Origin of the sequence: Lysobacter soli, assembly GCF_003382285.1 — a bacterium.
Classification (GTDB): Bacteria; Pseudomonadota; Gammaproteobacteria; order Xanthomonadales; family Xanthomonadaceae; genus Lysobacter_J; species Lysobacter_J soli.
In genome coordinates, this window is the sequence record NZ_QTJR01000006.1 from 226,015 (window position 1) to 278,480 (window position 52,466).

The following is a 52,466-nucleotide window of genomic DNA, read 5'->3' on the forward strand; positions in this document are numbered from 1 at the left end:
CGCGTAAGGATCGGTTAGGAAATCGGGATCGTTGCGTGAAAGCGGCGATCACAAAACCTTGCCGGATCAAAGCGTTCGACGCGCAAGCCCGAAACTGCGGATGGATGCCCCTTGCGCAACGCACCGGGCGTGCCATCCTGTCTTCCCGTCGCGACGTAAAGGAGGTCTTCGATGCGCATCGAAACTTACGGCCAGCAGATCGAGGTCACGCCCGCCCTGCGGGACTACGTGGAAAGCAAGCTCTCGCGACTGGAGCGCCATTGCGAACAACCCTTCGATGTCCGCACCCAGCTGAGCCTTGAGAAACCCAACCACCGCGCAAAGGCCACCGTGAATCTCGCCGGCCGCACGCTCGTGGCCGACGCGCAGGCGCTGGACATGTACGCCGCCATCGACCTGCTCACCGACAAGCTCGACCGCCTGCTTCGCGAACACCGCAGCAAGGTCGTCGACCATCATCGCGGCGAAAGCGCCGCCCGCAGCAACAGCTTCGGCTGACCGAGACCCGCCACCCCACACCATGCCGCTGCATGATCTGTTGTCACGCGCGCGTGTCGCCATCCTGGATGGCCACGCGATAGAAGCGGGCGCGTCCGAGGGCGCGCCCGCGCTTCTGCGCGTGCTCGACGCAGCGGCGTGGCTGCTGGCTGACGGCGAGGACAGCGCGCCGATCTCGCTCGCCCTGCGCGACCGCGAACGCCGCGCGAGCACGGCGATCGGCGACGGCGTGGCCGTGCCGCACGCACGCGTGGCCGACATCGACGAATGCCGTGCGGCGTTTCTGCGCGTCGAGCACCCGGTCGATTTCGAAGCGGCCGACGGCAAGCCCGTCGACCTCGTACTCGCGCTGCTCGTGCCCGAGCACGACGTCAACGCGCAACTGCAGCGCCTGGCGGAGATCGCCGAGCGCTTCGCCGATCCCGAATATCGCGCCGCGCTGCGCAAGGCCCGCGACGCAGGCCATCTACGCCAGCTGCTGGGCGGCTCGGGTCCCGATTTCCTTCCCTGCGCCGCCTGAGGGCCCGGATGAGCACCAGCATCAGCGCAGGGGAACTGTTCGAACAACAACGCGATCGTCTCGGCCTGCGCTGGCTGGCCGGGCAACGCGGCGACCGTCGCATCCTCGAAGCGGTCAACACCGTCGCGCGCCGTCCGTCGCTGGCCGGCTATCTCAATGCGATCTACCCCAACAAGGTGCAGATCCTCGGCACCGAGGAACTGGCGTGGCTGGACGCGCTCGAACCGCGCCTTCGCTGGGAGACGATCGAGAAGATCATGCAGTTCCGTCCGCTCGCGCTGGTCATCAGCAAGGACCAGGCGTGCCCGGAAGACCTGCGCATCGCGGCCGAGGAGAGCAACACGCCGCTGTGGGTCTCGCCGCGACGCGGGCATGAGCTGCTCAACCACCTGCAGTACCACCTCGCGCGCGCACTCGCGCCGCGGGTGACGTTGCACGGCGTCTTCATGGAGATCTACTCCATCGGCGTGCTGATCACCGGCGAGTCGGGATCGGGCAAGAGCGAACTCGCGCTGGAACTGGTGACGCGCGGCCACCGCCTGGTCGCCGACGATGCGCCCGAATTCACGCAGATCGCGCCCGACGTCCTCGACGGCACGTGCCCGGAAATGCTCCAGGACCTGCTCGAAGTACGCGGCCTGGGCGTGCTCAACATCCGCCAGATGTTCGGCGACACCGCGGTGAAGAACAACAAGTACCTGCGACTGATCGTGCACCTTGGCAGGCCGATGACCGAACCCAAGCCGATGGGCATGGAACGGCTCACCGGCGACAGCGGCGTGCGTCGCGTGCTCGACCTCGACGTGCCGATGATCACCCTGCCCGTCATGCCCGGCCGCAACCTCGCCGTACTGACCGAAGCAGCCACGCGCCTGCATAGCCTGCGCATGAAGGGGCTGGATCCGGCGGCGGCGTTCATCGCGCGGCACAGCAACTTCCTCGAACGCGGCGATTCCTGACCGCGCACCTTCCCTTCGCCTGCCAGCGCCATGAGCGAAACGCCCAACTCCACGCTTGTCATCGTCAGCGGCATGTCCGGTTCGGGCAAATCCGTCGCACTGCGCACGTTCGAAGACCTGGGTTATTTCTGCGTCGACAACCTGCCCGCGGACCTGCTGCCGCAATTCGTCGCCAGCGTGATGCGGGCCGACGATGGCGCGCCGGCAAAGATGGCGGTGAGCATCGACGTGCGAAACCGCCACAGCGACCTGAGCAACATTCCGGAGTGGCTGTCAGCCGTCGGCAAGCTCGGACTGGATCCGCGGCTGGTGTTCTTCGACGCGAACGAAAGTGCGCTGCTCAAGCGCTACGCCGACACGCGTCGTCGCCATCCGCTGAGCCACCTCGGGCTGTCGCTCGCCGATGCGATAGCGCTGGAGCGGCAGGTACTCAAGCCGCTCCGATCCATCGCCGACGCGGTGGTCGACACCAGCACGCTCAACGTGCACCAACTGCGCCGGCAGGTGCTCACCGAGTTCGGTATCGGCGGCGACACCGGCATGTCGCTGCTGTTCGAATCCTTCGCGTACCGTCGCGGCGTGCCGCCGGACGCGGATTTCGTCTTCGATGCGCGCGCACTTCCGAACCCGCACTGGGATCCGGTGCTGCGCCCGTTGTCCGGGCGCGATGCGGCGATCCGCGAATACCTGGAATCGCAGGCCGACGTGAACCTGTTCTTCGAGCAGATCCGCACGTTCCTCGACACGTGGCTGCCGCGCCTGCACGTGGACAGCACGCGCAGCTACGCGACGATCGCCTTCGGCTGCACCGGCGGTCGCCATCGCTCGGTGTATCTGGCCGAACGCTTCGCCGAGCACGCGCGCGAGCAGGGCTGGGACGAGGTCGCCGTGCATCATCGCGAGCTGGATTGATCGGCGCGCGATCTTCGCCGCATTCCGGTCGTCTTCACGGCGCCGCAACGAAGGCGGCCTCATCGCGGTGAATGCGTCCTGACTCGTGCCTTCGCATGAGCACGCCTCACGAAATTTTCGCATCACGCTTGCACGCGCCTTGCGGTGCCAAGGCTACGGTCGGGTTGCGCTGATCGACGGCGCTCATCCGCAGGAGAGTGCAATGCGAAAGTCCACCGTGACACGAACGGTCCTGATCGCGATGGCCGTCGCGTTCGCTTCCCCTGCCCTCGCACAGCGGACCGAACCGCCGACGCCCACGTCGCCACCGACCGGCAGTACTACCGATACGACCCCGCGCACGCTCAGCTTCTCCGACCTCGACGTCAACGCCGACGGCAAAGTGAGCAAGGACGAAGCCGCGGCCGATGCACGACTGACCAGCCATTACGCGCAGGTCGATCGCGACGGCGACGGCCAGGTGTCTGAAGCCGAATACGCAGCAGGCCACCAGCGCACCGATACCTCGACGCCGCCGTGAACCGCGCGCGTCTCGCGCAGGGCCCCAACGACAAGACCCCATCGACAAGCCGTTCCCCTGAGACCAAAGGAGCACCAACCGAATGAACACCCATCGACTCACCGGCGCCCTCGCGCTGATCCTCGTGTCCTCGACGCTGGCTTTGGCCGGTTGCCAGAAGCACGAAACTGACGTCGTCCCGCCGGCAACCGAAACGCCACCGGCCGATACCACCACCCCGCCGGCCGACACGACCACGCCGCCTGCGGACACCACCACACCGCCGACCGACAGCACGATGCCGCCGACCGATACGACGACCCCGACGGATACGACGACCCCGCCGGCCACCACCCCGCCGCCCACCGACGGCACGACGCCGCCGGCCGACCAGACCACGCCGCAGGACAGCACCACTCCGCCGCGTACGTGATCGCGCGGGACATCCCGCCCCGAACGGCCCGCACCCGCGGGCCGTTCTCGTATCCGGCGCTGCGGATTCGTGACCGTCTTCAACACGACTCCGGGGCCTTTGCGGGGCAAGCATCGCGGAAGTCGCAAGACGGCCTGTTTCCGGCTTCCGGCCCGTCACCCGGACCTGTTAAGTTGACGCCATGGCCGTCGGCATCCTCCTCATCACCCACGAAGGCATCGGCACCGCGCTGGTCGCGGTGGCGCGCCGGTTGCTGAGCCAGTTGCCGCTGCGGACCGAAGCACTCGAGGTGCCGTTCGAAGGCGACCCGGACGCCCTGCTGCCGCAGGCCAGCGCGGCACTGCGCCGCGTGGATGCAGGCGACGGCGTGCTGGTGCTGACCGATCTCTACGGCGCCACGCCCAGCAATCTCGCGGCCAAGGTCGCGCGGCTGGGTACGCCGGTGCGGCGGGTATCGGCGGTGAGTCTGCCGATGCTGCTGCGGGTGATGAACTACGCCGACCTGGGCCTGGACGAACTGCCGGCGGTCGCCGCCGCCGGCGCGCGCAACGGCGTGATCCTGGACGAAGCCTGACGCCGGTCGGGCGCGAAACAGCTGGAAGAAGCATGACTGGAGCAACACACACGCGGGACCGGCAACGGGCCCGGAGGACGCGACGATGATCGAGCACGAACTGACCGTCAGCAATCGACTCGGCCTGCATGCGCGGGCCACGGCCAAGCTCGTGCAGACGCTGTCGGGTTATCGCAGCAGCGCCACGCTCACGGCGAAGGGCCGCGAAGTGAACGCCAAGAGCATCATGGGCGTGATGCTGCTCGCCGCCGGCCAGGGCACGCAGGTGCGCCTGCGCGTGGAAGGCGACGACGAGGAGCACGCCGCGCAGGCGGTCGTGTCGTTGTTCGAACGCCGTTTCGACGAAGACAGCTGAGGCGCGGATGAGGCAGACGTTCGTCGGTCACGGGGCCTCGCGCGGAAGCGCGCTCGGCCGCGCACGCGTCCGCCTGCCGCACGTACTGGAAGTCGTCGAGGAACACATCCCCGCCAAGCGCGTGGAGGGCGAGATCGTCCGCCTGCACGCGGCCATCGCGACCGTGCGCGAAGAAATGTTCGCCCTGCGCGAACGCCTCCACGGCGCGCTCGCCCACGAAGTCGGCGAATTCCTCGACCTGCACAGCCTGCTGCTGGACGATCCCGAACTGCTGCAGGGATTGGACGAACTGATCCGCACCGGTCGCTATTCGGCCGACTACGCGCTGCGCCTGCAACGCGACCGCATCGCCTCGGTCTTCCAGACCATGGACGACGCCTATTTCCGCAGCCGCGTGGACGACATCGACCAGGTAATCGGCCGCATCCACGCCGCGCTGCACCGCCACGATGCGGGCATGCCCGGCGTCGCGGGCGAGATCCTGGTGACCGACAACGTCGCGCCGGCGGAAATCGCGCAACTGCAGGCGCAGGGGGTGATGGCGATCGTCACCACCACCGGCAGCATCCTGTCGCACAGCGCGATCCTCGCCCGCAGCCTGCACCTGCCACTGGTCGTCGGTGCCGAAGGCGCGCTGCAGCGGATCAACGACGGCGACGTGCTCGCGGTGGATGGTGCCACCGGCAACGTCATCCTCGAGCCCGACGCGAACGACCTGCGCGCGCATCGCGGCCGCGTCCGCGAGCTGGCGCGCGAACGCAAGCAATTGCATCGCCTGCGCCGCGAACCCACGCGCACGATCGACGGCGTGGACATCAAGCTCTACGCCAATGCCGAATCGCGCGACGACGTCGCCGAAGCGCATGCGCTCGGCGCGGCCGGCGTGGGCCTGTACCGCACCGAATTCCTGTTCCTGCAGCGCAACGAACTGCCGGACGAGGAAGAGCAGTTCCGCGTCTATCGCGACGTCGTGCTCGGCATGACCGGTCGCGCCGTGACGATCCGCACGCTCGACCTCGGCGCCGACAAGGCGGACCGCACCGGGCTGGCGCTTCGCGATGAACCCAATCCCGCACTCGGGCTGCGCGGCGTGCGCCTGTCGCTCGCGCGCGCGGGGCTGCTGGAAGCGCAGCTGCGCGCACTGGTACGTGCGTCCGGCTACGGTCCATTGCGGATCCTGCTGCCGATGATCTCCACGCGCGAGGAAGTGCGCCAGGTGCGCGCCACGCTCAAGCGCGTCACGCTGGAACTTCGCGAACAGGGCCACGCGATCGCCGACAACATCCCGCTCGGCGCGATGATCGAGGTGCCGGCGGCCGCGATCGCGCTGCCGGCGTTCATCGGCAGCGTGGACTTCCTGTCGATCGGCACCAACGACCTGGTGCAGTACCTGCTCGCGGCCGACCGCAACAACGAGGCGCTGACGAGCCTCTATACGCCGCTGCATCCTGCGGTGATCCGCCTGGTGCGCGACGTCATCCAGCTGGCCCGGAAGCGCGACAAGCCGGTGGCCGTGTGCGGCGAGATGGCCGGCGATTCGCACTTCGCACCGATGCTGCTGGCGCTGGGGCTGATGGAATTCAGCCTGCACCCGGCCACGCTGCTGGAACTGCGCCGCACGATCCGCCATTGCGACCTCGCGCAACTGCAGTCGCGCGCCCCTGCCCTGCTGCGCGCGCGCGACCGCGCCGGCATCGAGGAATGGATCGCGGAGAACGCGCCGGTCGTGGCGTGATGCCGCATCGGCGATGCGCGCGAAGGGGTGGGCATCCCCGGCGTTCGGGGCGATAATGTCGCGATGAACACCTGACCCTGTCGTGCCCGAGCGGCCCGACGCGACCACGCTTCTCACGAAGCCCGGGAAGCCCCGCATGGCCGAAGCCGTCCGCCACGACAAGACCGCGCGCCAACTGCGCCTGCTTTCCGATGCACTGGACAGCGGCCGCCTTGGCCCCGTGCGCCGGCTGGTCAACACGCTCTCCCCTGCCGAGATCGGCAACCTCCTCGAATCGCTCCCGCCGGGCAAGCGCACGGTGGTGTGGGGGCTGGTCGATGCGGAAGACGACGGCGAGGTGCTGGTGCACGTCGGCGACGACGTGCGCGAAGGCCTGCTGGCCGAGATGGACCCGGACGAGATCATCGCCGCGGTCGAAGACCTCGACATCGACGACCTCGCCGACCTCGTCGAGGACCTGCCCGATACCGTCATCGACGAAGTCCTCAAGTCGATGGACCGCGAGAACCGCGAGCGGCTCGAACAGGTGCTGTCGTACCCGGAGGACACCGCCGGCCGACTGATGAACCCCGACGTGGTGACGGTGCGCACCGACACCACCATCGACGTGGTGCTGCGTTACCTGCGCCTGCGCGGCGAACTGCCCGAGCACACCGACCACCTGTACGTGGTCAGCCGGCGCCACCAGTACCTGGGGCGCATCGCGCTGGCGGCGCTGCTGACGCACGAGCCCGGCACGCCGATCAACAAGCTGATCGACGACGAACAGCCGGCAATCGACGTCGAGGAATCGGCCAACGAGGTCGCGCGCAAGTTCTCCGACCACGACTGGCTAAGCGCGCCGGTGGTGGACGACAACAACATCCTGCTCGGCCGCATCACCATCGACGACGTCGTCGACATCATCCGCAACCAGGCCGAGCACCAGGCGTTGAGCGCCGCCGGCCTGGACGAGGACGAGGACCTGTTCAGCCCGGTCTGGCGCGCGATGCGTCGACGGCTGATCTGGCTCTCGATCAACCTCGCCACCGCCTTCCTCGCGGCGAGTGTCGTCGGCGAATTCGCCGACACGATCGACAAGCTGGTCGCGCTGGCCGTGCTGATGCCCATCGTCGCGGGCATGGGCGGCAACGCCGGTACGCAGGTGCTGGCGCTGATGGTGCGAGGCCTCGCGTTGGGCCAGGTCGGCGCGGCGAACGTGCGCACGCTCCTGTGGAAGGAAGCACGCGTCGCGCTGCTCAATGGCCTGGTGCTCGGCACCCTGCTGGGCCTGATCGTGCTGCTGTGGTTCCACAGCGTCGGCTTGTCGATCGTGATCGCGACCGCGCTGACGGCGAACCTGCTGTTCGCGGCGGTGGCCGGCGTGCTGGTGCCGGTGACGATCCGGCGCTTCGGTTACGACCCGGCGCTCGCGTCCGGCATCTTCCTGACGACGGTGACCGACGTCATGGGCTTTTTCACCTTCCTCGGGCTGGCGACGATCATCCTGCTGCGCTGAGGCGCCCGATGCGGCCCCGCGTCGCGATCTGCGACGCACGCCATTGCGATGCGCCGCGGCTGCGCCAATCATGCGGGCCGATGCCAGGAGTCCGTCCATGCCTTCGTTTCCGCGTTCCGCGTTTTCCCTTCTGACCCGCCTCGCCGTCGTCGCCCTGGCGCTCGCACTCGCCGCCTGCGCGACCACACCGCGCGAGGTGCCGCCGGGCCGGTTCGTCGAACGCAGCGTCGTGGTCGACGGCGGCAGCCATCGCTACCAGGTCTTCGTGCCGTCGCGACAGGCCGGCGGGAAGCATCCGGCGACCGTGCTGTTCCTGCACGGCTCCGGCGAGCGCGGCACCGACAACCAGCGCCAGGTCGACGTCGGCCTCGGCCCGTTCGTGCGCGAACACGCGAAGACGTTCCCGGCCATCGTCGTCTTCCCGCAGTCGCCGGACGGCACGTCCTGGACCGGCACGCAGGCGCGCGTCGCGCTGGCTGCGCTGGATGCCGCGATCGACGAATTCGACGGCGACGAGGACCGCATCGTGCTCACCGGCATGTCGCGCGGCGGCTACGGCGTACTGGAACTGGCGATCATGGAACCGCGCCGCTTCGCCGCGCTGGTGCCGGTCTGCGGCGGCATCACCCAGCCACCCGCGCTGAAGGAACACCTGCAGGTCGAGGGCGTGGCGCTGGCGCCCGATCCCTTCCTCGCGGCCGCACAGAAACTGCAGAAGCTGCCGGTGTGGGCCTTCCACGGCGGGAAAGACGACGTCGTGACCCCGGACCAGTCGCGCCACTTCGTCGAAGCGCTGCGCAACGTGGGCGGCAACGTGCGCTACACCGAGTTCGCCGAGCTCGGCCACAACAGCTGGGACGCCGCGTATGCCACCCCCGAACTGTGGACCTGGGCGTTCGCGCAGCAGCGTAAGGGCGGGTTGTTCTGATTACCGAGCCCCGCCCGCTCACCGTAGAGCAGTTCGATTCTGGAGCCCCTCTCCCGCCTGCGGGAGAGGGGTTGGGGTGAGGGCTGGCGTGCTGTCGCACGCACCCGCAATTCATGCGTGAACTGGAGGCCGCGGATTAGCAGCGAAGATCAACATGGATTCCAGCTTTCGCCGGAATGACCAAACAGCGATTCGCCGCTAGGCGAGTGCCCCGACGCACCCGGCCTGGCTCCCGCTTTCGCGGGGATGACGGGTGTCACCCGCGCAGCAACGCCTCCAGCACCGCCATGCGCACGGCGACGCCGTTGCTCACCTGGCGCAGGATCAGCGACTGCGGACCGTCGGCCACTTCGTCGGTGATTTCCACGCCGCGGTTGATCGGGCCCGGATGCATCACCACCGCATCGGGCGCGGCGCGCGTGAGGCGTTGCGCGGTGAGACCGAATTCGCGGTGGTAGTCGTCGAGCGAGGCGACCAGACCTTCTTCCATGCGTTCGCGTTGCAGGCGCAGCATCATCGCCGCGTCCACGCCGTCCAGTGCGGCATCGAGATCGTGCGAGACGACGCAACCGTCGAGCGTGCCATCGTTCGGCAGCAGCGATGCCGGGCCGCACACGCGGATCTCGCCGGTGCCGAGCGTGCGCAGCGCCTGCAGGTCCGAGCGCGCGACGCGCGAATGCTTCACGTCGCCGACGATCGCAACCTTCAGCTTCGAGAAGTCGTGCCCCTTTGCCTGCCGCAGCGTGAGCATGTCGAGCAGGCCCTGCGTCGGATGCGCACTGCGGCCGTCGCCGGCATTGACCAGTGCCGTGCCGAGTTCGACGTGCTGCGAGAGCGCGGCCACCGCGCCATCTTCGTGATGGCGGATGACGAAGCCGCGCACGCCCATCGCTTCGAGGTTCTTCAGGGTGTCCAGCGCGGTTTCGCCCTTGCGCGTGGACGAGGTGGACGCGTCGAAGTTCAGCACGTCCGCGCCCAGGCGCTGCGCGGCGAGCGTGAAGCTCATGCGCGTGCGCGTGGACGGTTCGAAGAACAGCGTGCACACCGCGATGCCGTCGAGCGCGCGACGGTCGTAATGGCCGTCGGCGAAGGCCTGCGCGCGCGTGAGCAGTGCATCGAGCGCGTCGAAAGGCAGGCCATCGAGCGTGAGCAGATGGCGCGGAAGGTGCGTGTTGTTCATGCGGTCGGAGGCGGCGTCGGCCGGTTCGATTTCGTGGAATCGGGAAGATCGGAAAGGTCGAGCGCGTCGTCGGGCGACGCGAGCCAGCGTTCGATGATGACCGCGGCGGCGACGGCGTCGAGCGCTTCGGCGTCGCGGCGACGCTTGCGGCCTTCGGCACGATCGGATGCGAACCGCTGCGCGGCTTCGATCGAACTCATGCGCTCGTCGACCAGCACCACCGGCAGGTTGTAGCGCTGCGCGAGCTCGCGCGCGAAGGCGTGCGCGCGCAGGCGGATCGGCTGGTCGCCGCCGTCCAGCGCCATCGGGTCGCCGACGATCAGGCCGTCGGGCCGCCATTCGCTGCGCAGCCGGTCGATCGAGGCCCAGTCCGGGCCGTGGCCGTGCACGTCGATCACGGCCAGCGCGCGTGCGCCGTGTCCGAACGCGCTGCCGACGGCGACGCCGATGCGGCGCGCGCCCACGTCGAAGCCCAGCACGGTGCCGTCGCGACGGATGCCGGGCTTGTCGGGCGAGGCCGCCATCAGGCGTGACCGGCGTAGTCGGCCAGGTGCGCGAAATCGACGCCGATGCGACCGGCGGCGGCCTGCCAGCGCGCATCCAGCGGCAGCTCGAACAGCAGCTCGGCGTCGGCCGGTGCGGTGAGCCAGTCGTTCTCGGTCAGCTCGTGTTCCAGCTGGCCCGAACCCCAGCCGGCGCAGCCCAGCGCGACGATCGCGTTCTCGGGGCCTTCGCCGCGCGCCATCGCTTCGAGGATGTCGCGCGAGGTCGTAAGGAACAGGTGTTCGGTGATCGCCATCGTCGAATCCCACTGCATGCCGCCGTCGTGCAGCACGAAGCCGCGCTCGGGATGCACCGGCCCCCCGGCGAGCACCGGCTGCGCGCGCATGGTTTCGTCGCCGCCTTCCAGGCCCATCTGGCCGAGCACTTCACCCAGCGTGTATTCGGAAGCGCGGTTCACGACGATGCCCATGGCACCGTCGGCGTCGTGCTGGCAGATCAGCGCCACGCTGCGCGCGAAGTTCGAATCGGCCAGCGCGGGCAGCGCGATCAGCAGCTGGTTGGCCAGTGGCGTGGGCGTAACGGACATGGCCGCATTCTAGCCCGCCCGGCGTGATGCGTGCCGCATCGCGGCACGGCGTACGATGGCGACTTTCCCCGTGCCCAACGCCGCCGTCATGTCTTCCGCACAGCGCCCGCTCGTCCTGGCCTGCCTGGCCGTCGTCGCCCTCGCCGCCTGCCAGCGTGCGAACCCGCCCGAAGCCGCGCCCGCGGCGTCCACGCCCGCGCAAGCGCCCGCCGCAACGTCCTACGCCGCCGCGCACGCCGGCGACTACGCCGTGGTGCCGCTGAAGGCCGATCTCTCGCGCTTCGACGAGAACACGCGCCGCATGATCGCGCTGCTGGTGGAAGCCAGCGAGGTCACCAACGACCTGTACTGGAAGCAGTCCTGGGACGGCGATCGCGCCGCGCTGCTGGCGCGCGCGCCGGATGCGGCCACGCGCGAACTGGCGGAGATCAATTTCGGCCCGTGGGATCGCCTGAACGAAGACACGCCCTTCATCGACGGCGTCGGCCCGCGACCGCCGGGCGGCCCGTTCTATCCGGCCGACATGACCAAGGCCGAGTTCGAAGCCGCGCAACTGCCGGACAAGACGTCCAACTACACCCTGCTGCGTCGCGAGAACGGCAAGCTCGTCACGGTGCCTTATCACGTGGCCTACAAGCCCGAGCTCGAGCGCATCGCGACGCTGCTGCGCGAGGCGGCGAAGCTCAGCAGCGACAAGTCGTTCGGCAATTACCTGAACATGCGCGCCGACGCGCTGCTGAGCGACGATTTCCGCCCGAGCGACATGGCGTGGATGGACATGAAGACCAATCCGGTCGACGTCGTCATCGGCCCGATCGAGACCTACGAAGACCAGCTCTTCGGCTACAAGGCCGCCTACGAAGGCCTGGTGCTGGTGAAGGACGTGGAGTGGAGCCAGAAGCTCGCGCGGTTCGCGAGTTTCCTGCCGGCGCTGCAGAAGGGCCTGCCGGTGGACGCGAAATACAAGGCGGAAATGCCCGGCTCCGACGCCGACCTCAACGCGTATCAGGTCGTCCATTACGGCGGCAATGCGAACGTCGGCGGCAAGACGATCGCGATCAATCTGCCCAACGACGAGGAAGTGCAGCTGAAGAAGGGCACGCGCCGGCTCCAGCTGGAGAACGTGATGCGCGCGAAGTTCGACGCGATCCTGGTGCCGATCGCGAACCAGCTGATCGCGAAGGACCAGCTCAAGCACGTCACGTTCGATGCGTTCTTCGAGGACGTGATGTTCCATGAAGTCGCGCATGGCCTGGGCATCAAGAAGACGCTCGACGGCAAGGGCACGGTCGACGAGGCGCTGAAGGAATATTCCTCCAGCTTCGAGGAAGGCAAGGCCGACATCCTCGGGCTGTACATGATCGACGCACTCAGCCGCCAGGGCGAACTCGACGAAAACAAGCTGATGGACGGCTACGTGACCTTCCTCGCGGGCATCCTGCGTTCGGTGCGTTTCGGCGCGAGCGACGCGCACGGCAAGGCGAACATGGTGCGCTTCAACTTCTTCGCCGAGCGCGGCGCGTTCACGCGCGACGCCGACGGGCGCTACCGCGTCGACTTCGACAAGATGCGCGAGGCGATGAACGCGCTCAGCGCGAAGCTGCTTACCGTGCAGGGCGACGGCGATTACGCCGAAGCCAAGCGGATGACCGAGACGATGGGCGTGATCAAACCCGAGCTCGCGTCGGACCTGGCGCGGCTGAAGGACGCGAAGATCCCGATCGACATCCGCTTCGAGCAGGGGCTGGAGACGCTGGGGTTGGAGGCGTTCGCGACTCCGGCGAAGTGACACGGCTCGTGCTGCATCGCAGTCTTCGCATGGCCGGATGCATGCGTGCCTCCATGCGCCATCATCACGGCGAAAGCCGCCCAAGCTGATGGGGAAAGCGTGGAACGCCCCTGGATTCCCGCCTTCGCGGGAATGACGAGCAAAGAGCAACAGCAAGAAGCAACAAGCGGCACGCGGCACGCGGCACGCGAAGCGAACGCGACGCTTCGTGACGTGACGCGACAAGCACCACGCACCGCCCAGCCTCCACACCACCAAACCAGCGAAATCCAATGTCCGGCTACTGCGACTCCGCCCCCGGCCACCCGCTCCACGGCCCTTACCACGACACCGAGTACGGATTCCCGCAGCGCGATGAAGCGGTGCTGTTCGAGCGCCTGATCCTCGAGATCAACCAGGCCGGACTGAGCTGGGAGACCATGCTGCGCAAGCGCGAGGGATTCCATCGCGCGTACAGCGGCTTCGACGTGGACAAGGTCGCCAGGTACGGCGACAAGGATCGCGAGCGCCTGTTGAATGATGCGGGCATCATCCGCAACCGCCTGAAAGTGGATGCGGCGATCCACAACGCGAAGGTGATCCGCGAGCTGCGCGCATCGCATGGCAGCTTCGCGCAATGGCTCGATGCGCACCTGCTCGACGATGCCGGCAAGCGCCGCGACAAGGCCGGCTGGATCAAGCTGTTCAAGAGGACCTTCCGCTTCACCGGCGGCGAGATCACCAACGAGTTCCTGATGAGCCTGGGCTACCTGCCCGGCGCGCACCGCGACGATTGCCCCGCGCAGAAGGAGATCCTGAAGCTCAAGCCGCCACTGGATCCCGCGTGGCGGCGCAAGCTCTGATCGTCAGGACGGCTGCCGCGCCAGCGCGGACAGCCGCATTTCCAGCAGCTCGGTGATCGCGCTCGGCTCGGCCGGTTTCACCAGGTGCAGGTCGAAGCCGGCGTCGCGACTGGCCTGCTTCGCGTCCGCACCGCCCCAGCCGGTCAGTGCGATCGCCACGAACGGCCGGCCTAACGCGTCGTCGCGCATCGCACGACAGGCCTCGAAGCCGTTGAGATCGGGCATGCCGATGTCCATCACCACCGCATCCGGGCGCCATGCCCTCGCGCGATCAACCGCCTGCTGCCCCTCGTAAGCGACGGCGACTTCGAAGCCCGACAACCGCAGCAGCAGTGCCAGGGTGTCGGCGGAGGCGCGGTTGTCGTCGACCACCAGCACGCGCCTCCATGCGTGCGCGTCCGGGCACTCGACCACCAGCGGCGCGCCTGACACATCGACCGGTTCGAACTCGAACGTTTCGGGGATTTCGTCCAGCGGCAGGCGGACCATGAATTCGCTGCCTTCGCCCAGGCCCTTGCTGCGCGCCTGGATGCGGCCGCCGTGCATCGACACGAGTTCCTTTGCGACGGCGAGCCCGAGGCCGAGACCGTTCTGCCCGCGTTCGAGCGAAGTGTCGACCTGCATGAAGCTGGCGAAGATCTGTTCGAGGTCGTCATCGGCGATGCCGATACCGTCGTCGCGCACGCACAGCACCGCTTCGTCGCCCTCGCGCGCGAGCGACACGCGGATGTGCCCGCCTTCGGGCGTGAACTTGAGCGCGTTGCTGAGCAGGTTTCCGAGCACCTGCATCACGCGCGTCGTATCGGCGCAGACCATCAGCGGCGAGGGCGTCAGGTCGATCGACAACGTGCGGTTCTCCGCTTCGTAGGTCGGCTGCATCGCCTCGGCGGCGACGCGCACCTCGTGCACGAGATCGACGCGACGACGATCCAGCTCCACCTTGCCGCGGCTGATGCGGCTGATGTCGAGCAGGTCATCCACCATGCGCACCAGATGGCGAACCTGCCGCTCCATCATGCCCAGCGTCGCGCCGGCATCCTCGCGCACGTTCCAGCGGCGAAGCAGCTCCAGCCCGGTGCGCAGGGGCGCGAGCGGATTGCGCAATTCGTGCGCGAGCGTCGCCAGGAATTCGTCCTTGCGGCGATCGGCCTGGCGCAGCGCGTCCTCCATCAGGCGTCGATCGGTGATGTCGGCGAACAGCACCGCGACCTTCGGCGCATCCGCCGGCCCGACGCGGAAGGCGTACACGTCGAAATCGCGATCCAGCGCGTCGGCGCGACGCTCGAATCGCAGCGGCTTTCCGGTGCGCGCGACTTCGCCGTAGGTATCGAACCAGGCCTGCTCGTGGTCGGACGCGCATTCGCGCATGGTGCGGCCGAGCGCATTGACCAGGCCGGTCTGCCGCTCGAAGGCCGGGTTGATCTCGACGAAGCGGTAATCCACCGCGCGCTCACCCTCGAAGATCATCTCGATCAGCGTGAAGCCCTGGTCGATGGAGTCGAACAGGTGGCGGTATTTCTCTTCCGATTGCCGCAGCAGGCGCGCGTCGTGCTTCTGCTGCGTGATGTCCTGCATCATGCCGGTGACGGTGCGCACGCGACCGTCCTCGTTGCGGCTGCCGACCACGGCGCGGTCGTGCACCCAGCGCACGCAGGCGTCGTCGAGCACGATGCGGTACTGCGCGTCGAACGCCGACGACTTGCCCAGCGCGAACGACTCGTGCAGCGCGCGCACGCGTTGCGCGTCGTCGGGATGCACGCGCTGGAACCACGCTTCGCGTCGCCGCGCCGGTTCGATCGACCACAGGCGGCGATGCGCGTCGTTGAGGTGGTGCATGCGGTCCTGCGACATGTCCACGACGTAGAACGCCGCATCGAGGTTCCGCGCGACCTGCTGGAAGCGCTTCTCGCTCTGTCGAAGCGCGGCTTCGGCACGCGCGCGTTCCACCGCGGCCCACGTGCGCTCGGCGGTTTCGCGCACGACCTCGATCTCCTCCTCGCTCCAGTCGCGGGCGCGCTCGTCGCTGACGCCGAGCACGGCGATGAAGTGCTCGTTCTTCACCAGCGGCACGTTGATCAGCGAGCGGATGCTCAGCGCGAGGTAGCGGTCGCGCTCGGCCTGCCCGATATCGGCATCGTGTTCGGCATCGGTGATGACGAGGTTTCGCGCCGCGCGCAGCAGGTCCATCTTCGACGGGCTGTAATCGTCCAGCCGATAGCGGCCGTCCAGGCTCTGCACGCCCCGGTTGAAGCTGTCGCGCACGCGGCAGTACGTGCCGTTGTGTTCGACCTCGCCGTAGTAGCCGCGGTTGACGTCCAGGTGCTCGGCCAGCATCCCCATCGCCGTGCGCATGATCGCGCCTGCATCGGCGAGCGGGCGCAGCGCGTCGCCCAGCGCGAGCAGGAAACGCTGCGTCCGCGCGTTCGCGCGCAGCACGGCCTCGGCCTGCTTGCGATCGGTGATGTCCATCGCCACGCCGTCCATGCGTGTCGGCTGCGGTGGCGCGCCTTCGAACGAGGTCTGCCCGCTGACGGCGATCCACCGCTGCGAGCCATCGGGGCGGACGATGCGGACGTCTTCCTGCAGCAGGCCCGTGCCGTCCGGGTCGAGCGCGCGATCCATGGCATCGCGAAACGTTTCGCGATCGTCGGGATGGATCGTCGAGGCCAACGCGCGCGCCAGGCTGAGGGACGAACCGGGCGGCAGGCCGAACAACGCGAGCAGGCGCGCATCCGGCACGCCGCGGTCGTCCGCCGGGTACCAGATGAAACTTCCCAGGCCCGCGGCATCCAGCGCCAGCTGGACCCGCAGGTCGTTCGTCCGTGCCGGGTCGCCTGGCCGCCCCGGGCTATGGGTGGCAGCCATCGGTCGGAATCTGTCGATCGTGCATCCACGCATCTTGTGCCATCGGCGTGAAGGGTCGCGTCAACGCACGCGGCGGCAGGTGCGCCCGCGCCGACGAAGCATTCGCGCGGCGTGACGATACCGGCTCGCAATTCCCGCGGCGTCTGCTGCGAGCGCCGTGCGCGCTCACACCGGCCTCTGCGGGCGGGTGTAACGTAGGGCACGCGAACCCCAGGGCGTACGCGATGACCACACCCTACGGGCAGCAGCTCGCCCCTTCGGCCACGCCGGCGCCTTCCGACGCCGCGCCGCTGACGGCCACCCAGCTGGCCGATACGGTGCTGCTGCACCAGATCAGCGCCGAGCTGATCAGCCAGGAAGACGGCGGCGTCATCTACCGCAAGCTGGTGGATGCGGCGATGGCGATCATGCGTTCGGATTTCGGCAGCCTGCAGGTGCTCGAAACAGGCGCGCACGGGCCGCAGCTTCGGCTGATGGTGGCGCGCGGCTTCCCGGCCGAAGCCGAGCAGTTCTGGGGCGTCGTGCGCTCCACTTCCACCTGCAGTTCAGGGTCTGCGCTGCGGCTCGGCGAGCGGTTCATGTGCAGCGACGTCACCGCGGATCCTTCCACGTCCGAAGAGGATCTCGCGATGTATCGCCGCGTCGGCCTGGTCGCCGTGCAGGCCACGCCGCTGGTCACGCGCGGCGGGCGCCTGCTCGGCATGCTGTCCACGCACTGGCGCAGCCCGTACCGGCCCACGGCGGACCAGTTCCGCCTGTTCGACATCCTCGTGCGCCAGGCCGCCGACCTGCTCGAACGCAGCCAGACCGAAGCCGAACTGCGCGAGCGCGAAGCCTGGATGACCGGGCAGAAGGAAGCGATGCAGGCCGCGATGGACGGCGAACCGCTGCCCACCTCGCTGGGCATCCTCGTGCGGACGGCGACGCACGAGCTCGACGACGGCGTGCGCGCGGCGTTCTATCTCGTCGATCCGGAGGGCAAGCGGCTCAACCACGTCGTCGGCATGGGCAACGAGTACGCGAAGGAGGTGAGCGGCTTCCTGATCGGCCCGGAATCCCTCGCCTGCGGGCTGGCGGCCTCGACGGGCACGCCGGTGCTGACCTCCGACGTGCGCGAGGAGCCGCGCTGGGAGCCGTGGCGGTGGCTGGCGGAACGCTTCGGCTATCGCGCGTGCTGGAGTTTCCCGATCCACACCGCCGCCGGCACGTTCGTCGGCACGTTCGCGCTGTACTGGCCGGTCCCGTGCGAGGCCACGCCGCGCCACATCGAGCTGGTCGGGCGTCTCACGCAGACCGCCGCGATCATCATCTCGCGCGACAGCGAAGCCACCGCGCGCCGGCGCACCGCCGCCGCGTTGCGCGAGAGCGAAGCCGCGCTGCGCGATGCCGCGCGTCGCAAGGACGAATTCCTCGCGATGCTCGCGCACGAACTGCGCAATCCGATCGCGGCGATCCGCAACGCGAGTTACCTGCTGCTGAACAGCCCCGATGCGGTTTCGACTTCACGCTGCTCGGCGCTGATCGACCGGCAGGTCACCCTGCTGACGGACCTGGTCAACGACCTGCTCGACGTCTCGCGCATCACGCGCGGGCTGATCACGCTGCGGCAGGAGCCGTGCGACCTGCAGTCGGTCGCGCACCACGCGCTGGCCAGCCTGCAGCCGATGATCGGCAGCAAGGGGCACGAACTCGAATTGGTCGCGACGGGCGAGCCGGTGCGCGTCGTCGGCGACCCGGGCCGGCTGGAACAGATCGCCCTCAACCTCATCGGCAATGCCGTCAAATACACCGATCCTGGCGGGCGCATCCGCGTGGCCGTCGGCGTGGAGGACGGCAACGCCGAACTGCGCGTGAGCGACAACGGCATCGGCATGTCGCGCGAAGTCACCGAGCGCGTGTTCGATCTTTTCGCGCAGGCCGAGCGCGGACTCGCGCGTTCGCAGGGCGGGCTGGGCGTGGGCCTCACCATCGTCAAGCAGCTGGTCGAGCTGCATGGCGGCACGGTGCGCGCGCAGAGCGACGGGCCGGGACAGGGGTCGGAATTCATCGTCCGGCTGCCGCTTCGTTCGCGCGACGCGGTCGACGACACCGCGGCGGATGAGCCTTCGCGCGCCGGTTCGCTCGTCGCGCGGCGCATCCTGGTCGTGGACGACCGCGAAGATTACGCCGACTCGCTGGCGGTGCTGCTGGAGATCCAGGGCGCGCTGGTGCGCACCGCGCGCGACGGCACCGGCGCGCTGGATCTAATCCATGCGTGGCGGCCGGAGATCGTGCTGCTCGACCTGGGCCTGCCCGACATCGACGGCTTCGAGGTTGCGCGCCGCGTGCGCCATGCGCCGGGCGGCGATGCGGTGCACCTGATCGCGATCAGCGGCTACGGCCAGCCCGACGACGTGAAGCGCGCGCTCGAGGCGGGCTTCGATCGCCACTTCATCAAGCCGGTGGAAATCGCGGAGCTGATGCAGTGGCTGCAGGCGTCCTCGCGCGTCTCCACGTAGGCGCGGCGATCCGCAACGTCTCAAGTGAAAACGAAAAGCCCCGCTTCCGCGGGGCTTCTGCGTAGCTCGAAGGACCGGGGATCAGCGGACCTGTGCCAGCTCCACGCCGTCGAGCCCGGCCGCGAGCGTCTTCGCGTCGCCGCCCTGCGCGAGCTTGATGCGCAGGCGCACTTCGTTCTGCGAGTCGGCGTAGCGCAGCGCGTCCTCGTAGGAAATCTCGCCGGCCTGGTACAGCTCGAACAGCGCCTGGTCGAAGGTCTTCATGCCCAGCTGCACGGATTCCTTCATCACTTCCTTGAGCTTGTGGATCTCGCCATCGCGGATGTAGTCCTGCACCAGCGGCGTGCCCAGCAGGATTTCCATCGCCACGCGGCGGCCCTTGCCGTCCGGCGTCGGGATCAGCTGCTGCGCGACCACGCCCTTCAGGTTCAGGGACAAGTCCATCAGCAGCTGCTGGCGGCGGTCTTCCGGGAAGAAGTTGATGATGCGGTCCATCGCCTGGTTGGCGTTGTTGGCGTGCAGCGTGCACAGCACCAGGTGGCCGGTTTCGGCGAAGGCGATGGCGTGGTCCATGCCTTCGCGCGTGCGCACCTCGCCGATCATGATCACGTCCGGCGCCTGGCGCAGCGTGTTCTTCAGCGCCGCTTCCCAGCTGTCGGTGTCGATGCCCACTTCGCGCTGCGTGATGATGCAGCCCTCGTGCTTGTGCACGAATTCGATCGGGTCCTCGATGGTGATGATGTGGCCGGTCGAGTTGAGGTTGCGGTAGCCGATCATCGCCGCGAGCGAGGTGGACTTACCCGTGCCCGTCGCGCCGACGAAGATGATGATGCCGCGCTTGGTCATCGCCAGCGTCTTGATCACCGGCGGGAGGTTCAGTTCTTCCACCGTCGGGATCTTCGTCTCGATGCGACGAAGCACCATGCCGACCTGGTTGCGCTGGTAGAAACAGCTCACGCGGAAGCGGCCGACGCCGGCGACGCCGATGGCGAAGTTGCACTCGTGCGTCTTCTCGAATTCCTCGCGCTGCTGCGGATTCATCACGTTCAGCACCATGTCGCGCGACTGCTGCGGCGTCAGGGCGTTGGGCGTGATCGGCGCGATCTTGCCGTGCACCTTCATCGACGGCGGCATGCCGGCGGTGATGAACAGGTCCGACGCCTTCTGGTGCGCCATCAGCTTCAGGAACGAGGTGAAGTCGATGGCGCCGGAGGCGTTCGTGGCGGGCGTGGTGCCGGTGGTGTTGGTGCTCATGCGTTTTTCCCCTTGGCCGCGACCGGCGATCTGGCCTGCGGGATTGGCTGGAGCGACCGCCCCTGCGTCCCGACCCGATCCCGCTCCGCGGTTTTACGAATCCCGAATCCCGATTCCCCAATCCCGGAATTACTCGAACAACCGCTTGTCCTTCGCATATTCCTTCGCCTGCGGACGCAGGATCAGGCCGCGCTTGACGAGGTCCTGCAGGTGCTGGTCGAGCGTCATCATTCCGTAGTTCTGGCCGGTCTGGATCGCCGAGTACATCTGCGCGACCTTGTCCTCGCGGATCAGGTTACGGATGGCCGGGATGCCGACCATGATTTCCCACGCCGCGGTACGACCGCCGCCGACCTTCTTCAGCAGCGACTGCGAGATCACCGCGCGCAGCGATTCGGACAGCATCGAGCGCACCATCGGCTTCTCGCCGGCGGGGAACACGTCGATGATTCGGTCCACGGTCTTGGCCGCCGACGAGGTGTGCAGCGTGCCGAACACCAGGTGGCCGGTTTCCGCGGCGGTCAGCGCCAGGCGGATGGTTTCCAGGTCGCGCAACTCGCCGACGAGGATGTAGTCGGGGTCTTCGCGCAGCGCCGAACGCAGCGCCTCGTTGAAGCCGTGCGTGTCGCGGTGCACCTCGCGCTGGTTGATCAGGCACTTCTGCGAGGTGTGCACGAATTCGATCGGATCCTCGACGGAGAGGATGTGGCCGTATTCGTTCTTGTTGATGTGGTCGATCATCGCCGCGAGCGTGGTCGACTTGCCCGAGCCGGTCGGACCGGTCACCAGGATCAGGCCCTGCGGCTGCTGGATCAGCTCGCGGAAGATCGGCGGGCAACCCAGATCGTCGAGCGTGAGCACTTCCGACGGAATCGTACGGAACACCGCGCCGGCGCCGCGGTTCTGGTTGAACGCGTTGACGCGGAAGCGCGCCAGGCCGGGAATCTCGAACGAGAAGTCGACTTCGAGGAATTCCTCGTAATCGCGGCGCTGCTTGTCCGACATGATGTCGTACACCAGCGCGTGGACCTGCTTGTGGTCCAAGGCCGGGATGTTGATGCGGCGAACGTCGCCGTCCACGCGGATCATCGGCGGCAGGCCGGCGGACAGGTGCAGGTCGGATGCTTTGTTCTTGACCGAGAACGCCAGAAGTTCGGCGATATCCATTCGTGCTCCCCTGCACAGCTGGAATGAAACGGTGGTACGGAATTTCCCCTGACGGCAGTATAGCCCTGCCCCCTTGCCCCATTTCCAGCACTTTTGTCAGGAACTGAGACGTGCGCGCGCGCGCCCTGAAGGACATTACGCTCCAGCTTCAAAACGCGGCCGCCTCCGCCGGCAGGCCAGGCCCGCGCCTGCTCGCAGTCAGCAAGACCCAGGATGCGACCGCCGTCGCGGAACTGGCCGATGCCGGCCAGCGCGCCTTCGGCGAGAACTACGTCCAGGAGGCGGCCGGCAAGGCCGCCAAACTCGCCGGCCGCGGGCTGGAATGGCACCTCATCGGTCACCTGCAGTCGAACAAGGCCCCGGTCGCCGCGGCCCTGTTCGACTGGGTCCAGACGGTCGACCGCCCCAAGCTCGTGGAGGCGCTGGCGCGCCACCGCCCCGCCGATCGCCCGCCGCTGAACGTGCTGATCCAGGTGAACATCGACGACGAGGCCAGCAAGCACGGCTGCCAGCCCGACGACGTCCCCGCCCTCGCGCGGACCATCGCCGCCGAGCCGCGACTGTGCCTGCGTGGGCTGATGGCGATCCCGACCCCGCATCCGGATCCGGAACGTCGCCGCGACGCCTTCCGCCGAACGCACGCGCTGTTCGACGCGCTGCGCGCCGGATATCCGACCGTCGACACGCTGTCGATGGGCATGAGCGACGACTACGCCATCGCGATCGCCGAAGGGGCGACGATGGTGCGCATCGGCACCGCACTGTTCGGGGCGCGGCCGCCGAAAGGCGCGTAGCACGGGCGGCGTCGGTCGCGTTGGTATCCTCCCGGCATGAACGATTCCGCTCCCCGCACCCCGACCGTCGCCTTCATCGGCGGCGGCAACATGGCCCGCAGCCTGATCGGCGGCCTCGTCGCACGCGGCCGCCCGGCGGGCGCCATCCGCGTCGCCGAGCCCGTCGCCGCCCTGCGCGATGCCCTGCAGACCGACTTCGGCGTGACCTGCGCCGAGCACGCCACGTCCGCGGCCGAGGGCGCGGACGTCTGGGTGCTCGCGGTGAAGCCGCAGGTCATGCGCGAGGTCTGCGCGGCCCTTGCTCCGCTGGCGCAGGCGCATCGCCCGGTGGTGGTGTCGATCGCCGCCGGCATCACCACCGCGCAGCTCGAGCGCTGGCTCGGCGGCGACCTCCCCATCGTGCGCGCGATGCCGAACACGCCCGCGCTGCTCGGCGCCGGCATCACCGGCCTGTTCGCCAACGCGCGCACGAACGATGCCCAACGCGCCGAGGCGGATGCGCTGCTCGATGCCGTCGGACCCACGGTCTGGATCGACGACGAAGCGACGATGGACGCGGTGACCGCCGTTTCCGGCAGCGGCCCGGCCTACGTGTTCCTGCTCGCCGAGGCGATGCAGGCCGCGGGCATCGCACAGGGCCTGCCCGCCGATGCCGCGCGGGCGCTGGTCCGGCAGACGCTGCTCGGCGCCGCGACGATGCTGGTGAAGCAGGACGAACCCGCCGACGTGCTGCGCACGCGGGTGACGTCCCCCGGCGGCACCACGCAGGCGGCGATCGAAACCTTCGAGGCGGGCGGCTTCCGCGAACTGGTCGACCGCGCCATCGCGGCGGCGACCGAACGCGGCCGCCAGCTGTCCGCCGCCAACGACTGACCGGAGCGAACCATGCACGTTCCCAGCCCGCGCCACGCCTTCGCCGCGTCCCTGCTGTCCGTCGCGCTCACTGCCTGCGGCGGAAGCGCGCCGCCTGGGCCTCCCTCGGCGCCCGCGAGCGCATCGGCGTCGCAGGAAGCGGTCAGCCGCATCGGCGATGTCACGATCCGCGCGTCCGCGATTCCCACCTCGACCTTGAGCGAACCGGTCGCGCGCCAGTACGGCATCGCGCGCAACGACGACACGGTGATGCTGCTCATCGGCGTGCGGCAGGGCGAAGGCGCGCAGGAAACCGCGCTTCCGGCGCGGATCGTCGCTACCGCGAGCGACCTGCGCGGCCGCAAGCACGTCATCGACATGCGCGAACTGCGCAGCGGCGATCCCGGATCGCCGCAGGCGCTGCTCGATTACGTCGGCACCGTCGAGGTATCCCCGCCGGACACGCTGCGCTTCGACGTGCAGATCGTCCGCGAGAACGGCGCGACGTCGCAGATGCAGTTCAGTCGGGATTTCTATCCGCGCTGACGAAGGTGGTTTCCTCCTGCGGGGTCAGCACGAGCGTGCCGCGCAGGATCACGCCGTCGCCGAAAGGGATCGGGGTTCCCGACTCGAACGCCTGCCGCGCCCCTTCCTCGTCCAGGAATGAGACATGCACGCCGACGGATTCTCCAACGCCGATCGTGTCGAGATCGGCGGCGATTGCGAAGCCGTACCAGACTCCGCTCTCGGCGCGGGCGGCAGGCCTTGTGGTGGCGACCGGAAGGAGACGACCGGGCCGGCCATAACTATCGATGCGTTGCAGTGAGATTACTGCGGGCCGCCAAGGCAAGCCGGACACATTCATGTCGAAGGCCGCTCCGCCCAGCGCCGGATCACCCTCGCGATCTCCGCAACGCCATCGCTCAGCGACGCCGGCCCCGGCTGAAGGATGATCGGCGACTTGATCTCGTGCAGTTCGCCGTCGCGCACCGCGGGGATCGCGTCCCAGCCCGGGCGCGCAGCTACTTTCTCGGGGCGGAACTTCTTGCCGCACCATGACCCGAGGATTATGTCCGGCGCGCGTCGCACGACCTCCGACGGATCCTCGAGGATGCGTTGCTTCGCCAGCGATTCGGCCGCGCGTTCGGGAAAGATGTCGTCGCCGCCCGCGATGCGAACCAGTTCGGCGACCCACTGGATGCCGCTGATCAGCGGCTCGTCCCATTCCTCGAAATACACCTTCGGCCGCTGCGGGAGTTTCGCGGCCTGCGCGGCGATGTCGTCCAGACCGCGCTGCAGCTCGTCGGCGTAGACATTGGCGCGATCGGCCACGCCGACAAGCGCGCCGAGTCGGCGGACGTAGTCGATGATGCCGTCCACGCTGCGATGGTTGCTGATCCACACCTCCACGCCGTGGCGGATCAGCTCGCCGGCGATCTCCGCCTGGATGTCGGAAAACCCGATCACGAAGTCCGGCCGCAGCTTCAGGATCTCGCCGATCTTCGCGCTGGTGAACGCGCTGACTTTCGGCTTTTCCTTGCGCGCGATCGCCGGGCGCACGGTGAACCCGCTGATGCCGACGATGCGATCCTGCTCGCCCAGCGCGTACAGCGTTTCGGTCGGCTCCTCGGTGAGGCAGACGATGCGGCGCGGCCCGTGCGTCATCGCGTCGCTCCCGCAAGCGCCTTGCGGAAATACACCACGCGCTCGGTTTCCTCGAAGCCATACGCGGCGTGCGCGGCGTGGCTGGCGGCGTTGTCGATCAACGCATCGGACGCGAGCTCGCGGCATCCGCGCTCGCGCGTCCACCGTTCGACCGCGTCGACCAGCGCGCGACCGACGCCGCTGCGACGTGCCGCCGGAACCACGTAAAGCCCTTCGAGGAAGCCGACCGGCGAGCTTTCCGTACCGTTGACGTAGTCGTGGCGGAGGGTCGCTTCGGCAAACCCGATCGCCTGGCCATCCGCATCGAACGCGAGCAACACGAGCTGATCGTCTTCTTCCAGCTGTGCGAGCAAGGCATCGACGGTGTCGTCGGCATCGGGCCACAGCGACAGCCGCATCGCCATCCACGACGCCAGATCCCGCGTGTCGGCGCGACGCACGCCGTGGAGGCTCATGCGCGCTGCCCTGCAGCGGCGCGCTTCAAGCCAGCCGATCTCATGGGAAGAGCATCCGGCGATGCCAGTCGCCGGCGACGTCGCGCTCGTAAGCCTGGCGCTCGTGCAGGCGGTAGTTCGCGCCGTACCAGAACTCGATCGTGTCCGGCTTCACGCGCAACCCGGTCCAGCGCGGCGGACGCGGCACGTCGCGGCCTTCGAATTCGCGTTCTGCCTGCGCGAGGCGTTCCTCGAACTGCTCGCGCGCTTCCAGCGTTTCGGATTGCTTCGACGCCCACGCGCCGAGCTGGCTTCCGCGCGGACGCGATGCGAAGTACGCGTCGGCTTCCTCGTCGCTGACGATTTCCACCGGGCCCTCGATGCGCACCTGCACGCCGTCGCGCACGCGCGGCCAGTGGAACAGCAGCGCAGCGTGCGGATTGGCCTGCAGTTCGCGGCCCTTGCGCCCGTCCAGGTGCGTGTAGAACACGAAACCGCGCGCGTCGTGCGCCTTGAGTAGCACCGTGCGCGCCGACGGTCGCGCGTCGAGGCTGGCGGTCGCGACGGTCATCGCGGTGCGGTCGGACTCGCCGGCACGTTGCGCTTCGTCGAACAGCGCATCGAACGTGGCGAGGGCTTCTTTGAGCAGGTCGGGCGTGTCCATTGCGCTATTGTGGGCCGATGCCGCCCCGTGTGCACCCCGCCGCCGGATTCGACGCTGCGCTGGTGGCGGACCTCCTCGCCGATGCGCTGGCGCCGGGCGTGAACGTGTACGGCATCTGCGGCCTGCAGGGCTCGGGCAAATCCACGCTGGCCGCGCAGCTCGCCACGATGGCGCGTTCACGCGGACTGCGCATCGCGGTGCTGTCGGTGGACGACCTGTACTTCGGGCGTGGCGAACGCCGGCGCCTGGCGCGACGCGTGCATCCGCTGCTCGCCACGCGCGGGCCGCCGGGCACGCACGATGTGACATTGGGCTGCGCCACGCTCGACGCGCTACGCGCGGGCACGCCCGTCGCACTGCCGCGCTTCGACAAGCTCGCCGACACGCGCCTGCCGCCATCGCGCTGGCGACGCGTCGAGGCGGTGGACCTGGTCCTGTTCGAAGGCTGGTTCCTGTGCACGCCGCCGCAGGACCAGGCCGCGCTGCGCGAGCCGATCAACGCCGTCGAACGCGATGAAGATGCCGACGGCACGTGGCGTCGTTACTGCAACGACGCGCTCGCACGCGACTATCCCGCGCTGTGGTCGCGCATCGACCGCCTGCTGTTCCTGCAGCCGCCGGGCTTCGAGACCGTGCCGCAGTGGCGCTGGCAGCAGGAGCAGGCGATGCAGGCGCGTCGACGGGCCGCGCATGGCATGTCCCGTGCCGACATCGACCGCTTCGTCGCGCTGTTCGAACGCGTGAGCCGGCAGGCGCTGCGCACGCTGCCCGGCATCGCCGACCGGACGCTGCGGCTCGACGCGCAGCGACGCCCGGTCGGCTGACGCAGCGCTTAGAATCCGGGGGATGAACCCCGCGTCCAACCTCGTCCTCGTCGGCCCCATGGGCGCAGGCAAAACCTGCGTCGGGCGGCGCATGGCCGAACGCTTCGGGCTGCGCCTGGTCGACGCCGACCACGAGATCGAGCGCCTTGCCGGCACGAGCATCAACACGATTTTCGAGGTCGAAGGCGAAGCCGGTTTCCGCGCGCGCGAAAGCGCCGTGCTGGCCGCGTTGCTGGCGCAGGACGGCATCGTGCTGTCCACCGGCGGCGGCGCGGTGCTCGACCCGGACAATCGCCGCCGCATGCGCGAACGCGGCTTCGTCGTGCACCTGGTGGTGAGCGTGGAGCAGCAGCTCGCGCGCCTGGCCCGCGATCGCAGCCGGCCGCTGCTGGCACGCGGCGATCGCGAGCAGGTGCTGCGCGATCTTTCGGCCCACCGCGCGCCGCTGTACGCCGAAGTGGCCGACCTCGTCTTCGATACCGACGCCCACGACAGCGCCGCCGCGGCCGAACTGCTCGCCCGCGAGCTCGATGCCCGGTGGCAGCGCGCGACCGACACGCCGGCTTCATCGTCCCCGGCGGGACAATGCGAACTTCAGGATGACGAGGCTGCGGACGGCGAATCCGCGCCGCGCCCGTCGTCCCCCACTCCGGAATTCCCATGAGCACCATGCGCACGGTCAAGGTCGATGGCGAGGCGCGCTACGACATCTGCATCGGACCGAACCTGCTCGGCGATTCGGCGCTGCTCTCGCATGCGCTGCGCGGACGCCATGCGCTGATCGTCAGCGACGGCAACGTCGCGCCGCTGTATGCCGACCGCGTCGAAGCCACGCTGCGTGCCGCGCGGCCGACGCTCTCCATCGCCTGCTTCGTGATCCCGCCGGGCGAACAGGAAAAGACGCTCGCGCGTTTCTGCGAGGCGCTCGATGCACTGGCGAAACTCTGCGCGACGCGCGACGCGACGGTGATCGCGCTCGGCGGCGGCGTGGTCGGCGACCTCGCCGGTTTCGCCGCGGCGTGCTGGATGCGCGGCATCGACGTGGTGCAACTGCCGACGACGCTGCTGGCGATGGTGGATTCCTCCGTCGGCGGCAAGACCGCGGTGGACCTGCCGGCGGGAAAGAACCTCGTCGGCGCGTTCCATCCGCCGCGCGCGGTAATCGCCGACACGACGACGCTGCGCACGCTGCCCGAACGCGAGCTGCGCGCGGGGCTGGCGGAAGTCGTGAAATACGGCGCGATCTTCGACGCCGAATTCCTGACGTGGCTGGAACATCATGCCGACGCGCTGCTGGCCGGCGACGACGCGGCGCTGTCGGAGGCCATCGCGCGTTCGTGCCAGTACAAGGCCGAAGTGGTGTCGCGCGATCCCTACGAACACGGCGAGCGCGCGTTGCTCAATTTCGGCCACACCTTCGGCCATGCGATCGAGGCCGCGCAGGGCTACGCCGGCGCCGGGAGCGCCGCGCTGAACCACGGCGAGGCGGTGGCGGTCGGCATGGTGCTGGCGGCCCGGCTGTCGGCGGCGCTCGGTCTGGCGCACGCGTCGGATACGCACCGCCTGCAGGCGCTGCTGCAGCGGCTGGGCCTGCCGACGGTGATCCCGGCCGGCCTGGAGCCCGAGGCGCTGCTCGACCGCATGCGCCTGGACAAGAAGGCCGAGGCCCATGGCCTGCGCTTCGTGCTGTGGGAACGCGCAGGGCTGGCGAAGATCGTCTCCGGCGTGCCGGACGAGCGGGTCCTGGACGTGCTGCGCGGCCGCTGACGGCCGCTCTCGTACAATCCACGCCATGCGACTGCTCCTGCAACAACGGCCCGACGGCCGCGAAGCGCCCCGCTTCGTCCAGCTTATGCTGCAGCCCGACCTGCTCGGCGGGTGGACGCTGGTGCGCGAAAGCGGCCAGATCGGCGGGCGCAGCACCCTGCGGCGCGAGCAGTTCCTCGACCAGGCCAGCGCCATGGCCGCGCTGGAATCGGCACGCGACCAGCAGCTCAAGCGCGGCTTCCAGCTGATGTTCGTGCAGGGCGCCGACGCCCCGAAATAGCCGCCCCGCCGAAACAGTCCGGTTCGTCGCGGTCCCGAGCGGGCACGGCGCGAGCCGCGATAATGGCGGCCGTTCGACCCGCCGCTCCGCCGATGCCCCGCGTCGCGCGCTCCCGAAAGCAAGGATCACCGATGACCGCCACGCCCCCGAAGAACGACCGTTTCCTGCGCGCCCTGCGGCGCGAGCCCGTCGACCGCACGCCCGTGTGGCTGATGCGCCAGGCCGGCCGCTATCTGCCGGAGTACCGCGCCACGCGCGCCGCGGCCGGCAGCTTCCTGGGCATGGCGAAGAATCCCGAGCTGGCCTGCGAGGTGACGCTGCAACCGCTGCGTCGCTTCCCGCTGGACGCGGCGATCCTGTTCTCCGACATCCTGACCGTGCCCGACGCGATGGGCCTGGGGCTGTATTTCGTCGAAGGCGAAGGTCCGAAGTTCGAGCGCCCCGTGCGCACGCACGAGGACATCGCGAAACTCGCCGTGCCCGACATGGACCGTGAGCTGCGCTACGTCACCGACGCGGTGCGCACGATCCGTCGCGAACTGGACAACGCCGTGCCGCTGATCGGTTTTTCCGGCAGCCCGTGGACGCTGGCCTGCTACATGATCGAAGGCGGCGGCAGCGAGAACTTCTCGAAGGTGAAGTCGCTCGCACTGAACGACCCGGCGGCGATGCACCGCCTGCTCGAGGTGGTGAGCGATGCCGTCATCGCGTACCTCGACGCGCAGCGCCAGGCCGGCGCGCAGGCGCTGCAGGTGTTCGATACGTGGGGCGGCGTGCTGTCGCCGTCGATGTATCGCGAGTTTTCGCTGCGCTACCTGAAGAAGATCGCGCAGGCGCTGCCGCGCGGTGAGGACAACACGCCGCTGATCCTGTTCGGCAAGGGCAACGGCGCGTATCTGGAAGAGCTGGCCGACAGCGGCGCCGAAGGCCTCGGCATCGACTGGACCGTCGGCCTGGGCGATGCCGCACGCCGAACCGGCGGCAAGGTCGCGTTGCAGGGCAATCTCGACCCGGTGACGCTGTACGCGCAGCCCGACGCGATCCGCCGCGAAGTCGGCCGCGCGCTCGACGACTACGCGCAGGGCAACGGCGGCTCGCGCGAAGGCCACGTCTTCAACCTGGGCCACGGCATGTCGCCCGACATGAGCCCGGATCACGTCGCCGCTCTGGTGGCGGCGGTGCATGAGTTGAGCGCGCGGTAAGGCGATTGCTTGCGCTGATGGCGCGTGCGTTGATCGTTTTATGCGTTGATCTTTTTGCGTTGACCGTTTTTCGCGTTGATCGTTCGAGGCGTGACGCTGCGCCGCTAGCGCCGCTTTGAGCCCCTCTCCCACCGGGAGAGGGGTTGGGGTGAGGGGCAACGAAGGTGCGGCGCTCAACAGCCAATGCACGGAAAAACTGCGCTGTTGCTTTTCAACGATCTCGCGACCATCAAAATGGATTCCAGCTTTCGCTGGAATGACGGTGCTCTAGCCCCTCTCCCACCGGGAGAGGGGTTGGGGTGAGGGGCAACGAAGGTGCGGCGCTCACTAGCCAGTGCAGGGAAAAACTGCGGTGTCGCTTTGCTGGATCTCGCCAAGATCAAGATGGATTCCAGCTTTCGCTGGAATGACGAAGTCGTGGCTCGCCCGCTGCGCAGTGCCCCAACGCTGAGGGCCTAGGTTCCGGCCTTCGCCGGGATGACGGTGTAGAAGAGGGCGTCGGGCCGTCGGCGCTGGTGTGGAAACCCTACGCCATCTCCACCCGCGGAACGCCCTGCAGCAGCGCGGCCAGCATCGCGCCGGTCACCGGCTTGCGCAGGAAGCCCTGGAAACCCGAGGCCATCGCCTGCGGTTCTGCGTCGGCGTCGGCGCGGGCGGTGATCGCCAGCAGCGGCCGGTCGAAGCCCTGCATCCGCAGGTGCGAGGCGAGCGCGAGGCCGTCCATGCCGGGCAGGTCCAGATCAAGCAGCGCCGCGTCGAAGGTCCCGGTCGCCGATTCGGCAAGCGCAGCCAACGCATGCGAGACATGCGTGACGCGGTGGCCCTGCGCGCGCAGCAGGCCGCAGATCACCTCGGCCACCGTCGGATCGTCTTCCACCAGCAGCAACGTCAGCGGGCCGCCGCGCGAGTCGAGCAGCGCCTTCGCGTCATCGTGGGTTCCGGGCACGACCGCGTGCGGCAACGGCAGCACGACGATGAAGCGCGCGCCTTCGCCGGGGGCGCTCTCCAGTTCGATGGAGCCGCCCATTTCCGCCGAGAGTTCCTGGCAGATCGCCAGGCCCAGCCCGCTGCCGCCGTAACGCGCGGCCGTGCGCGCGCCCTCGGCCTGTTCGAAGCGGCGGAACAGGCGCGCCTGTTGTTCGCGACTCAGGCCCGGGCCCGTATCGATCACCTCGAAACGCACGCCGCGGGGCGACAGCGCGCCCACGCGCAGTTCGACGCCGCCGCGCTCGGTGAACTTGATCGCGTTGGCGAGCAGGTTCAGCAGGATCTGGCACACGCGGCTCGCATCGCCTCGCATGCCGGCCGGCGCGTCGTCGTCCACGATGACGCGGAACGCCAGTCCTTTCTGCTTCGCCAACGGCGCCATCAGCGTCGTCGCCTCGTCTACGACGTCGCGAAGATCGAACGGCTCGTCGGCCAGTTCCAGGCGGCCGGATTCGATGCGCGCCAGGTCGAGCGCGTCGTTCACCAGCCGCAGCAGGTGGCGGCCGGCGCGACGGATCGACTCGACGTGGCTGCGCTGCTGCCCGTCCAGTGGCGTGTCGAGTAGCAGCTCGCTCATGCCCAGCACGCCCGTCATCGGCGTGCGCACTTCGTGGCCGAGCGTGGCGAGGAAGCGCGTCTTGGCGAGCGAGGCCTGTTCGGCGAACTCGCGTTCGCGCTCGGACAACTGCCATGCGTGGCGCCGCTTGAGGCGGCGACGGTACGCGTCGGCGCTCCACCAGCCCACCGCGACGACGATGCCGGCGAAAGCGGTCATCGCGATCCACGTCTGCCACCACGGCGGCTGCACGCTGACGGACAGCGTCTGCGGTGGCGACCAGATGTTGTCGGCCGCGCGCGCGACGATCTGCAGCGTGTAGTCGCCGGGATCGAGCTGCGAATAGACGCGTTCGCCCGTGGAATCGACGTCGACCCAGTCGGCGTCGTAACCGCGCAGGCGGAAGCGGAACGCGTGGTTGCGCGCATCGTTGAACGACAGCAGTCGCGCGACCACGCGCAGGTCGCGGTCGCCGGGCTTGAGCACGATCGGCTGCGAGGCATCCAGCGGCGTGCGCAGGTCGGCGCGGCTCACGTCGACGCTCTGCACCAGCAGGCGCGGCGGCTCCACCGAGGGATGCACGTCGGCCGGCGCGAACATCACCAGGCCATCGGGCGAACCGACCAGGATGCGGTCGCGATCGCGCGTCATCACCGGCCGGCTCGGGAATTCCTGGTTGGACAGGCCATCGCGCACGCCGTATACGCGCACGACGCGGCGCTTGGGCTCCACGCGCAGCAGCCCGCGCACCGTGGTGGCCCACACCACGCCGTCGGGATCCACCGCGAGTCCGTTGAGCGCGACCTCCGGCATGCCCGCGAGGCGATCCAGCCGTTCCACGCGCGTGAGCTTGTCGCCGTCCCAGCGATAGGCTTCCAGCACGCCCAGGCGCGCGATCCACATGCGATCGCGACCTTCCTGCGCGAAGCTGAGGATCGTGCCCGACGGCGCGCCCGGCACCGGGACGAAGCGCCGCGCGGTGTAATCCCATTGCGACAGGCCGTCCGACCACGCCAGCCACAGCGCGCCATTGGGGCCCACGCCGATCTGCTGGATCGTGCCGCCTTCCGGCGGACCGCGCAGGTCGCCGGGAACGATCGATTCGATGCGCACGCCCTCGGCCGTTCGTGCCTGAACCTCGCCGCCCTGCCCCGCGGTCCAGACCAGCCCGTCCGGCGTCTGCGCGAGATAGCTGGACCCGCTCGGGACCGGGTCTCGTTCGTCGTGCGCCGTCCAGCGGCGCGCGTGTCCCGTCCGCGGATCCAGCCGCACCAGGCCGTCGTGGTAGCTCATCCATACATATCCCGCGCGGCCTTCGAGCACGGAGTAGACGATGTAGCCCTCGCTGAAATCGCGCGCGACGTGCGTCACCGCGCCGGTGCGCGGATCGAAGCGGTCCAGCACGCCGCCGGTGCCGACCAGCCACATGCTGCCGTCGCTGCTGGGTGCGATGCCGTGGACGGCGGCGTTGCCCAGCGACGCGGGATCGTCCACCTGCCGCGAATACAGCGCGAACTGGCGCCAGTTCGCCGGCAGGTACCACAGGCCGTTGCCGGCGCTGCCGAACCACACGCCGCCTTCGCGATCTTCCAGCGACGAGGTCCACGACGGACGCACGATGCCCTGCGAGGACGCGCTGAACAACGGCACGTTCTGCAGCCGGCCGTTCTGCTCGATCCCCATGCCTTGCGGCGTGTCGAACCAGTACTGCCCGGCGCGGTCGCGCACGAGGATGTCCAGCACCGTCGCGCCTTCGCCCAATGCGCGGAAAGGCGTCGCGTCGAAGCGACCGTCGCGCCCGCGCGTGCCGACGCCGCGCGGCGTGCCGAACCACAGCGTGCCGTCGGGCTGCACGCCGATGGAATTGATCACCGGCGAGCCGAAGGTCGACGGCGGCACGCGATCGAAGTCGCGACCGTTCCAGCGCGCGGCACCATCGCGCGTGGCGATCCACAGATCGCCATCGGGCGTGGTGCGCAGCTGGCTGACTTCCAGGCTCGGCAGGCTGCGCGCGTCGTCGGGTCGGGGCACGAAACGCTGCACGCGACCGTCGGGATCCAGGCGATGCAGGCCCGCCGACGCGGTCCCGAACCAGATCGCGCCATCGGGCGTGGAGGTCACCGACCACACGTTGTCGCTGCCGATGCCGGGCGTGTTGTGCGAGTCGTAATGGCGGAACGTGCGACGGTCGGTGTCGAGCATCGCCAGGCCCGCCTGGCTGGTGCCGACCCAGATGCGGTTCCGCGCGTCGACGTGCACCGACCAGAGGTAGTTGTCGAGCAGGCCATCGCCGGCGCGCCAGATCCGGAAGGTGATGCCGTCGTAGCGCGCGAGGCCGTCGCTGGTGGCGATCCACAGGTAGCCGCTCTGGTCCTCGGCGATGCCGTTGATGCTGTTGGACGGCAGGCCGTCGGCGACCGTGAGCTGCCGCGGGCGCGGGATCGCGGGACTGGCCCACGCGACCGACCAGGCGGCATGGCACACGGCGCACAACAGCAGCGCCCACAGCAAACGGATCATCGAATTCCCCTGTCTCTACAGGTGCACGTCTTACGTGGGTCGGGCGGGATCGGCAAGGGGAATGGCCCTTTTCCGGCCGTCCCGGGCCGCCTCCGCGGCTGCAACGGTTCGTTACGCCACTCGCCCGCCCTGTTCACCCGGCTGCGCCTAGAATCCCGGCATCGTCCACGCCGGAGAGCCCGATGCCCGACCGCCCCGCTCCGGCGCGGAAGCCTCCCGCCCTCCGACCGCCGTATCGCGCCGCATGGCTCGTCCTCGCCGCGCTGTGCGTGGTGCCGGCCGCCCAGGCGTTCGAGCCCGAGACCTACGCGATCGACCCGGTCCACACGCGGGTACTGTTAGCGATCGACCACGCCGGGTTTTCGAAGGCGATGGGCACCGTTTCGGGCAGCACCGGCACGCTGGTGTTCGATCGCGACGACTGGGCCAGCGCGCGTCTGGACGTACGCGTGCCGCTGGAGCGCCTGGACCTCGGCGACGCGAAATGGAACGACGCGGTGCGCGCCACCAACCTGCTCGATACGAAGCGCCATCCCGACGCGCATTTCGTCTCGACGAAGATCGAACCGGCCGACGCCGACCATGCGAAGGTCTGCGGCGATCTAACCCTTCGCGGCGTCACGAAGCCCCTGTGCATGGATGTGACGTTCAACGCGCTCAAGCGCCATCCGCTGCCGCCGTTCCGCCGCACCGCGGGGTTTTCGGCGACCGCAACGCTCAGCCGCAGCGCGTTCGGCATGAGCGCGTGGCCCTCGGTCATCGGCGATCAGGTCGAACTTCGCATCGAGGCCGAAGCCGAACGAGCGCGCAACGGAACCGATGCGCAGCAGGCGCCGGAACCGACGGAACCCCCCTCGTCGCCGGAAACGCCCGTCGGATCGCAACCCGAAACCCCGCCCGAAACCCAACCCGAGCCCACGCCATGATGTTGAGAAATTCCGCCGACCGTTGGGGTCCCGTCAGCCAGCTGCTGCATTGGCTGATCGTGCTGCTGATCCTCGGGCTCGGCGTGGTCGGCCTGGTCATGGTCGAACTGCCGAAATCGCCGCGCTGGTTCTGGGTCTACGACCTGCACAAGTCTTTCGGCCTGACGGTGCTGGCGCTCGTGGTCGTGCGACTGCTGTGGCGCTGGTTCGCCGGCGCGCCGAAACCGGTGGCCGGCACGCCGCGCGTGCAGGAACGCGTGGCGACGATCACGCACGTGCTGTTGTACGTGCTGACCTTCGCCGTGCCGTTGTCGGGCTGGATCTACGATTCGCTGAGCGGCCTGCGTCCGCTGCGCTGGTTCGGCCAGTTCAAGGTGCCCAAGCTCGCCGATCCGAGCCAGACGCTCGCGCCGGTCATGCGCGACACGCACGAATGGCTGTTCTGGGCACTGATCGCGCTGGTCGCGGTGCACGCGGCGGCGGCGTTCTACCACCACCTGTTCCAGCACGACGACACGCTCGCGCGCATGCTGCCGCGCCGTCGTCGCGCGGCCTCCCCCGATCCGTCCCCCGTTCCGGAGATCCATTGATGTCTACCAAGCCCGTCCTGCTGGCGCCCGCCCTGCTGGCGACCGCGCTGGCCGCGTTCGCCCTTCCCGCCGTCGCCGCCGATTACGTGCAGGCCGCAGGCTCGTCGCTGACCTTCGCGAGCAAGTACGAAGGCGAAGTGTTCACCGGCAAGATCCCGGGCTTCGCGACGAAGCTGAGCTTCGATCCGGCGAAGCTGGCGACCTCCAAACTCGACGTGGCCATTCCGCTCGCCGGTGCCAGCACCGCCAACAGCGATCGCGACGACACGCTGCGCGGCGCGGATTTCTTCTCGATCGCCAAGTTCCCGCAGGCACGCTACACCGCGACGAAGTTCCGCAGCCTCGGCGGCAACCAGTACGCCGCCGACGGCACGCTGACCCTGCGCGGCGTCGCCAAGCCGGTGACGCTGACCTTCACCTGGACCCCCGGCGCGCAGCCGGTGCTGAGCGGCAAGGCCACGGTGAAGCGACTGGACTTCGGCGTCGGCGGCGGCGACTGGGCCGATACCGCGCTGATCCCGAATGAAGTCGCGGTGAGCACGAAGGTGGTATTCGCGCCGGCGAAGTAACGCGCCTGTTGCGGCATCGGGATATGAATCGGCGAAGGACGTAACTGCGCCGGTTTCCGGGTGCGCTTCGCTCGTCCGGCTACAAGAGCTGCCCTCACCCCAACCCCTCTCCCGCACGCGGGAGAGGGGCTACGCGACGTACTCGCCGTCATTCCAGCGAAAGCTGGAATCCACCTGCCGTTGCCGTTGCCGTTGCCGTTGCCGTTGCCGTTGCCGTTGCCGTTGGCGTTGGCGTTGGCGTTGGCGTTGGCGTTGCTGTTGCTGTTGCTGTTGCTGTTGCTGTTGCTGTTGCTGTTGCTGTCGAACAGCCTATTCGTCGCTAGCCCCGGAGGGCGCCGCACAGGATGTGCGGCGGTGAGCGATGAGCCATGGATGGCGAATCGCGAACGCGCCTACTCCTTCGCCGGTCGCAGGATTGATTTGGGCAAATGGAAGGCCCTTTCTTTTGGTTACTTTTCTTTGGGCAAGCAAAGAAAAGTGACCCGAGCGCCGCAGGCGATCGGAAGCATGGCTAGTGATTCTTCTTTGCTCTTCGACGCCCGGGTAAAGCGTGAAAAGTCCCTGGATTCCCGCCTACGCGGGAATGACGAGCAAGAGCAACGGCAGCGGCAGCGGCAAGATCAAGATGGATTCCAGCTTTCGCTGGAATGACGGTGGGGTGGGTCACCGACGCGAGAGTGCCCGAACGATGCGGGTCTGGATCCCGGCTTTCGCCGGGATGACGGGTAACGTGCAACGCGTCGGTTAAGCCTGATTCAAAAAAAGGCGACTACGCCCCCGCAAGAACGACTACGCGCCCGCAAGAAACCGCGACACCGCCGCAACGTCGAACGGCCAGTCCAGTTCAATCCCGCGCGTCTCGTCGCGCAGCACCGGCACGCGTACCCCGTAGCGCGACTCCAGCGCATCGTTGTCGTCGATGAACACGCTCTCGAACTCCGGCGCCCGCGCCAACGCGAGCACCTCCAGCGCCAGGTCGCACAAATGGCAATCGTCGCGCTGGAACAGCGTCAGCGGGGGTGCGACGGCGGGCACGTCCTGCATCGCAATGCGCCGGAGTATGGCGGGGCGGGCCCCGCGGGCCGCGTAGAATAGCGGGAATTCCGGCGCTGCCATCGTGCGCGTCGTGCCCTCTTCCGGAGCAGTACGTGGCCGTCAGCAGTTTCGACCTCTTCAAGATCGGCATCGGGCCGAGTTCGTCCCACACCGTCGGCCCGATGCGCGCGGCCGCGCGTTTCGTGCAGCGCTGGCTGCTTGAAGGCGGCAACGGCGAGGGCAGCGACCTCGCGCGCACCTCGCGCGTGCGCGCCGAGGTGTTCGGCTCGCTGGCCCTCACCGGTCGCGGCCACGGCACCGACAAGGCGGTGCTGATGGGACTGGAAGGCCACCTTCCCAACGAGATCGACCCGGACCTGATTCCGGCCGCGCTCGAACGCATCCGCAGCAGCAAGCGGATCCGCCTGTTCGATCGCCACGAGATCGGCTTCGACGAGAAGCACGACCTCATCATGAACAAGCGCCAGAAGCTGCCGTTCCACACCAACGGCATGCGCTTCACTGCGTTCGACGCCGAAGGCAACGTGATCGCGACGCGCGATTACTACTCCGTCGGCGGCGGCTTCGTGGTGAACCAGGACGAGGCGGCCGAAGACCGCATCGTCGCCGACACCACCGAACTGCCGCATCCGTTCCGCTCCGGCGACGAACTGCTGGCGCGCAGTCGCGACAGCGGCCTGAGCATCGCGCAACTGATGTACGCCAACGAGCAGGTGTGGCGCACGCCGGAGCAGATCGACGCGGGCCTGGACGAGATCTGGAACGCGATGCAGGCGTGCGTCGCGCGCGGCATCCGCGAGAAGGGCACGCTGCCGGGCGGACTGCACGTGTCGCGTCGCGCGCCGGCGCTGCACAACGAACTCGCTTCGCGTCCGGAAGCGGCGATGCGCGACCCGCTCACCACGCTGGACTGGGTGAACCTCTACGCGCTGGCGGTGAACGAAGAGAACGCCGCGGGCGGACGCGTCGTCACCGCACCGACCAACGGTGCGGCCGGCATCATCCCGGCGGTGCTGCATTACTACGACCGCTTCTGCCCGGGCGCGAACATCCAGGGCGTGCGCACGTTCCTGCTGACCGCTGCGGCGGTGGGCATCCTCTACAAGGAAAACGCGAGCATCTCCGGCGCCGAAGTCGGCTGCCAGGGCGAAGTCGGCGTCGCATGTTCGATGGCGGCGGCGGGTTTGACGGCGGCGATCGGCGGCACGTCCAGCCAGATCGAGAACGCCGCGGAAATCGGCATGGAACACAACCTCGGCCTGACGTGCGATCCGATCGGCGGCCTGGTGCAGATCCCGTGCATCGAGCGCAATGCCATGGGCGCGGTGAAGGCCATCAACGCCAGCCGCATGGCGATGCGCGGCGACGGCAAGCACAAGGTCTCGCTCGACAAGGTCATCAAGACCATGCGCGATACCGGCCGCGACATGCAGGACAAGTACAAGGAAACCTCGCGCGGCGGTCTCGCGGTGAACGTCATCGAGTGCTGATACGTCCTCCTTCGTGCACGCAACGGGCCGCACAAGCGGCCCGTTTGTTTTTCGGCGTCTTGATGATGGCTGCCTGAGCGCCGAGGTGCGCTTCGACCTTCCGGGTGCAAAAGCTGTCCTCACCCCAACCCCTCTCCCGCACGCGGGAGAGGGGCTACAGGCACGTCGCCCTTGTCGGCCAACCACCCCACCCCGCCCAACGAACCGCCAACTTCCGCCCTAAAGTTCCCCCGAACCCGGCCGATAGGCATTGAGACCATCGGTCTGCTTCTCTGGGGAGGGGAGCGGCATGCAGGGCAGTTACGACTTCAGGACCCTTGTCCTGTCGTTCCTCATCGCGTGGTTCGCGGCGTTCGTCGCGATCCAGCTCGCCGGGCGCGTTCGCAGCGCGACGTCGCGCCGTACGCCGCTGTGGGCGTGGGCGGGCGGCATCGCGTTCGGGCTGGGCATCTGGTCGATGCACTTCACCGGGATGATGGCCTTCCGCCTGCCCCTGCCGATGATGTTCGACATCCGCCTCACCGCACTGTCGGTGGTGCCGGCGGTGCTCGCGTCGGTCCTCGCGCTGTACGTGGCCGGCACGCGCCGGCGCAACTTCGGGCAGGTGCTGCTCGCCGCGGCGTTCATGGCGATGGGCATCTGCAGCATGCATTACATCGGCATGGCGGCGATTCCCTTCTCGCCCGCGGCGACGTATTCGACGTTCTGGGTCGTGGCCTCGGTCGTCGTGGCGTTCGCCGTGTCGCTGGTCGCGCTGCACCTGCTCACGCGGTTCTCGTGGATCGGCAACGAACCGCGCTTCGGCGTGCAGCTCGGCGCGGCCGCGCTGATGGCGCTGGGCGTATGCGGCACGCATTACACGGGCATGGCGGCGCTGCAGATCGCGCCCGACGCGATGTGCCTGCTCGCGCCCGGCGCGATACCGGGCGAACGCCTCAACCTGGTGATCGTCGGCATCGCGCTGCTGTACCTGGCGGCGATCACCATCGGCTCGCAGCGCGACCTGCACGCCAGCGAGCAGCGCTTCCGCGCGCTCGTCGACGGCGCGCCCGGCGCGATGATCATCGTCGATGCCGACGGCCGCATCTCGCTGGCCAATGTCGAAGCCGAGCGCCTGCTCGGCTATTCGCGCGGCGACCTAGTGGGATGTGCGGTCGAAGTCCTGGTTCCCGACCGTCTGCTTCCGCGCTGCCCCGCCGAACGCGCGCGTTTCCTGCAGGTGCAACGCCGCACGCACCTGGGCGCCGGCGAGCACGAGCTGCACTGCCTGCGCCGCGACGGCGTTGAAGTGCCGGTCGAACTGGGCCTGAGCCCGATCACCGTGCAGGGCCGCAACCTCGTCGTCGCGTCGATCATCGACCTCACCGAGCGCAAGCAAGCGCAGGACCGCATCGCGCACCTCGCGTACTTCGACACGCTCACCGGCCTTCCCAACCGCAGCAAGTTCGAAGTCAGGCTCGAACAGGCGCTGGCGCAGCGCGACCCCGACGGTTTCGGCCTGATCTTCGCCGACCTGGACGGCTTCAAGGAGATCAACGATTCGCTCGGGCACAGCGCGGGCGATCGCGTGCTGGCGCAGATCGCCCATCGCCTGCGCGAGGGCGTCGGCGAGCGCGGCGAGGTGTTCCGCTTCGGTGGCGACGAATTCATCATCCTGCTGCCCAGCGGTTCGCCGTCGCGCGATGCGGGCATTGCCGAGGAACTGATCCGGCGCGTCGCGGTGCCGCTGTGGATGGAAGGCGAACAGCTCGGCGTCACGTTGAGCCTGGGCAGCGTGCGCCATCCCGAACACGGCCGCGACCACGACCAGCTGCTCAAGCGCGCCGACATCGCGATGTACCAGGCCAAGGGCGCCGGCAAGAACGTGCACCTGCGTTTCCTGCCGGACATGGAAGCCTCGGTGACGCGCCGCTTCGCGATGCTCAACGAACTGCGCAACGCGCAGGAGCTCGGCCAGCTGGTGCTGCTGTACCAGCCGATCATCCAACTGCGCGACCGGCGCGTCATCGGCGCCGAGGCGCTGGTGTATTGGGATCACCCGCGGCACGGGCGCATCACGCCGTCCACGTTCATCCCGGTGGCCGAGGAACACGGTCTGATCGAGCAGCTCGGCGAATGGGTGCTGGAGGAAGCGGTGCGCCAGTCGGCCGCGTGGCGCACGCGCGGGCTGATGCCGATGCGCATGGCCGTGAACGTCTCCAGCGCGCAGTTCCGCGATGCGAACCGGCTGCGCAACGCGGTCGATCGCGTGCTGCGCCGGCACGGCTATCCGGCCGACGGACTGGAGCTGGAAATCACCGAGCGCCAGATCATGACCGACCCCGCGTCCAGCATCGCAACGATGGTCGCGCTGTCCGACCTCGGCGTCGCGATGGCGCTGGACGATTTCGGCACGGGCTATTCCAGCCTGAGCCACCTGCGCGAATTCCCGCTGCGCAAGCTCAAGATCGACCGCGCCTTCACCGACCAGATCGACCGCGATCCGGCCGGGCTGGCGATCGTGCGCGCGGTGGTCGAACTGGGGCGCAACCTCGGAATGCAGGTCGTGGCCGAAGGCGTCGAACGCGAGGCGCAGGTCGCGCCGCTGCTGGCGTCCGAATGCGCCCAGGTGCAGGGCTTCCTCTTCGGCGCGCCGATGCCGGCGTCGGAATTCGAAAGGCGTCTGCTGCGTCCGATTCCCGCCTGACAACGCGGGTCCGCGAAGATTCGTGCGGCACCGCAACATGGCGCGCGCGGGCCGGCGCCGTGTCCTGCAGGGTTTAACCAATGTCTTGCGGACTTTCATTAAGCCCGCGTGACGCGGGCACATTTTTCGTGCGATCCATCGCTACGTTCGTCGGCGCCCGACGGCGCTGCCGGCGAAATGTGGACATGATCACGGATGGACTCCGGACCCGCTGACAACGTTGTCAGCCATCGACCGGGCCAATGTCCGTGGCAAGACGCCGCCGACCTCCGGTTCCGTCCTGCGGAGGTCAGCGTGTCGGATTCGCGCCTGTACGCCTTCAACGCCGACCAGCGCCTCGCGCGGCGCCCGCGCTGGCGGGCCTCGTCCGGCGGCATTCCCGAACAGCTAAGGAGCCGGGCCCGGTCGGGTCCGGCATGTGTGGCGGTCAATCTCGTATCGGAGGGAAGCTCGTGAGAGATGCAAACAGGAGTGCCGCAAGACCGGTCGCGTTCGCGCTTTCGTCGCTGCTCGCATTGATGGGGACGATCCCCGCGGTGCAGGCGCAGACGGTGTCGTGCGCCGCGATACCCGCGTGGACCGCGTCCACCATCTACAACCCCGGCGACAAGCTGGTGTACCAGAACCGCCTGTACCAGGCGAACATCCAGATCTGGAATGCGCCACCGACGCATTGTCCAACCTGCGGCTGGTACACCGACCTCGGGGCGTGCGGCACGGGCGGGCAGAACCAGGCGCCGACCGTGACGCTCACCTCGCCCGCCAACGGCGCTACCTACAACGCCGGCAGCAGCATCGCCGTCACCGCCAATGCGAGCGACAGCGACGGCACCGTCGCAAGCGTCGAGTTCTTCCGCGGCTCGGTGTCGCTCGGCGTCGACACCAGCGCGCCGTACGCGGTGACCTGGAGCAACGCCACCGCCGGAAGCCACAGCTTCACGGCGAAGGCCACCGACAACCAGGGCGCGACGACGACCTCCAGCGCGGCGAACATCACCGTCAACGGAACGCCGCCGACCGACACCACGCCGCCGAGCGTGCCGACGGGCCTGTCGGCGACGGCGCTGTCGTCCAGCAGCATCGCGCTGAGCTGGAACGCCTCCACCGACAACGCCGGCGGCGCGGGCGTGGCCGGCTACGACGTGTATCGCGGCGGCACGCTGATCGCCTCGCCGACGACCACCAGTTACACCAACACCGGGCTGACGGCGAACACCACCTACAGCTACACCGTGCGTGCGCGCGATGCGGCCAGCCCGTCCAACGCGTCCGCGCAGAGCAGCGCGGTGAGCGCGAAGACGCTCGACGGCGGTACCGGCGGCAACAAGCGCGTGATCGGCTACTTCGCGCAGTGGGGTATCTACGCCCGCAACTACCGCGTGAAGAACATCGACACCAGCGGCTCGGCGTCGAAGATCACGCACATCAACTACGCCTTCGGCAACGTACGCAACAACCGCTGCCAGGTCGGTGTGACGATCCCGACGAACGAAAGCACGGGTGAAGGTGGCGATGCGTTCGCCGACTACACCAAGGCGTTCCAGGCCGGCGAAAGCGTGAGCGGCGCGGCAGACACGTGGGACCAGCCGTTGCGCGGCAACTGGAACCAGCTCAAGCAGCTCAAGGCGAAGTATCCGAACCTGAAGGTGCTGATTTCGCTCGGCGGCTGGACCTGGTCGCGCGGCTTCGCGAGCGCGGCGCGCCCGGAAAACCGCGTGGCGTTCGTGTCCTCGTGCATCGACGCGTACATCCGCGGCAACCTGCCCGTCACCGACGGCGCGGGCGGTGCGGGCGCGGCAGCGGGCGTGTTCGATGGCATCGACCTGGATTGGGAATACCCGTCCGCCTGCGGGCTCACCTGCGGCACGCCGGAGGAAAGCGCCAACTTCACCGCACTGCTGGCCGAGTTCCGCCGCCAGCTCAACGCGGTGCGTCCGGGCCTGCTGCTGACCATCGCCGCCGGTGCGGGCGTGGACAAGGTTCGCGTCACCGATCCGGCTGCGTACCACCAGTACCTGGATTACATCAACGTGATGACGTACGACTTCCACGGCACGTGGGATGCGCGCACGAACCATCACTCCGCGCTGTTCGATTCGCCCAACGATCCGTCGACGGGCGACCAGAAGCTCTACAACAGCAACGATGCAATGGAAGCCTTCCTCACCCGCGGCGTGCCGGCGTCGAAGCTCAACCTCGGCATCGGCTTCTACGGCCGCGGCTGGACGGGCGTGGCGAACGTCAACAACGGCCTGTACCAGAGCGGGTCGGCGGCGCCGGGTACGTACGAGGCGGGCAACGAGGACTACAAGGTCCTGAAGGATCGCCCCGGCACGATCTACACCGACGCCAACGCGCGCGCGACGTGGAAGTACGACGGCAACACGTTCTGGAGCTACGACACGCCGGCGATGGTCACCGAGAAGATGAGCTACGTGAAGGCGCAGAACCTGGGTGGCGCGTTCTTCTGGGAGTTCAGCGGCGACGACGCGGCCGGCACGCTGGTCAACACGATCAACAACGGGCTGAAGTGATGCGCTGACATCGCAGGGCCACAACCGACTCTCCAGACCCGTCAACGGGTTTTGCCCTCGGCGCCGATCTCACTGGTCGGCGCCTTTTTTATGCGGCCTGTCGTACGACAAAGTGCGCGCTCAACGCAGCGTGTCAAGCATGTAGCCCTCGCCGTGGATCGCCTCCAGCGGCAGGTGCGTGCCGCAGCCATCGGCGACCTTGCGGCGCAGGCGATAGACGAGCGAATCCAGGCGGTGCGAGTCGAAGGACGGATCGGCCAGGGCGTCGGCGAGCGCGTCGCGCGTGACCAGCCGCCCCGGCGTGAGCAGCAGGCGTTCGATCACCAGCCGTTCGGCGCGCGTGAGCGGGACCTCGCTGCCATCCGGGCATCGGAGCGACCAGCCGTCGCCGTCGAGTCGCCAGCGCGTCTGCGATTCCGCGTCGTATGAGGTCGATCGATCCATCGGACGGCCCATGGCGTGCAGTGCGTTCGATCCTAGCGAGCGCCGAAATCAGGCCGCATGGGCCAAACGTTGGTGATCCGTGTTCACCCCGCTGGCCGTGTCGAGACGGCAGGGAGCGCCTCATGGTCGTCGCACGCGCTGCGGTATGGTCGGGCATCCCCTCGAATGGAGCCTGTTCATGCGCTCGTCGCTGCTCGCCTGCGCGCTGTCGCTGGTCCTCTCGCCCGGCCTCGCGTTTGCCGCCGAGGTCCCTTCCTATGGCATGGAACTGGAAGGCTTCGACTATCCGTTCCCGGTGGAACACCACGCGTTCACCTCGCAGGGCGAGGCGCTGCGCATGGCGTATCTCGACGTGGCGCCGGCCACGCCTAACGGTCGAACAGTGGTGTTGCTGCACGGCAAGAACTTCTGCGCGGCGACATGGGAATCGGCGATCCGCGCGCTCACAGGCGCGGGCTATCGCGTCATCGCGCCAGACCAGATCGGCTTCTGCAAGTCGAGCAAGCCCGAGCATTACCAGTACAGCTTCCAGCAGCTTGCAGCGAACACGAACGCGTTGCTGGAATCGCTGGGTATCGAACGCGCCTCCATCGTCGGCCACTCGATGGGCGGCATGCTCGCCACGCGCTACGCGCTGATGTACCCACAGCGCACCGAGGCGCTGATGCTGGTCAATCCGATCGGATTGGAAGACTGGAAGGCGCTCGGCGTGCCGTGGGCGAGCGTGGACGCTAACCTCGCGGGCGAGCTGAAGACGAACTTCGATTCGATCAAGCGCTACCAGCAGCAGGTGTATTACAGCGGGCAGTGGAAGCCCGAGTACGACCGCTGGGTGTCGATGCTTGCCGGTCTGTATGCGGGCCCCGGCAAGCAGCGCGTCGCGTGGAATCAGGCGCTGACGACGGACATGGTCTTCACGCAGCCGGTCGTGCATGAGTTCCCGCAGATCCGCGAGCCGACGACGCTCTTCATCGGCCAGCGCGACCGCACCGCCATCGGCCGCGACCGCGCCTCGCCGGAGCTGCGCGAACGACTGGGCGATTACCCGGCGCTCGGCAAGCGCGCGGCAAAGACGATCCCCGGTGCGACGCTGGTGGAATTCGACGACCTCGGCCATTCGCCGCAGGTGGAAGCGCCGGTGCGTTTCGAGAAGGCGTTGCTGGAGGCGTTGGCGCGAACGCGCTGATTCGCGAATTGCTGATGGCTTGAGAGCCTGGGTCCCGGCCTTCGCCGGGATGACACGCTTAAGCCCCTCTCCCTCCGGGAGAGGGGTTGGGGTGAGGGTCGGGCCGTGCGATGTGTCTGCGCTCACGGCGCATTGCTGCTCTTCGTAAGTGACCGCAAAGCAAGAATCGGTTCCGGCTTCGGCTGGAATGCGTGGATGTGTTGAACCGTCGTTGCTGTTGCTGTTGCTGTTGCTGTTGCTGTTGCTATTGCTATTGCTATTGCTATTGCTGTCGAACAGCCTATTCGCCCCTAGCCCCGTAGGGCGCCGCACAGGATGTGCGGCGGTGAGCGCTGAGCCATGGATGGCGAATCGCGAACGCGCCCTTTCGCTTTCCGGTCGTAGGACTGATTTGGGCAAATGGAAGGCCCTTTCTTTTGGTTACTTTTCTTTGGGCAAGCAAAGAAAAGTGACCCGAGCGCCGCAGGCGATCGGAAGCTTGGCGGGTGATTCTTCTTTGCTCTTTGACGCCACAGGTAAAGCGTGGAACGTCCATGGATTCCCGCCTTCGCGGGAATGACGAGCTAGAGCTAGAGCAAGGGCAAGGGCAAGGGCAACAGCGGCAGCGGCAGTGGCAGTGGCAGTGGCAGGTACGGCGACGGCAACCGCGACGGCAACCGCAACCGCAAGATCAAAATGGATTCCAGCTTTCGCTGGAATGACGGTAAGGCGGATCACTGGCACGAGAGTGCCCGAGCGTTACGGGCCTTGGTCCCGGCCTTCGCCGGGATGACGAAATGGCGTGCGGCAAATGACGGGAACTTGGGCACCGCCACATTCAAGCGAGCGACTGCCACGCGTCTACCAGCGTCTCAGCGCACGAACCTCAACACATCGTCCAGCAGCCCCGCAGCGGTCACTTCCGCGCCTGCCCCCGGCCCTTGGATCACCAGCGGTTGCGTGGCGTAGCGATCCGACCAGATCGCCACGCGATTGTCGGTGCCGGCGCCGCCGGCGAGCGGGTGATCGGCCGGAAGCGACTCCAGCCCCACGCTTGCGCGGCCGTCCTGGAGACGCGCGATGAAGCGCAGCTTCTCGCCGCGCTTGTAGGCCGACTGGAAACGCTCGCGCAGCGGTGCGTCGAGGGCAGGCAGCGCCGCGTCGAGCGCCTCCTTCGACAGGATCGCCAGCTCCGGCGGCACCAGCGAGGCGACTTCGACGTCGCCCGCTTCAAGTTCGACGCCCGCGGTACGCGCGAGGATCAGCAGCTTGCGGCGCACGTCTTCACCCGACAGATCGTCGCGCGGATCCGGCTCGGTGTAGCCGGCGTCGCGCGCCTGCCGCACCAGCGCGGAGAACGGACGCATGCCGTCGTATTGATTGAACAACCACGCCAGCGAGCCCGAAAGCACGCCGGCAATGGCGTGGATGCGATCGCCGCCGTCCTGCAGTTCGCGCAGCGAGCGCAGCAGCGGCAGGCCTGCACCGACTGTCGCGCTGTCGCCATAGCGCGCATCGCCCGCGCGCGATGCCGCACGGATCGCGCGCCATCGCGACAGCGACGTGCCCTGCCCGATCTTGCACGCGGTCGCGACGTGGATGCCCTGCGCGAGCCAGTGCGCGTGGCGCTCGGCGACGCTCTCGCTCGCGGTCGCATCGATCACCACGCGCGGTCCCTCTCCGCGCAGCGCCGCATCGACGGCATCGAGCGAACTTCCCTGCGGCGCAAGCGCAAGGCGACGCAGCGCATCGCCCGCGACGAGGCCCGTGCGATCGCCCGCGCAGGCCCTCGAATTGGCTACATGCACCAGCGACACGCGTTCGCCCAGCGGCGAACCGCGCCACGTCGCGAGCCGGGCCAGCACCGCGCTGCCCACCGTGCCCGTGCCGAGCAGCGCCACGCGCGCCGGTGCGACCTGCGCGGCCGAAGCGCGCGCGACTTCGACCGCGGCGACGCTCATCCTTTGATGCGCTCGGCGATGGCCACCGCCTGCTCCGCACGTTCCAGCGCGGCGGCGATGTCCGCCACCAGGTCGTCGACGTGCTCGATGCCCACCGACAGGCGCAGCAAACCGTCGCCGATGCCCGCCGCTTCGCGCGCCTCGGGCGACATCGCCGCGTGCGTCATCGTCGCCGGGTGCGCAACCAGGCTTTCCACGCCGCCGAGCGATTCGGCCAACGTGAAGCACTGCAGGCCGTCGAGGAACGCGCGCACCGCGTCGACGCCGCCATCGAGTTCGACGCTGAGCATCGCGCCGAAACCTTCCTGCTGGCGCGCGGCGATCGCGTGGCCCGGATGCGATTCCAGGCCCGGGTAATGCACCACGCGCACGGCCGGGTGCGCATCGAGCAGCGACACCAGCGCCTGCGTGTTTTCCTGGTGCGCGCGCAGTCGCGCGTCCAGCGTGCGCAGGCCGCGCAGCGTGAGGAACGCATCGAACGGCGAACCCGTCAGGCCCAGCGCGTTCGCCCACCACACCAGCTGCTGGTGCGCTTCGGTTTCGCGCGCGACGACCGCGCCACCGACGACGTCGCTGTGTCCGTTGATGTACTTGGTCGTCGAATGGACGACGTAATCGGCGCCGAACGCGATCGGCTGCTGCAGCGCCGGCGACAGGAAGGTGTTGTCGACGACGGTCACCGCGTCCTTGGCCTTCGCCGCCTCGATCACGAAGCGCAGGTCGGTGATGCGCAGCAACGGGTTCGACGGCGTTTCGATCCACACCACTGTCGGATCGCTCGCCAGCGCGTCGGTCAGCGCGCGCGGATCGGTAAGGTCGGCGGTGATCAGCTCGAACGCGCCCTTTTTCGCCAGCGCATTGAACAAACGCCAGCTGCCGCCGTAGCCGTCGTGCGGCACGACGAGGCGATCGCCCGGCTTGAGCAGCGCATGCAGCAGCAGCGTGATCGCGCCCATGCCCGTGGCGGTGACCACGCCGCCGGCGCCGCCTTCGAGCTCGGCCAGCGCCTCGCCCAGCAGGTCGCGGGTCGGGTTTCCGCTGCGCGTGTAGTCGTACTGCCGCTTCTCGTTGAAGCCGGCGAAGCTGAAGTTGGACGACAGCACCAGCGGCGGCGTGACGGCGCCGAAGGCGGTGTCGCGATCGATGCCGGCGCGGACGGCGGCGGTACAGCGGTTGCGCGTGGTGCTCATGCCGCCACCTCCAGCACGTCGTCGAGGGCTTCGCAGAGCAGCTCCGCGATCGCGCGCTCCTCCTTCAGGAAGGCGTCGTGGCCATACAGCGAGCGCACCACGCGAAGGCGCGTTTCGCCGCGCAGGCGTTCGACCAGGTCGTAGGCGTCGGACACCGGCACCAGGCGGTCCTCGGCGACGGCGACGACCGTGACCGGCAGGCGGATCGCGGTCGGATCCACGTCCTGCAGGTCGATGGATTCGGACAGCCGCAGGTAGGCGGTCGGCGAGGTGCGCTGCACGTAAGCGGCGCCGCAATGATCGAGGTAGTCTTCCGCGCCCACGCGCACGCGGCCTTCGCTCACCTGCGCCGGCTCGAAGCGCGCGGCGAATTCCTCCGGCGTGCGGTAGCTCAGGATCGCCAGCTGGCGCGCCAGCGCGAGCCCATGCGTTTCGTCGCACTGCAATGCGCCGAGCGCGACGGCACGACGCTGCAGCGCGCGCCACGCGCTGGCATAGGGATGCGCGCGATGCACGCCGCTGATCGCCACGAGCTGCTCCAGGCGCGAACCGTGACGCGCCGCGAACTGCAGGCCGACCATCGCGCCGTACGAGCAGCCGACGAACGCCTGCAGGCGCGACACGTGGAGCACGTCGAGCAGCGCGGCGATGGCGTCGGCCTGGTCGGCCGGATCCAGCGGCGCATCGAGCGAACCGTCGGCGCCGATCCAGTCGAAGCCGATCAGGCAGCGTTCGCGCGGATCCAGCGCCTTGCCGGTGCCGATCTGCTGTTCCCACCAGCCGTTCTCCGGGAACGTCGCGCTGGCGGCGAGATGGCGATGCGCCGAGATGCCGCCCGCGACGAACACCGCCGGCAGCGTGCGGTCGCCGAGGATTTCGTAACGCAGCGCGATGCGGCGCGTGCCGGCGTGGCGCAGATCGAGTTCGACGGTGCATTCGCCGCGCTGCGCGTGGAGCACATGGGAGAAGACGGCGGCATGCACGACGGGATCGAAGGCGTCCGCGCGTTCGGCGGTCGCGGCATCGGAAGTGGCGGCGGAGACGGGGGCGAAGCTCATGGCGGCATCCTTGAAGACATAAGGGCCACCGAGCCTGCGAGTCGCAGTGCGCACCCACGTGGGGCGCGCATCACAACCATCTTTCGACCGGCGCCTGACGCGCCCCGTCGCAGGAGTTGGCACCTTCGCCCGCGCTTGCGCGCTGGGTTGGGTTGCCCCGGCTTCAAAGGGCCTGTCCCTCAGCCGGTCTCGATGGATGGCCGCAGTCTGCCCCCGCCTTGGGACCGTGTCAATCGCTTCATCCGCATATAGCGATTTATTATGTCCGTCACGTCCCCGGCTCCCCGCGCAAAGGCGGCCCGAATACACTTCGGCTCCATGACCTTCCGCCTTTCGGCCCCCGCCGCCATCGCGATCGCGCTGGCGGCCCTGGCCCCCGCCTGCACCACCACCCGCCCCGTCGCGCCCGCAAGCACGCCCGTGCCCGCCGCGACGCCCGAAGTCCGCACCGTGCCCGAACGCTTCGTCTCGGCCGAAAGCCCGCAGGACGAGCTGGACTCCCTCGCCACCTGGACGACCGAAGACGGGGCGACGTGGCTCATCGCCACCGCGAAGTCCACGCATCGCCTGGTCGTGTTCGATGCCGACACCGGCCGGCGCCTGCGCGATGTCGGCGGCGAAGGCAGCGAGCCGGGGCAGTTCGACCGTCCCAACGGCATCGCCGTGTACGGCGACTACGTGTTCGTCGTCGAACGCGACAACCATCGCGTGCAGGTGCTGTCGCTGCCGGACTTCGCGCCAGTCGGCACGTTCGGCACGAAGGAACTGCGCAGCCCGTACGGCATCTGGCTCACCGAGACCGAACCGGGCGAGCTTGAGATCTATGTCACCGACAGCTTCATGTACGGCAAGAAGTTCGACGAGGTACCGCCGCTGGCCGAACTCGACCAGCGCGTGCGCCGCTACCGCGTGCAGTTCGACCAGGCCGGCCGCCTGCGTGCGACGTATGCGGGTTCGTTCGGCGACACCTCGCAGGAGGCCGCGCTGCGCATGGTCGAATCCATCGCCGGCGATCCGGGCAACGACCGCCTGCTGATTGCCGACGAGGACCGTCGCCACGAATCCACGCTGCGCGAGTACAGCTTCAGCGGCAAGTACACCGGCCGCAGCCTGCCGGAGAAGAGCTTCGGCGCCGAGGCCGAAGGCGTCGCGCTATGGAGCTGCGCCGATGGCGGCGGTTACTGGATCGCCGTCGACCAGCTCGCGCCGCTGACGATCTTCCATCTGTTCGATCGCGCCACGCTCGCGCCGCGCGGCAGTTTCGAAGGCGAGACCACCGCGCATACCGACGGCGTCGCGCTGCATGCGGCGTCCACGCTCGCGTTCCCGAACGGCGCGCTGTTCGCGGTGCACGACGACAAGTCGGTATCGGCCTTCGACCTGGCGGAAGTCGCGCGCGTGCTGCAGCTCTCGCCCGGCTGCGCGCAGTAACGCGATGCCTTGCGCGCGCCGCCCTGCGGTCTGGATCCTCGGCAGCGTCGCGCTGCTGGCGGCGTTCGGCGCGGGCGCGGCGAAGGTGTATCGCTGGACCGACCGCGCCGGCATCACGCATTACGGCGACCACGTGCCGGACGTCGCGCCTTCGCAGATGAAGGATGCGCTGAAGGTGATCCCGGTCGAGGGCGAGCCCAGCGCGATTGCGCGCCTGCGCATCGAGAACGACGGCGATCGTTTCCTCGCCTTCGCCGACAACCGTTTGTCCGGCCCGGTGCAGGTGCAGCTGGATTTCAGCCGCAGCGACAACGTGATCGGCAACCCGGTGCTGCCTGCGCGCGCGACCGTGGCGCCGCAGGGCAGCGCACTGGTCGCGGTGCTCAGCTCAGCCGATCCGGATCGCGGTTTCGATTTCGAACTGCAGATGGACAGCCTGCCGGGCGATCCGTCGGCGCGCCCGCGCGATGTCGAATACCTCTTGCCGTTGCAGCAGGCGCAGTTCCGCATCGACCAGGGCTATGGCGGCCATTTCAGCCATCGCGACGAACAGAACCGGTATGCGGTGGATTTCGCCGCCGACATCGGCACGCCCGTCCTCGCCGCGCGCGATGGCGTCGTGATGCAGGTGGAATCCGACTTCGACAAGGCGGGGCTGAACCTGGAGCGTTTCGGCGGACGCGCCAACTTCGTGCGCATCCTGCACGAGGACGGCACGATGACGCTGTACGCGCACCTCAAGGCCGAAGGCGCGCTGGTGCGCGTCGGACAGCGCGTGCGCGCGGGGCAGCAGATCGGGCTGTCGGGCAACACCGGTTTCACCACCGGCCCGCACCTGCACTTCGCGGTGCAGGTCAATCGCGGGATGAAGCTGGAGTCGATCCCGTTCCGCATGACCGGCCCGCAAGGCCCCCTGCGAATTGCCGGGGGGTGAGGCAGGCCGCTTGCGCGGCACTGCCGCGCGGCCTGCCGAACGCCCGACCACGGAGGGTCGGGCCGGGCGTTCCGAAGCCGGTCGCGTGACGCCATGGATGGCAGCCGTTTGTATTTCGAACACGGTGCATGCGGCACTGCCGCGCGGCACTGCCGCATGCCCGACCACCTTGATACACCGTCATCCCGCCGAAAGCCGGGATCCAGGCCCGTAACGTTCGGGCCTTCCCTAGCGGCGAACCGCATCACCTGCGTTGTGGAGCATCGAGCAACAGCGCAGCGCTGTGCGGCA

49 protein-coding genes, 1 pseudogene and 1 riboswitch (1 of these 51 running past the window's edge) are annotated in these 52,466 nt (G+C 68.5%); of the genes and pseudogenes, 34 read left to right on the plus strand and 16 right to left on the minus strand.

Going from position 1 to position 52,466, the window contains the following annotated elements; translation table 11 throughout:
• The 12 genes from DX912_RS10975 to DX912_RS11030 form a co-directional block, all read left to right on the plus strand.
• Positions 1-18 carry the end of an RNA polymerase factor sigma-54 gene (locus tag DX912_RS10975; protein WP_115842549.1) on the plus strand. 1,413 nt of this gene lie to the left of the window's left edge, so 18 of the gene's 1,431 nt are visible here — the last part of the coding sequence; the start codon falls outside the window, past its left edge; it ends in the stop codon at positions 16-18.
• Between the two features lie 153 nt (positions 19-171).
• The gene (gene hpf / locus DX912_RS10980) at positions 172-498 is read left to right on the plus strand and encodes a ribosome hibernation-promoting factor, HPF/YfiA family (RefSeq protein WP_115842550.1); all 327 of its coding nucleotides are present in this window, start codon (positions 172-174) and stop codon (positions 496-498) included.
• Positions 499-520: 22 nt separating this feature from the next.
• Positions 521-1,018 (plus strand): PTS sugar transporter subunit IIA, encoded by a 498-nt coding sequence (locus tag DX912_RS10985; protein ID WP_115842551.1) that lies wholly within the window; start codon positions 521-523, stop codon positions 1,016-1,018.
• 8 nt (positions 1,019-1,026) lie between these two features.
• Complete coding sequence (gene hprK / locus DX912_RS10990; RefSeq protein ID WP_115842552.1) at positions 1,027-1,977, plus strand: HPr(Ser) kinase/phosphatase; 951 nt, start codon at positions 1,027-1,029, stop codon at positions 1,975-1,977.
• A gap of 30 nt (positions 1,978-2,007) precedes the next feature.
• Complete coding sequence (rapZ, locus tag DX912_RS10995) at positions 2,008-2,889, plus strand: RNase adapter RapZ (protein ID WP_115842553.1); 882 nt, start codon at positions 2,008-2,010, stop codon at positions 2,887-2,889.
• 202 nt (positions 2,890-3,091) lie between these two features.
• The gene (locus DX912_RS11000; protein ID WP_115842554.1) at positions 3,092-3,409 is read left to right on the plus strand and encodes an EF-hand domain-containing protein; all 318 of its coding nucleotides are present in this window, start codon (positions 3,092-3,094) and stop codon (positions 3,407-3,409) included.
• Between the two features lie 82 nt (positions 3,410-3,491).
• Positions 3,492-3,821: a hypothetical protein gene (locus tag DX912_RS11005; protein ID WP_115842555.1), complete on the plus strand. Its 330-nt coding sequence runs from the start codon at positions 3,492-3,494 to the stop codon at positions 3,819-3,821.
• A gap of 181 nt (positions 3,822-4,002) precedes the next feature.
• A complete protein-coding gene (locus tag DX912_RS11010) occupies positions 4,003-4,395 on the plus strand; it encodes a PTS sugar transporter subunit IIA (RefSeq protein ID WP_115842556.1) in 393 nt (130 codons plus the stop codon).
• Positions 4,396-4,480: 85 nt separating this feature from the next.
• Positions 4,481-4,750 carry an HPr family phosphocarrier protein gene (locus DX912_RS11015; RefSeq protein WP_115842557.1) on the plus strand — a complete coding sequence of 90 codons (270 nt, stop codon included), beginning with the start codon at positions 4,481-4,483 and terminating at the stop codon, positions 4,748-4,750.
• Between the two features lie 7 nt (positions 4,751-4,757).
• Positions 4,758-6,485: a phosphoenolpyruvate--protein phosphotransferase gene (gene ptsP / locus DX912_RS11020; protein WP_115842558.1), complete on the plus strand. Its 1,728-nt coding sequence runs from the start codon at positions 4,758-4,760 to the stop codon at positions 6,483-6,485.
• A gap of 136 nt (positions 6,486-6,621) precedes the next feature.
• Entirely contained in the window at positions 6,622-7,983 is a 1,362-nt protein-coding gene (mgtE, locus tag DX912_RS11025) for a magnesium transporter (protein WP_115842559.1), read from the plus strand.
• Between the two features lie 97 nt (positions 7,984-8,080).
• Entirely contained in the window at positions 8,081-8,911 is an 831-nt protein-coding gene (locus DX912_RS11030) for a carboxylesterase family protein (protein WP_115842560.1), read from the plus strand.
• 256 nt (positions 8,912-9,167) lie between these two features.
• On the opposite strand, the gene DX912_RS11035 is transcribed toward DX912_RS11030, so the two are convergent.
• From DX912_RS11035 to DX912_RS11045, 3 genes are read right to left on the minus strand one after another with little or no spacing between them, the layout of a single operon-like run.
• Positions 9,168-10,091, minus strand: a complete 924-nt coding sequence (locus tag DX912_RS11035; protein ID WP_115842561.1) for an aspartate carbamoyltransferase catalytic subunit — start codon at positions 10,089-10,091, stop codon at positions 9,168-9,170.
• The gene (gene ruvX, locus DX912_RS11040) at positions 10,088-10,615 is read right to left on the minus strand and encodes a Holliday junction resolvase RuvX (protein ID WP_115842562.1); all 528 of its coding nucleotides are present in this window, start codon (positions 10,613-10,615) and stop codon (positions 10,088-10,090) included. The genes DX912_RS11035 and ruvX overlap by 4 nt, the downstream gene beginning before the upstream one ends.
• Entirely contained in the window at positions 10,615-11,181 is a 567-nt protein-coding gene (locus tag DX912_RS11045) for a YqgE/AlgH family protein (RefSeq protein ID WP_115842563.1), read from the minus strand. The genes ruvX and DX912_RS11045 overlap by 1 nt, the downstream gene beginning before the upstream one ends.
• A gap of 88 nt (positions 11,182-11,269) precedes the next feature.
• On the opposite strand from DX912_RS11045, the gene DX912_RS11050 reads away from it, so the two are divergent.
• Both DX912_RS11050 and DX912_RS11055 read left to right on the plus strand, forming a co-directional pair.
• A complete protein-coding gene (locus tag DX912_RS11050; protein ID WP_115842611.1) occupies positions 11,270-12,970 on the plus strand; it encodes a dipeptidyl-peptidase 3 family protein in 1,701 nt (566 codons plus the stop codon).
• 272 nt (positions 12,971-13,242) lie between these two features.
• Entirely contained in the window at positions 13,243-13,812 is a 570-nt protein-coding gene (locus DX912_RS11055) for a DNA-3-methyladenine glycosylase I (protein WP_115842564.1), read from the plus strand.
• Positions 13,813-13,815: 3 nt separating this feature from the next.
• Here DX912_RS11055 and DX912_RS11060 read toward each other — a convergent pair whose 3' ends face one another.
• Complete coding sequence (locus tag DX912_RS11060) at positions 13,816-16,677, minus strand: ATP-binding protein (protein ID WP_181902803.1); 2,862 nt, start codon at positions 16,675-16,677, stop codon at positions 13,816-13,818.
• 224 nt (positions 16,678-16,901) lie between these two features.
• Here DX912_RS11060 and DX912_RS11065 point away from each other — a divergent pair, with 224 nt between their 5' ends.
• Positions 16,902-19,175 (plus strand): ATP-binding protein, encoded by a 2,274-nt coding sequence (locus DX912_RS11065; protein ID WP_115842566.1) that lies wholly within the window; start codon positions 16,902-16,904, stop codon positions 19,173-19,175.
• 81 nt (positions 19,176-19,256) lie between these two features.
• Here the strand turns inward: DX912_RS11065 and DX912_RS11070 are convergent, their stop codons facing one another.
• Positions 19,257-20,429 (minus strand): PilT/PilU family type 4a pilus ATPase, encoded by a 1,173-nt coding sequence (locus DX912_RS11070; RefSeq protein WP_115842567.1) that lies wholly within the window; start codon positions 20,427-20,429, stop codon positions 19,257-19,259.
• 129 nt (positions 20,430-20,558) lie between these two features.
• Positions 20,559-21,596 (minus strand): type IV pilus twitching motility protein PilT, encoded by a 1,038-nt coding sequence (locus tag DX912_RS11075; RefSeq protein ID WP_115842568.1) that lies wholly within the window; start codon positions 21,594-21,596, stop codon positions 20,559-20,561.
• 110 nt (positions 21,597-21,706) lie between these two features.
• On the opposite strand from DX912_RS11075, the gene DX912_RS11080 reads away from it, so the two are divergent.
• Genes DX912_RS11080 through DX912_RS11090 form a run of 3 tightly spaced genes read left to right on the plus strand, consistent with a single transcriptional unit; the run spans position 21,707 to position 23,788 of the window.
• Positions 21,707-22,390 (plus strand): YggS family pyridoxal phosphate-dependent enzyme, encoded by a 684-nt coding sequence (locus DX912_RS11080; RefSeq protein ID WP_233433564.1) that lies wholly within the window; start codon positions 21,707-21,709, stop codon positions 22,388-22,390.
• Positions 22,391-22,426: 36 nt separating this feature from the next.
• Entirely contained in the window at positions 22,427-23,263 is an 837-nt protein-coding gene (gene proC, locus DX912_RS11085) for a pyrroline-5-carboxylate reductase (RefSeq protein WP_115842569.1), read from the plus strand.
• A 12-nt stretch (positions 23,264-23,275) separates the two neighbouring features.
• Positions 23,276-23,788 carry a DUF4426 domain-containing protein gene (locus tag DX912_RS11090; RefSeq protein WP_115842613.1) on the plus strand — a complete coding sequence of 171 codons (513 nt, stop codon included), beginning with the start codon at positions 23,276-23,278 and terminating at the stop codon, positions 23,786-23,788.
• Here the strand turns inward: DX912_RS11090 and DX912_RS11095 are convergent.
• Genes DX912_RS11095 through pdxH form a run of 4 tightly spaced genes read right to left on the minus strand, consistent with a single transcriptional unit; the run spans position 23,763 to position 26,005 of the window.
• Positions 23,763-24,107 (minus strand): hypothetical protein, encoded by a 345-nt coding sequence (locus tag DX912_RS11095; protein WP_115842570.1) that lies wholly within the window; start codon positions 24,105-24,107, stop codon positions 23,763-23,765. The two genes, DX912_RS11090 and DX912_RS11095, sit on opposite strands and share 26 nt — an antisense overlap.
• The gene (locus DX912_RS11100) at positions 24,104-24,907 is read right to left on the minus strand and encodes a cobalamin-binding protein (protein ID WP_115842571.1); all 804 of its coding nucleotides are present in this window, start codon (positions 24,905-24,907) and stop codon (positions 24,104-24,106) included. The genes DX912_RS11095 and DX912_RS11100 overlap by 4 nt, the downstream gene beginning before the upstream one ends.
• Positions 24,904-25,362 (minus strand): aminoglycoside 6'-N-acetyltransferase, encoded by a 459-nt coding sequence (gene aac(6'), locus DX912_RS11105; RefSeq protein ID WP_115842572.1) that lies wholly within the window; start codon positions 25,360-25,362, stop codon positions 24,904-24,906. The genes DX912_RS11100 and aac(6') overlap by 4 nt, the downstream gene beginning before the upstream one ends.
• 40 nt (positions 25,363-25,402) lie before the next feature.
• The gene (pdxH, locus tag DX912_RS11110) at positions 25,403-26,005 is read right to left on the minus strand and encodes a pyridoxamine 5'-phosphate oxidase (protein ID WP_115842573.1); all 603 of its coding nucleotides are present in this window, start codon (positions 26,003-26,005) and stop codon (positions 25,403-25,405) included.
• A gap of 17 nt (positions 26,006-26,022) precedes the next feature.
• Between pdxH and DX912_RS11115 the strand changes: the two genes are divergently transcribed.
• The 5 genes and pseudogenes from DX912_RS11115 (at position 26,023) to hemE (ending at position 30,078) form a co-directional block, all read left to right on the plus strand.
• Entirely contained in the window at positions 26,023-26,829 is an 807-nt protein-coding gene (locus DX912_RS11115; RefSeq protein ID WP_115842574.1) for a kinase, read from the plus strand.
• Between the two features lie 22 nt (positions 26,830-26,851).
• Positions 26,852-27,394: pseudogene (locus DX912_RS11120) on the plus strand (shikimate kinase); the annotation flags it as partial.
• Between the two features lie 95 nt (positions 27,395-27,489).
• On the plus strand, positions 27,490-28,596 hold the full coding sequence (aroB, locus tag DX912_RS11125) for a 3-dehydroquinate synthase (protein WP_115842576.1): 1,107 nt from the start codon (positions 27,490-27,492) through the stop codon (positions 28,594-28,596).
• A 25-nt stretch (positions 28,597-28,621) separates the two neighbouring features.
• Complete coding sequence (locus DX912_RS11130) at positions 28,622-28,876, plus strand: WGR domain-containing protein (protein ID WP_115842577.1); 255 nt, start codon at positions 28,622-28,624, stop codon at positions 28,874-28,876.
• Positions 28,877-29,007: 131 nt separating this feature from the next.
• Entirely contained in the window at positions 29,008-30,078 is a 1,071-nt protein-coding gene (hemE, locus tag DX912_RS11135) for a uroporphyrinogen decarboxylase (RefSeq protein ID WP_115842578.1), read from the plus strand.
• Positions 30,079-30,604: 526 nt separating this feature from the next.
• Here the strand turns inward: hemE and DX912_RS11140 are convergent.
• Positions 30,605-34,141 (minus strand): ligand-binding sensor domain-containing protein, encoded by a 3,537-nt coding sequence (locus DX912_RS11140; protein WP_115842579.1) that lies wholly within the window; start codon positions 34,139-34,141, stop codon positions 30,605-30,607.
• Positions 34,142-34,323: 182 nt separating this feature from the next.
• Here DX912_RS11140 and DX912_RS11145 point away from each other — a divergent pair, with 182 nt between their 5' ends.
• The 4 genes from DX912_RS11145 (at position 34,324) to DX912_RS18415 (ending at position 36,877) form a co-directional block, all read left to right on the plus strand.
• Positions 34,324-35,067 (plus strand): YceI family protein, encoded by a 744-nt coding sequence (locus DX912_RS11145; RefSeq protein WP_115842580.1) that lies wholly within the window; start codon positions 34,324-34,326, stop codon positions 35,065-35,067.
• The gene (locus DX912_RS11150; RefSeq protein ID WP_115842581.1) at positions 35,064-35,657 is read left to right on the plus strand and encodes a cytochrome b; all 594 of its coding nucleotides are present in this window, start codon (positions 35,064-35,066) and stop codon (positions 35,655-35,657) included. Before DX912_RS11145 ends, DX912_RS11150 begins: the two co-directional genes overlap by 4 nt.
• Positions 35,657-36,226, plus strand: coding sequence for a YceI family protein (locus DX912_RS11155; protein ID WP_115842582.1), 570 nt, complete (start codon positions 35,657-35,659; stop codon positions 36,224-36,226). The genes DX912_RS11150 and DX912_RS11155 overlap by 1 nt, the downstream gene beginning before the upstream one ends.
• Before the next feature lie 180 nt (positions 36,227-36,406).
• Entirely contained in the window at positions 36,407-36,877 is a 471-nt protein-coding gene (locus DX912_RS18415; RefSeq protein ID WP_181902804.1) for a hypothetical protein, read from the plus strand.
• Positions 36,878-37,015: 138 nt separating this feature from the next.
• Here the strand turns inward: DX912_RS18415 and DX912_RS11165 are convergent, their stop codons facing one another.
• Positions 37,016-37,270, minus strand: a complete 255-nt coding sequence (locus DX912_RS11165) for a glutaredoxin family protein (protein ID WP_115842583.1) — start codon at positions 37,268-37,270, stop codon at positions 37,016-37,018.
• Between the two features lie 104 nt (positions 37,271-37,374).
• Between DX912_RS11165 and DX912_RS11170 the strand changes: the two genes are divergently transcribed.
• The 3 genes from DX912_RS11170 (at position 37,375) to DX912_RS18725 (ending at position 43,992) form a co-directional block, all read left to right on the plus strand.
• Positions 37,375-38,772, plus strand: coding sequence for an L-serine ammonia-lyase (locus DX912_RS11170; protein ID WP_115842584.1), 1,398 nt, complete (start codon positions 37,375-37,377; stop codon positions 38,770-38,772).
• 289 nt (positions 38,773-39,061) lie between these two features.
• Positions 39,062-41,458, plus strand: a complete 2,397-nt coding sequence (locus DX912_RS11175) for a bifunctional diguanylate cyclase/phosphodiesterase (protein ID WP_115842585.1) — start codon at positions 39,062-39,064, stop codon at positions 41,456-41,458.
• 437 nt (positions 41,459-41,895) lie between these two features.
• Entirely contained in the window at positions 41,896-43,992 is a 2,097-nt protein-coding gene (locus DX912_RS18725; protein WP_325050570.1) for a glycosyl hydrolase family 18 protein, read from the plus strand.
• A 120-nt stretch (positions 43,993-44,112) separates the two neighbouring features.
• Here DX912_RS18725 and DX912_RS11185 read toward each other — a convergent pair whose 3' ends face one another.
• Entirely contained in the window at positions 44,113-44,448 is a 336-nt protein-coding gene (locus DX912_RS11185; RefSeq protein WP_115842587.1) for a helix-turn-helix domain-containing protein, read from the minus strand.
• Between the two features lie 166 nt (positions 44,449-44,614).
• On the opposite strand from DX912_RS11185, the gene DX912_RS11190 reads away from it, so the two are divergent.
• Both DX912_RS11190 and DX912_RS18185 read left to right on the plus strand, forming a co-directional pair.
• A complete protein-coding gene (locus DX912_RS11190) occupies positions 44,615-45,622 on the plus strand; it encodes an alpha/beta fold hydrolase (protein WP_115842614.1) in 1,008 nt (335 codons plus the stop codon).
• Positions 45,623-45,833: 211 nt separating this feature from the next.
• Entirely contained in the window at positions 45,834-46,181 is a 348-nt protein-coding gene (locus DX912_RS18185; RefSeq protein ID WP_147298631.1) for a hypothetical protein, read from the plus strand.
• A gap of 292 nt (positions 46,182-46,473) precedes the next feature.
• Here DX912_RS18185 and DX912_RS11195 read toward each other — a convergent pair whose 3' ends face one another.
• The 3 genes from DX912_RS11195 to metX are packed head-to-tail and all read right to left on the minus strand — an operon-like array spanning position 46,474 to position 49,810.
• Positions 46,474-47,562 carry a homoserine dehydrogenase family protein gene (locus DX912_RS11195; RefSeq protein ID WP_115842588.1) on the minus strand — a complete coding sequence of 363 codons (1,089 nt, stop codon included), beginning with the start codon at positions 47,560-47,562 and terminating at the stop codon, positions 46,474-46,476.
• Complete coding sequence (locus DX912_RS11200) at positions 47,559-48,752, minus strand: O-succinylhomoserine (thiol)-lyase (RefSeq protein ID WP_115842589.1); 1,194 nt, start codon at positions 48,750-48,752, stop codon at positions 47,559-47,561. The genes DX912_RS11195 and DX912_RS11200 overlap by 4 nt, the downstream gene beginning before the upstream one ends.
• Positions 48,749-49,810: a homoserine O-succinyltransferase MetX gene (gene metX / locus DX912_RS11205; protein ID WP_115842590.1), complete on the minus strand. Its 1,062-nt coding sequence runs from the start codon at positions 49,808-49,810 to the stop codon at positions 48,749-48,751. Before metX ends, DX912_RS11200 begins: the two co-directional genes overlap by 4 nt.
• A 73-nt stretch (positions 49,811-49,883) precedes the next feature.
• A riboswitch (SAM riboswitch) is annotated at positions 49,884-50,009 on the minus strand.
• A gap of 119 nt (positions 50,010-50,128) precedes the next feature.
• On the opposite strand from metX, the gene DX912_RS11210 reads away from it, so the two are divergent.
• Together DX912_RS11210 and DX912_RS11215 are read left to right on the plus strand one after the other, a co-directional pair.
• Positions 50,129-51,241: an NHL repeat-containing protein gene (locus tag DX912_RS11210; protein WP_115842591.1), complete on the plus strand. Its 1,113-nt coding sequence runs from the start codon at positions 50,129-50,131 to the stop codon at positions 51,239-51,241.
• A gap of 4 nt (positions 51,242-51,245) precedes the next feature.
• Positions 51,246-52,175 (plus strand): peptidoglycan DD-metalloendopeptidase family protein, encoded by a 930-nt coding sequence (locus DX912_RS11215; RefSeq protein WP_115842592.1) that lies wholly within the window; start codon positions 51,246-51,248, stop codon positions 52,173-52,175.
• Positions 52,176-52,466 lie beyond the last annotated feature (291 nt).

Excerpts from the sequence above, each read along its gene's own strand:
- hpf (WP_115842550.1), top strand. The coding sequence starts at position 172 with ATGCGCATCGAAACTTACGGCCAGCAGATCGAGGTCACGCCCGCCCTG.
- DX912_RS10985 (WP_115842551.1), top strand. The coding sequence starts at position 521 with ATGCCGCTGCATGATCTGTTGTCACGCGCGCGTGTCGCCATCCTGGAT.
- hprK (WP_115842552.1), top strand. The coding sequence starts at position 1,027 with ATGAGCACCAGCATCAGCGCAGGGGAACTGTTCGAACAACAACGCGAT.
- rapZ (WP_115842553.1), top strand. The coding sequence starts at position 2,008 with ATGAGCGAAACGCCCAACTCCACGCTTGTCATCGTCAGCGGCATGTCC.
- DX912_RS11000 (WP_115842554.1), top strand. The coding sequence starts at position 3,092 with ATGCGAAAGTCCACCGTGACACGAACGGTCCTGATCGCGATGGCCGTC.
- DX912_RS11005 (WP_115842555.1), top strand. The coding sequence starts at position 3,492 with ATGAACACCCATCGACTCACCGGCGCCCTCGCGCTGATCCTCGTGTCC.
- DX912_RS11010 (WP_115842556.1), top strand. The coding sequence starts at position 4,003 with ATGGCCGTCGGCATCCTCCTCATCACCCACGAAGGCATCGGCACCGCG.
- DX912_RS11015 (WP_115842557.1), top strand. The coding sequence starts at position 4,481 with ATGATCGAGCACGAACTGACCGTCAGCAATCGACTCGGCCTGCATGCG.
- ptsP (WP_115842558.1), top strand. The coding sequence starts at position 4,758 with ATGAGGCAGACGTTCGTCGGTCACGGGGCCTCGCGCGGAAGCGCGCTC.
- mgtE (WP_115842559.1), top strand. The coding sequence starts at position 6,622 with ATGGCCGAAGCCGTCCGCCACGACAAGACCGCGCGCCAACTGCGCCTG.
- DX912_RS11030 (WP_115842560.1), top strand. The coding sequence starts at position 8,081 with ATGCCTTCGTTTCCGCGTTCCGCGTTTTCCCTTCTGACCCGCCTCGCC.
- DX912_RS11035 (WP_115842561.1), bottom strand. The coding sequence starts at position 10,091 with ATGAACAACACGCACCTTCCGCGCCATCTGCTCACGCTCGATGGCCTG.
- ruvX (WP_115842562.1), bottom strand. The coding sequence starts at position 10,615 with ATGGCGGCCTCGCCCGACAAGCCCGGCATCCGTCGCGACGGCACCGTG.
- DX912_RS11045 (WP_115842563.1), bottom strand. The coding sequence starts at position 11,181 with ATGTCCGTTACGCCCACGCCACTGGCCAACCAGCTGCTGATCGCGCTG.
- DX912_RS11050 (WP_115842611.1), top strand. The coding sequence starts at position 11,270 with ATGTCTTCCGCACAGCGCCCGCTCGTCCTGGCCTGCCTGGCCGTCGTC.
- DX912_RS11055 (WP_115842564.1), top strand. The coding sequence starts at position 13,243 with ATGTCCGGCTACTGCGACTCCGCCCCCGGCCACCCGCTCCACGGCCCT.
- DX912_RS11060 (WP_181902803.1), bottom strand. The coding sequence starts at position 16,677 with ATGGCTGCCACCCATAGCCCGGGGCGGCCAGGCGACCCGGCACGGACG.
- DX912_RS11065 (WP_115842566.1), top strand. The coding sequence starts at position 16,902 with ATGACCACACCCTACGGGCAGCAGCTCGCCCCTTCGGCCACGCCGGCG.
- DX912_RS11070 (WP_115842567.1), bottom strand. The coding sequence starts at position 20,429 with ATGAGCACCAACACCACCGGCACCACGCCCGCCACGAACGCCTCCGGC.
- DX912_RS11075 (WP_115842568.1), bottom strand. The coding sequence starts at position 21,596 with ATGGATATCGCCGAACTTCTGGCGTTCTCGGTCAAGAACAAAGCATCC.
- proC (WP_115842569.1), top strand. The coding sequence starts at position 22,427 with ATGAACGATTCCGCTCCCCGCACCCCGACCGTCGCCTTCATCGGCGGC.
- DX912_RS11090 (WP_115842613.1), top strand. The coding sequence starts at position 23,276 with ATGCACGTTCCCAGCCCGCGCCACGCCTTCGCCGCGTCCCTGCTGTCC.
- DX912_RS11095 (WP_115842570.1), bottom strand. The coding sequence starts at position 24,107 with ATGAATGTGTCCGGCTTGCCTTGGCGGCCCGCAGTAATCTCACTGCAA.
- DX912_RS11100 (WP_115842571.1), bottom strand. The coding sequence starts at position 24,907 with ATGACGCACGGGCCGCGCCGCATCGTCTGCCTCACCGAGGAGCCGACC.
- pdxH (WP_115842573.1), bottom strand. The coding sequence starts at position 26,005 with ATGGACACGCCCGACCTGCTCAAAGAAGCCCTCGCCACGTTCGATGCG.
- DX912_RS11115 (WP_115842574.1), top strand. The coding sequence starts at position 26,023 with ATGCCGCCCCGTGTGCACCCCGCCGCCGGATTCGACGCTGCGCTGGTG.
- aroB (WP_115842576.1), top strand. The coding sequence starts at position 27,490 with ATGAGCACCATGCGCACGGTCAAGGTCGATGGCGAGGCGCGCTACGAC.
- DX912_RS11130 (WP_115842577.1), top strand. The coding sequence starts at position 28,622 with ATGCGACTGCTCCTGCAACAACGGCCCGACGGCCGCGAAGCGCCCCGC.
- hemE (WP_115842578.1), top strand. The coding sequence starts at position 29,008 with ATGACCGCCACGCCCCCGAAGAACGACCGTTTCCTGCGCGCCCTGCGG.
- DX912_RS11140 (WP_115842579.1), bottom strand. The coding sequence starts at position 34,141 with ATGATCCGTTTGCTGTGGGCGCTGCTGTTGTGCGCCGTGTGCCATGCC.
- DX912_RS11145 (WP_115842580.1), top strand. The coding sequence starts at position 34,324 with ATGCCCGACCGCCCCGCTCCGGCGCGGAAGCCTCCCGCCCTCCGACCG.
- DX912_RS11150 (WP_115842581.1), top strand. The coding sequence starts at position 35,064 with ATGATGTTGAGAAATTCCGCCGACCGTTGGGGTCCCGTCAGCCAGCTG.
- DX912_RS11155 (WP_115842582.1), top strand. The coding sequence starts at position 35,657 with ATGTCTACCAAGCCCGTCCTGCTGGCGCCCGCCCTGCTGGCGACCGCG.
- DX912_RS11165 (WP_115842583.1), bottom strand. The coding sequence starts at position 37,270 with ATGCAGGACGTGCCCGCCGTCGCACCCCCGCTGACGCTGTTCCAGCGC.
- DX912_RS11175 (WP_115842585.1), top strand. The coding sequence starts at position 39,062 with ATGCAGGGCAGTTACGACTTCAGGACCCTTGTCCTGTCGTTCCTCATC.
- DX912_RS11185 (WP_115842587.1), bottom strand. The coding sequence starts at position 44,448 with ATGGGCCGTCCGATGGATCGATCGACCTCATACGACGCGGAATCGCAG.
- DX912_RS11190 (WP_115842614.1), top strand. The coding sequence starts at position 44,615 with ATGCGCTCGTCGCTGCTCGCCTGCGCGCTGTCGCTGGTCCTCTCGCCC.
- DX912_RS11195 (WP_115842588.1), bottom strand. The coding sequence starts at position 47,562 with ATGAGCGTCGCCGCGGTCGAAGTCGCGCGCGCTTCGGCCGCGCAGGTC.
- DX912_RS11200 (WP_115842589.1), bottom strand. The coding sequence starts at position 48,752 with ATGAGCACCACGCGCAACCGCTGTACCGCCGCCGTCCGCGCCGGCATC.
- metX (WP_115842590.1), bottom strand. The coding sequence starts at position 49,810 with ATGAGCTTCGCCCCCGTCTCCGCCGCCACTTCCGATGCCGCGACCGCC.
- DX912_RS11210 (WP_115842591.1), top strand. The coding sequence starts at position 50,129 with ATGACCTTCCGCCTTTCGGCCCCCGCCGCCATCGCGATCGCGCTGGCG.
- DX912_RS11215 (WP_115842592.1), top strand. The coding sequence starts at position 51,246 with ATGCCTTGCGCGCGCCGCCCTGCGGTCTGGATCCTCGGCAGCGTCGCG.